Raw genomic sequence first — 56,991 nt, 5'->3', positions numbered from 1 at the left:
CGGCGAACAGGGTGGCGCCCACGAGCAGTGCCGTGGCCCGGCGCAGCCTCGAACGGGCCGGAGTGCCTCCGGGGTGCTGTGCCGCCTCGCCCACGCGCTGGCCGTCCCTCGTCGTCATCGGATGTGCGTCCTGGAATGGTAACGATGCTCGATGACCCAAAGTGCTGTGAGTGGGCCACAAGATCGATACAGTCCGGGGGCGCGGAGGCGTCGGCAAGATCGCGGATGCCGGTAAACCGGTCCGCCGCGGGGCGCATGGCCACGTACCCTTTTCTGTTGTGCCGAATGCCAACAACGCCCCCCAGACCCTGAAGACCGCGCCCGTGATCGCGCCGGTGGCCGAAGAGCTCGGCCGTCGCTTCAAGGACGCCGGATTCCGGCTTGCCCTCGTCGGCGGCTCGGTCCGCGACACCCTGCTCGGCAGGCTCGGCAACGACCTCGACTTCACGACCGACGCCCGGCCCGACCAGGTACTGAAGATCATCCGCGGGTGGGCGGAGGCCGTCTGGGAGGTGGGCATCGCCTTCGGCACGGTCGGATGCCGCAAGTACGGCTACCAGATCGAGGTGACCACCTACCGCTCCGAGGCCTACGACCGCACCTCGCGCAAGCCGGAGGTCTCCTACGGGGAGACCATCGAGGAGGACCTGGTCCGCCGGGACTTCACCGTCAACGCGATGGCGGTCTCCCTGCCGGAAGCGGAGTTCGTCGACCCGTACGGCGGGCTCGGTGACCTCGCCCAGCGCGTGCTGCGCACTCCCGGCACCCCGGAGGAGTCCTTCTCCGACGATCCGCTGCGGATGATGCGCGCCGCGCGCTTCGCCGCCCAGCTGGACTTCGAGGTGGCTCCCGAGGTCGTGACAGCCATGACGGAGATGGCCGACCGCATCGAGATCGTCTCCGCCGAGCGGATCCGGGACGAGCTCAACAAGCTGGTCGTCTCCGACCACCCCCGCAAGGGCCTGCAGTTGCTGGTGGAGACCGGCCTGGCCGCACGGGTCCTCCCGGAGCTGCCGGCGCTGCGCCTGGAGCGTGACGAGCACCACCGCCACAAGGACGTCTACGAGCACACGCTGACCGTCCTGGACCAGGCGATGGCGCTGGAGACGGAGGGGCCGGACCTCGTGCTGCGCCTCGCTGCGCTGCTGCACGACATCGGCAAGCCGCGGACCCGGCGCTTCGAGCCCGACGGGCGGGTCTCCTTCCACCACCACGAAGTGGTCGGCGCCAAGATGACCAAGGGACGGCTGACCAAGCTCAAGTACCCGAACGACACCATCAAGGACGTCGCCCGGCTGGTCGAGCTGCACCTGCGCTTCCACGGCTACGGGACCGGGGAATGGACCGACTCCGCCGTCCGGCGCTACGTCCGGGACGCCGGACCGCTGCTCGACCGGCTGCACAAGCTGACCCGCTCCGACTGCACGACCCGCAACAAGCGCAAGGCGGGGGCCCTGTCGCGCACCTACGACGGGCTCGAGGAGCGCATCGCGCAGCTGAAGGACCAGGAGGAGCTGGACGCGATCCGGCCGGACCTGGACGGCAACCGGATCATGGAGGTCCTGGGCATCCCCCCGGGCCCCCAGGTCGGCAAGGCGTACAACCACCTGCTGGAGCTGCGCCTGGAGAACGGCCCGCTGGGCGAGGAGGCCGCTGTGGCCGCACTGAAGGAGTGGTGGGCCGCGCAGGGCTGAGCGTCACCCCGTCCGGGCCTCGGACGCACCGAGGGGGTCGTGTTTCACGTGAAACACGACCCCCTCGGCCTTAACGGCCGTCCCATCACTTGCTGATGGTCTGCAGGCAGAGCACCACGTTGTTGAAGTCGGTCCCGGACTGGGTGTAGTAGACGTCCGACTCGGTGACGGACTCACACTGCTTCTGGTCGGTCGAGTCGTCGAACTTCTTGACGATCTTGAACTGCGCATCCCCGGAGGAACAGTCGACGTCCACCAGGTCCGGGCTCTTCTCGGTGCCCTTGTTGTGGAGGCAGCTGCCGACCTTCGACGTCTCGGCGTCGGTCTGGTCGAACTGGGAGAAGGCGAACCGCACGCCGATGATGACCACGATGGTGACGATCACGCCGATGATGCCCTTGCCGATGTTCTTGCCGCGCCGCGGCGGGGCGGCAGGTGCCGGGAAGGCGCCGGGCTGACCCTGCGGGGGCGGGAAGGCGCCGGGCTGACCCTGAGGCGGCGGGAAGGCGCCGGGCTGGCCTTGCGGGGCCGGAATGTTGGTGTTGTCGGACGGCGGAGTCGCCATGGTCGTTCCCCTCCCTGGGATGAACCTGTCAGTTCCTGTGAACGCGCGAACGTTACTGGAGGGGTCGGACAGCCCATCCGCCGGGGCGTGTGTTTCACGTGAAACGGGCGGACGCGGGGTGATCTTCGTGTTTCACGTGAAACGACGCGGAGTCCTGGCGGTGCCGACCGCCACCGCCGCGTAGACCACGGAGAGTCCGAGAAGGAGGCCCACGGAGCGGCCGTCCGGCGGGAGGACCAGCGCGCAGATGGCTGCGGCGCCGACGAAGGCGACGTTGAACAGCACGTCGTAGATCGAGAAGATGCGCCCCCGGTAGGCGTCGTCGATCGAGGACTGGACCACCGTGTCGGTGGCGATCTTCGCCCCCTGGGTGGCCAGCCCGAGCACGAAGGCCGCCGCCAGTACCGGCGCCGGCTCGAAGGGGAGGCCCAGTGCGGGGAGCAGGACGGCGGCCGAACCCGCGCAGACGGTGATCCATCCGAAGGTGCCGAAGCGGCCCGTGGCCCAGGGGGTGAGCACGGCCGCCGCGAAGAAGCCCGCACCCGAGACGGCGACCGCCAGCCCGAGCAGCGCCAGTCCGTCCGCCGTTCCACGGCCGGTCCCGTCGGATCCCGCCCAGGCGTAGCGGCAGAGCATCAGCACCGTCACCGTGAGCCCGCCGTAGCAGAAGCGCATCGCCGTCATCGCGGCCAGGGCGCGTGCGGCGCGTGGCCGCCGGCGCAGATGTCCCAAGCCGTGCACCAGACCGCGGAAGGTGCTGAGCAGCGCCTCGCCCACCCGCGGCTGGATACGGGACGGGTCCGGCCCCAGCAGGTCCCGCCCCAGGGTGAGTGCGGCGAGTCCGGCACAGAGGTAGAGGACAGCGCCCAGCACCACGACCAGGACGTCGGAGCGGGTGCCCTCGGCCATCACCAGGTGCACCAGGAAGGCCGCTCCCCCGCCGGCGGTGGCCGCGAGGGTGCCGGCGGTCGGGGACAGCGCGTTCGCCATGACCAGGCGCTCCCCGTCGACGACCCGGGGCAGGGCGGCCGACAGGCCCGCGAGCACGAAGCGGTTGATGCCGGTGACCGAGAGGGCGGACAGGCAGAAGAGCCAGTCCGGGACGCGCAGCAGCATCAGCACGGCGGTGCCGATGGAGAGCGCCGCCCGCAGCAGGTTGCAGTAGAGGAGGACCTGCCGGCGCCGCCAGCGGTCCAGCAGGACGCCCGTGAACGGCCCCAGGAGCGAGTACGGCAGCAGCAGGACCGCCATCGCGGAGGCGATGGCGGCCGGCGAGGTCTGCTTCTCCGGGGAGAAGACCACGTAGGCCGCCAGCGCCACCTGGAAGACCCCGTCGGAGAGCTGGGACAGCAGCCGCACCGTCAGCAGCCGGCGGAAGTCCCGGAAGCGCAGCAGCACACGGAGATCACGGACAACGGGCATGCGCACAGCCTCACATGACGCACAGGCCCCCGGGTGCCATACCCGGGGGCCTGTGCGGTCGCGTCGTACGACGAGTGGTGACGGGGGTTAAGCCGCTGTTCAGCGCTCGACCTCGCCGCGGATGAACTTCTCCACGTTCTCGCGGGCCTCGTCGTCGAAGTACTGCACCGGCGGGGACTTCATGAAGTAGGAGGACGCCGAGAGGATCGGGCCGCCGATGCCGCGGTCCTTGGCGATCTTCGCCGCGCGCAGCGCGTCGATGATGACACCCGCGGAGTTCGGGGAGTCCCAGACCTCGAGCTTGTACTCCAGGTTCAGCGGCACGTCGCCGAAGGCACGGCCCTCGAGACGGACGTACGCCCACTTGCGGTCGTCCAGCCAGGCCACGTAGTCCGAGGGGCCGATGTGGACGTTCTTCTCACCCAGGTCGCGGTCGGGGATCTGGGAGGTGACGGCCTGCGTCTTGGAGATCTTCTTGGACTCCAGGCGCTCGCGCTCGAGCATGTTCTTGAAGTCCATGTTGCCGCCGACGTTCAGCTGCATGGTGCGCTCGACGATGACACCGCGGTCCTCGAAGAGCTTGGTCAGCACGCGGTGCGTGATGGTGGCGCCGACCTGCGACTTGATGTCGTCACCGACGATCGGCACACCGGCCTCGGTGAACTTGTCCGCCCACTCCTTGGTACCGGCGATGAAGACCGGGAGGGCGTTGACGAAGGCGACCTTGGCGTCGATGGCGCACTGCGCGTAGAACTTCGCCGCGTCCTCGGAACCCACGGGCAGGTAGCAGACGAGCACGTCGACCTGGCGGTCCTTGAGGATCTGCACGACGTCCACCGGCTCCTCGGCGGACTCCTCGATGGTCTCGCGGTAGTACTTGCCGAGACCGTCCAGGGTGTGGCCGCGCTGGACGGTCAGGCCCTTCTGCGGCACGTCGCAGATCTTGATGGTGTTGTTCTCGCTGGCACCGATGGCGTCCGCGAGGTCGAGGCCGACCTTCTTCGCGTCCACGTCGAAGGCCGCCACGAACTCGACGTCACGCACGTGGTAGTCGCCGAACTGCACGTGCATGAGGCCGGGCACGCGGGTGCCCGGGTCGGCGTCCTTGTAGTACTCGACACCCTGCACCAGCGAAGCGGCGCAGTTGCCCACGCCAACGATGGCTACGCGAACCGAACCCATTCCGGTTGCTCCCTGTGTAATCGTCACGCGGGTCCCCGGCGCGTGCCGGGTCCGCCGTTTTCCTGTTGGTTGTCCTGCTCGGCATCGGCGGACGGAGCGGCCGGGGGCTGCTTGTCACGCCCCGCCCGCTCGGTCTCGATCAGCTCGTTCAGCCAGCGGACCTCTCGCTCCACCGACTCCATGCCGTGCCGCTGCAGCTCGAGCGTGTAGTCGTCGAGCCGCTCACGGGTACGCGCGAGGGACGCGCGCATCTTCTCCAGGCGCTCCTCGAGGCGGCTGCGCCGCCCCTCGAGGACACGCATCCGTACGTCCCTGGACGTCTGGCCGAAGAAGGCGAAACGAGCCGCGAAGTGCTCGTCCTCCCACGCGTCAGGCCCGGAGTGGGCGAGGAGCTCCTCGAAGTGCTCCTTGCCGGCCGCCGTCAACCGGTACACGATCTTGGCCCGTCGGCCGGCCAGCGGCGCGGCGAGCGGATCGGGGTCAGGGCCGGTCTCCTCGACCAGATAGCCCTGGGTGACCAGTGTCTTGAGGCAGGGGTAGAGGCTGCCGTAGCTGAACGCGCGGAACACACCGAGCGAGGTGTTGAGCCGCTTGCGCAGCTCGTAACCGTGCATCGGGGATTCGCGCAGCAGGCCCAGGACGGCGAACTCGAGGATGCCGGAGCGTTTGCTCATGTCCTCGTTTCCCTCCCGTCCGTGCCTTCGTCGCCTCTTATCTCGCCGTGATGTATCGACTCGATACATCGAGACGATAGAACGAGTTCTCCGGTACGGCAAGACGGCTCACGGTGACCGGCGTCACATCACGAAATCCGTCCACCGTCAACCGCCCGGAATGTGATGAACATCTGGCTAGAACCTCTTTTGACCGTGCGTACTCTGTTCGCCATGCAGAGCACCGGGAACCGTGTGACGCCAGTGAGCGTCCTTGTCCCTGGTGCAGTGCGGTCATCGCACGCCGGGGGGACCGGAAATCAACTGCCGCTTTCAGGCGATTCCGCCTGTCCTAGGAGTAGCTGTTCATGAGCGAGCACCGTCGCAAGCCGCCGCAGTCGCCCGGCGACGGCCGGGCCGCCGCCCGGCGCGGCGCGCAGCAGCCGCCCCCGCCGCCAGGCGGCCGGCGGGCCGCTGGGCCGCCCACGCCGCAGCCGTACGGCACGCACGGAACCGGTTCGGGGCAGGGCCACGGCCCGCGCCAGGGCATGGGACAACCCCCCCGTCAGGGTGCGGGTACGGGCGCGGGGGGCCGCGCGGGTGCGGGAGGCCGGTCCCGCGGGGCCGAGCCGCCGTACCAGGGGCGGGCAGCCGCGCGCCGTGCCGCCCAGGCCACGCAGAAGGGCGGCCGCCGCCGTGGCGCCACGGACGCGCAGGGCGGCCGTGGCGGGGGCCAGCCCCCGAAGAAGCGCATCATCGATTACCCCCGTTGGGGGAAGGACGGATGGCGCCGCTGGATGCCGTCCTGGAAGCTCGCCTCCGGGCTGTGCCTGTTCTTCTTCGGCAGCCTGGTCGCGGTCGCGGGCGTCGGCTACGCGATGGTGGGCATCCCCAACGAGAACGACGCCGCCAAGTCGCAGAACAACGTCTTCTACTGGGCCGACGGCAGCCGCATGGTGGCGACCGGCACGGGTGCCAACCGGCAGAACGTGACGCTCTCCGACATCCCCAAGGCCATGCAGAACGCGGTGATCTCCGCGGAGAACAAGAGCTTCTACGAAGACTCGGGCGTGGACCCCATGGGCGTCGGCCGGGCCCTGTTCAACATGGCGAAGGGCGGTGACGCGCAGGGCGGTTCGACGATCACCCAGCAGTACGTCAAGAACACCTACCTGAGCCAGGACCAGACGGTCAGCCGTAAGTTCAAGGAGCTCTTCATCTCCATAAAGGTGGGGACGAAGCTCGAGAAGCCCGACATCCTGCAGGGCTACCTGAACACCTCGTACTACGGGCGGAGCGCCTACGGCATCCAGGCGGCCGCGCAGACCTACTACGGCGTCGACGCCGACAAGCTCACCCCGAGCCAATGCGCCTTCCTCGCCGCGCTGCTCAAGGGCCCGACGTACTACGACCCGGCCGGTGCCGCGAACATCGACAGCACCGCTACGGCGAAGGCGAACCGGGCCCGCTCCGAGGACCGCTGGAAGTGGATCCTCGGCGAGATGTACAAGGACGGCAAGCTCAACAAGGACGAGTACACCGAGGCCGTCAGCAAGTACCCGATGCCGCAGGGCCTCAAGGCGACCGCCGGCATGAGCGGTCAGATCAGCTACCTGGTCGACACCGCCAAGAGCTACGTTCTGAGTCACTCGGACATCAGCCAGAGCCAGCTGGACAAGGGCGGTTACGAGATCCACACGACCTTCGAGAAGAAGAAGGTCGACTCGCTCAAGAAGGCCGTCGACGAGGTCCGCAAGAAGAACATCAACCCCAAGAAGCGCGAAGCCGACAAGTTCGTACAGTTCGGCGCGGCTTCCGTGGTGCCGGGTGACGGCAGGATCGTCGCCATCTACGGCGGCGAGGGCTACGAGCACGGCCAGTTCAACAACAACGCCAACACCACGGGTGTCCCCGTCGGCTCCACCTGGAAGCCGTTCGTCCTGGCCGCGGCGATGCAGTACGGCACCAACCAGACCGACGGCGTCGGGCTGTCGCCGCAGAGCAAGTACAACGGCAACGACCTGCTCAAGATCAAGGACCATGAAGGCAACTGGGTCCTGAAGAAGGACGGCAGCGTCTTCAAGCAGAAGAACGAGAGCGGATACCCCTGGGGTTACATCTCGCTGCGCAAGGCGATGGAGCAGTCCATCAACACCCCCTTCGTGCAGCTCGGCGAGGACGTCGGGTTGCCCAAGGTGGCCGAGATGGCGAAGAACGCGGGCGTGCTGGATTCGAGCTTCGAGTCCCTGAACGCCTCGTTTTCGATCGGTACGTCCAAGCCGTCCGCCATCCGCATGGCCGACGCCTACGCGACGTTCGCCTCGTCGGGCACGCAGGCCGAGCCCTACTCCGTCACCAAGGTGGTCGCGGACGGCAAGGACGTGCCGGGCTTCGGCAAGCCGAAGATCAAGCGGGACGCGATCGACAGCAACGTCGCCGACAACGTCACCGACGTGCTGCAGAACGTGGTCAAGAACGGCACCGGTCAGAAGGCCCTGGCGGTCGGTCGCACAGTGGCGGGCAAGACGGGTACGACGGACAGCGAGAAGGGAACCAGGTCCGCCTGGTTCGTCGGCTACACCAAGCAGCTGTCGACCTCGGTGGTCCTGTTCCGGGAGAACCCCAAGAAGCCCGGTCTGATCGGCATGGCGGGCACCGCGGGGAAGGACTCCGCGCACGGTGGTGAGATGCCGGCGGAGGTCTGGGCGAAGTACATGACCCAGGCGCTCAAGGGGAAGGACGACAACGGCTTCCCGGATCCCGGGAAGATCGGCGAGGTCAAGGACCAGGTCGGCGCCCCGTCGCCGAGCCCCTCGGTCTCGGCCAGCCCGACCGAGTCGGCGACCACGAATCCGACCCCGACCATCTCGCAGCCGCCGACCACGCCGACCCCGACCGACTCCGGGAACTGCAAGCCCTGGCAGTGGGGTTGCCAGGACGGCGGCGGTGGCAACGACGGTGGAGCCACCGACGGCGGCACGGGCGGGACACCGTCGTCGACCCCGTCGTCCAGTACCACGGGCAAGGGCAACGGAGGCAACGGCAACGGCGGACTCATCGCAGGGCCGGGCGGTTGATCGCCCCGCGTTGGGTAGAGCAGTGATCCGCGGCCGCGGAGGGCAGCACGCCCTCCGCGGCCGCGTGCGTTCCCGCCGGGTGGAGGGCCGCATGGGGATCCGACGCTCCGCACGTGGCGATGTAGGGCAGGATGTGGCCCATGACGATCGTGCGCGAAGACCCCCACCACGAGGCCTCGGAGGCCGAGGCGGTCGTGCCCCCGACCCGCGAGGACCCGGTCGCCGTGGCCGGGAGCGAGGTCATCGGCGGCCCGCTCGGCCGCTTCGCTGCCGTGGGGCGGCGGGGCTGGTGGAACCCCCTGCGCGTGGTCGTGCTGGTCGCGATCGGGATGTTCGCGCTGGGCATGGTGCAGAAGGTGCCGTGCTACGACAGCGGCTGGTTCTACGGGGCGAACGCCCAGTACAGCCACGCCTGCTACTCCGACATCCCGCACCTGTACTACGGCCGGGGCTTCGCCGACGACCTCGTCCCGTACTTCGACCGGATCCCGGACACGGTCTCCGGCGGCATGGGTTACCTGGAGTACCCGGTCCTGACGGGGCTGTTCATGGAGGTCGCCTCCTGGCTCACCCCGCACGGCGGCACGATCCAGCACCGGGAGCAGATCTACTGGCTGGTCAACGCCGGGATGCTGCTGGTCTGCACCGCCGTCATCGCGGTCTGCGTCGCCCGGACCAACCGGCGCCGCCCGTGGGACGCGCTGCTGGTCGCGCTGGCGCCCGCGTTCGCGCTGACCGCGACCATCAACTGGGACCTCTTCGCGGTCGCCCTCGCGGCGGCCGGGATGATGCTGTGGTCGCGCAACCGGCCGCTGGCCGCGGGCATCCTGATCGGGCTGGCGACGGCCGCCAAGCTCTACCCGGTGCTGCTACTGGGGCCGTTGTTCCTGCTGTGCCTGCGGGCCGGGAAGCTGAAGGCCTGGGGCGCGGCGGTGGGCGGTGCCGCGGTGGCCTGGCTCGTGGTGAACCTTCCCGTGATGCTGCTCGCCCGGGACGGCTGGGCGAAGTTCTACACCTTCAGCCAGGAGCGGGGCGTCGACTACGGCTCGGTCTGGCTGATCATCTCCCAGCAGACCGGCAAGTCCATCGACGGGGCGAACTCCTACGCCATCGCGCTCATGCTGCTGTTCTGCGCCGGCATGGCGGGGCTGACCCTCTACGCCCCGCGGCGCCCGCGCTTCGCGCAGCTGGCCTTCCTCGTCGTGGCCGCCTTCATCCTGACCAACAAGGTCTACTCGCCGCAGTACGTGCTGTGGCTGGTGCCCCTCGCGGCGCTCGCCCGGCCGCGCTGGCGGGACTTCCTGATCTGGCAGGCGGCCGAGGTCATGTACTTCCTCGGGATCTGGTCGTACCTGGCGTACACGACGGGCGGCAACAGCAAGGGCCTGCCCCAGGACGGCTACCACCTGGCCATCGCGGCGCACCTGATCGGGACGCTGTACCTGTGCGTGGTCGTCGTCCGCGACATCGTCCTCCCCGAGCGCGACGCGGTCCGCCAGGACGGCTCGGACGACCCCTCGGGGGGCGTGCTGGACGGGGCGGAGGACGCGTTCGTGCTGGGGCGGTCCTCGCACCAGCCGCGGCACGCGGCGCCGCTGCAGGGCGGGCCCGAGGACGGTCACGGCTACGGCGAGGCGCTCCCGGTGCAGTGGGGCGTGGACCCGGCGCCGCCGGCCCCGCCCCACTGAGCGGAGGGGACGCCCGGGGCGCTCAGCGGTCGACGACGCGGTCGAACGTGGTCGTCGTGTGCCGCAGGTGCGCCACCAGCTCGTCCCCGACCGCCGGGGGCGCCACGTCGCCCGGCAGGAAGAGGATCGACACCTGCATGTGCGGGGGCTCGGCGAACCAGCGCTGCTTGCCGGCCCACACGAAGGGCGACAGGTTGCGGTTGATGGTGGCCAGACCGGCCCTCGCGACGCCCTTGGCGCGCGGCATGACGCCGTGCATGGCCTTGGGGGCCTCCAGGCCCACCCCGTGCGACGTACCGCCCGCCACGACGACCAGGTGGCCGTCTTCGGAGGCCTTGTTCTGGCGGTAGCCGAAGCGCTCGCCCTTGGCGATGCGGGTGACGTCCAGGACGGCGCCCCGGTACTCGGTGGCCTCGTGGTCGCCGAGCCACAGCCGGGTGCCGATCCGGGCGCGGAAGCGGGTCTGCGGGAACTGGTTGCGCAGCTGGGTCAGCTCGCCGGCCTTCAGGTGGCTGACGAACATGGTGTGCAGCGGCAGCCGGGCCGCGCGCAGCCGCTCCATCCAGCGGAAGACCTCCTCCACCGCGTCGGAGCCGTCGGTGCGGTCCAGCGGCAGGTGGATGGCGAAGCCCTCCAGGCGGACGTCGTCTATGGCCGAGTGCAGCTTGACCAGGTCGTCCTCGCTGACGCCGTGGCGCCTCATGCTGCTCATGACCTCGATGACCACGCGGGCGCCGACCAGGCCGCGCACGCCCTCCACGGAGGACACGGAGCGGATGGCGCGGTCCGGCAGCGGCACCGGCTCCTCGCCCAGCCGGTACGGGGTCAGCACCAGCAGGTCGCCGCCGAACCAGTCCTTGATCCGGGCGGCCTCGTACGTCGTGCCCACGGCGAGGACGTCCGAGCCGAGCCGGATCGCCTCCTCGGCCAGGCGCTCGTGGCCGAAGCCGTACCCGTTGCCCTTGCAGACGGGGACCAGCCCGGGGAACTGCTCCGCCACGGACTGCTGGTGCGCACGCCAGCGCGCGGTGTCGACGTACAGGGTGAGCGCCATGGCCGGAACGAGGACCTTTCTGCGGTGTCTGCGGTCGGTCGGGCAGGTGGGTCAGCGGCGGGACATGTAGATGTCGAGCGCCTTGTGCAGCAGCTTGTTGAGCGGGAAGTCCCACTCGCCCAGGTATTCGGCAGCCTGCCCGCCGGTGCCCACCTTGAACTGGATGAGACCGAAGAGGTGGTCGCTCTCGTCGAGCGAGTCGCTGATGCCGCGCAGGTCGTACACGCTCGCGCCGAGCGCGTAGGCGTCCCGCAGCATCCGCCACTGCATGGCGTTGCTCGGCCGGACCTCGCGCTTGTGGTTGGCCGAGGCCCCGTACGAGTACCAGACGTGCCGGCCGACGACGAGCATCGTCGCGGCGGCGACCGCCTCGCCCTCGTGCTGGGCGAAGTACAGCCGCATGCGGTTGGGGTCCTCGGAGTTGAGGACCTGCCACATGCGCTGGAAGTAGGACAGGGGCCGCGGGCGGAAGTGGTCGCGCTCGGCGGTGACCTCGTACAGCTGCTGCCACACGGGGAGGTCGTCGTAGCTGCCCTGGACGACCTCGACGCCGGCCTTCTCGGCCTTCTTGATGTTGCGCCGCCACAGCTGGTTGAAGCCCTTCTGGACGTCGTCCAGGCTGCGGTTCTCCAGCGGGACCTGGAAGACGTAGCGGGGCTGCACGTCGCCGAAGCCGGCGCCGCCGTCCTCGCCCTGCTGCCAGCCCATGCGGCGCAGCCGGTCGGCCACCTCGAAGGCGCGGGGCTCGATGAAGGTGGCCTCGACGTCGCGCAGGCGCTTGACGTCCGGGTCGGCGATGCCGGACTTGATGGCGGCCGCGTCCCAGCGGCGGATGACGACCGGCGGGCCCATCTTCACGGAGAACGCGCCTTGCTGCTTCAGGTGCGCCAGCATCGGGCGCAGCCACTCCTCCAGGTTGGGCGCGTACCAGTTGATCACCGGGCCCTCGGGGAGGTAGGCGAGGTAGCGCTTCACCTTGGGCAGCTGCCGGTAGAGCACCAGGCCGGCGCCGACCAGCTCACCGGTCTTGTCGTCGAACCAGCCGAGGTTCTCCGAGCGCCACTCCGTCTTGACGTCCGCCCAGGCGGGAACCTGGCAGTGGCTTGCCGAGGGCAGGCTCTGGATGTACGCCAGGTGCTGTTCCCGACTGATGGTCCTCAGGGTCAAGCTCATGCGGGGCGCTCCCCATCGCTGCGGCTACGGCATTGCTGACTGCATTACTGCGCCGAAGCCTACTGCGAACGGCGAACGCCCCCACGAGGGCTGTGGACAACTCGGTCCGCGGCTTCGCCCGGCGGGGGCCGGGAACGGAGGGGCTAGGACACCACCCCGCCGAAGAGACCGCCGTGGGCCATGCCGATGTAGAAGCCGACCGCGGCCAGCCCCATGCCGATGATGAAGAAGAAGCGCTCGGCCGTGGTGGCGGAGCGGTACTGCCCGACGGCGCCCACGAGGATGCCGACCAGGCCGGCCCAGGAGCTGAGCAGGTGCAGCCCGCTCCAGAACGCCGCGATGGCGGAGATCAGGCCGAGCACGACGGTCGCGACGGCCAGGGTGTTCTCCACCGGGTGGGGTCGGCCGTCCGAGTTGAGGGTGCTGAGGATCCGCTGGTAGAGACGGCTGCCGGTGGTGGGTCGCACTGCCTGTGCCATGGGGCACCTCCGTGATGGAGAGGTGGCGCATCGTAGCGCCGGACACACCCGATGTGTACAGATTGCGGGCTTCCGGGGCCGGATTTCAACCGGAAGCCACGAGGCGGGTAGTGTGTACCGTCTGCACCGGTGTCTGTGCAGGTCCACACGACGGTTCCGAAAGGCCTTCGGGGAGCGATCCCCGGAACGCCGCGGGCGTTGTCGGTGGGCCGCGATACCGTTGCGACGCGATGCAAACCCTCCTGCCACGGAAACGCCGTGGCCGCTGAGTCCAAAGGAGGTGGGTTCCACATGCGTCACTACGAGGTGATGGTCATCCTCGACCCCGATCTCGAGGAGCGTGCTGTCTCCCCGCTGATCGAGAACTTCCTCGGCGTCGTCCGCAATGGCGGCGGCAAGGTCGAGAAGGTCGACACCTGGGGCCGTCGTCGTCTTTCGTACGAGATCAAGAAGAAGCCCGAGGGCATCTACTCGGTCATCGACCTCAACGCCACTCCTGAGGTCGTCAAGGAGCTCGACCGTCAGATGAACCTGAACGAGTCGGTCCTCCGGACCAAGGTCCTCCGTCCCGAGACCCACTGAGCCTGACGGCTCAGGCAGTCGGGAAACCGAGAAGCCAAGCAAAGCCGAGAGGTCACTCACCATGGCAGGCGAGACCGTCATCACGGTCGTCGGCAATCTCGTCGACGACCCCGAGCTGCGCTTCACCCCGTCCGGTGCGGCGGTCGCGAAGTTCCGTGTCGCGTCCACTCCCCGCACCTTCGACCGGCAGACCAACGAGTGGAAGGACGGCGAGAGCCTCTTCCTCACGTGCTCGGTCTGGCGGCAGGCGGCGGAGAACGTGGCCGAGTCGCTCCAGAAGGGCATGCGCGTCATCGTGCAGGGCCGTCTGAAGCAGCGCTCGTACGACGACCGCGAGGGCGTCAAGCGGACGGTCTACGAGCTGGACGTCGACGAGGTCGGCGCCAGCCTGCGCAGCGCGACCGCCAAGATCACCCGGGCCAGCGGCGGCGGCGGTGCCTCGCGCGGCGGCCAGGGCGGTTACGGCGGCGGTGGCGGCCAGGGCGGCGGTGGCGGCGGCTGGGGCGGTGGCCCCGGTGGCGGCCAGGGCGGTGCGCCCGACGCCGACCCGTGGGCGACCGGCGCTCCGGCCGGTGGCGGCCAGGGCGGCGGTGGCGGCGGCTGGGGCGGTGGCTCCGGCAGCGGCGGCGGTTTCTCGGACGAGCCGCCCTTCTAAGGGCGGCGGCGTACCAAACTTCTTGATCACACTGGAGAGAGACAATGGCGAAGCCGCCTGCTCGCAAGCCTAAGAAGAAGGTTTGCGTGTTCTGCAAGGACAAGATCACCTACGTCGACTACAAGGACACGAACCTGCTGCGGAAGTTCATCTCCGACCGCGGCAAGATCCGTGCCCGCCGGGTCACCGGCAACTGCACCCAGCACCAGCGCGACGTCGCCACGGCCGTGAAGAACAGCCGTGAGATGGCGCTGCTGCCCTACACCTCGACCGCTCGCTAAGGAAGGGTGACCGAGCAATGGCGAAGATCATCCTCACCAACGAGGTCAGCGGCCTCGGTGCCGCCGGCGATGTCGTCGAGGTCAAGAGCGGCTACGCCCGCAACTACCTGATCCCGCGCGGCTTCGCGATCGCGTGGACCAAGGGTGGCGAGAAGGACGTCGAGCAGATCCGCCGCGCGCGCCGGATCCGTGAGATCGCGACCGTCGAGCAGGCCAACTCCTTCAAGGCGCAGCTCGAGGGCGTCAAGGTCAAGCTGTCGACCCGCGCGGGCGACGCCGGCCGGCTGTTCGGTTCGGTGACCCCGGCCGACATCGCCGCCGCCGTCAAGGCCGCGGGCGGTCCGGACGTGGACAAGCGCCGGATCGAGATCGGTTCCCCGATCAAGACGCTGGGCTCGCACAAGGTGTCGGTGCGTCTGCACCCCGAGGTCGAGGCCGCTCTCGACGTCGAGGTCGTCGCTTCCTGACACTCGCGCACCGCGTGAACGCCGGGCCCGGAACCGCGAGTTCCGGGCCCGGCGTCGTTCCACGTGCGGGAGGTGTGCGGGAGGCGTACGGGAGGGCCCGCGGGTCAGGCGCGTACGGCGCCGGTGACGGCCCACTTCCCCGAGCGGGCGCGCCAGTGCAGGCCGGCCAGCCGGGTGAGCATCATCAGCCCCATCGCCCACCACAAGGCGGTGAGTCCCCCGCCCAGGGCGGGTACGGCCAGCGCCACGGGGGCGAAGACGGCGAGGGTGACGACCGTCGACCAGGCCAGGTAGGTGCCGTCGCCGGCGCCGATGAGGACCCCGTCCAGCACGAAGACCACGCCGCAGACCGGCTGGGAGAGCGCCGCCACCAGCAGGACGGTCGTCAACTGGGAGCGCACGGCCGGGTCCGGGGTGAACAGCGGGGCGATCAGCGGCCTGGAGACGGCCAGGAGCAGGCCGATCACCACGCCGGAGGCGATGCCCCACTGCACCATGCGGCGGCACGCGGCCCGGGCCCCGGCCACGTCGTCGGAGCCGAGGTAGCGGCCGATGATGGCCTGACCCGCGATGGCGATGGAGTCCAGGGCGAAGGCCGCCAGCGACCAGAGGGCGATGGTGATCTGGTGGGCGGCGACGGAGGCGTCCCCGAGCCGGGCCGCGACCACGGTGGCGAGCAGCAGGACGGCCCGCAGGCTCAGCGTGCGGATCAGCAGGGGCGTCCCGGCCTGGGCGCAGGCGCGGATGCCGGCGGGGTCGGGCCGGAGCGAGGCGCCGTGCCGGCGGGCGCCGCGGACCACGACGACGAGGTAGACGGCCGCCATCGCGTTCTGGGCGATGACGGTGCCCCAGGCGGAGCCGGCGATGCCGAGGCCGGCGCCGTACACCAGCACCACGTTGAGCACGGCGTTCACGGCGAAGCCGCCGACGGCGACGTAGAGCGGGGTACGGGTGTCCTGCAGTCCGCGCAGCACACCGGTGGCCGCGAGGACGACGAGCATCGCGGGGATGCCGAGGGCGCTGATCCGCAGGTAGGTGACGGCGTACGGCGCCGCGGTGCCCGAGGCGCCGAACAGGTCGGCGAGGGCGGGTGCCGCGGGGACGGCGACGGCGACCGCGGCGGCGCTGATGAGGAGGGCGAGCCAGATGCCGTCCATGCCCTGGCGGATCGCCGCGGGCAGGTCGCCCGCGCCGACCCGGCGGGCGACGGCGGCGGTGGTGGCGTAGGCGAGGAAGACGAAGACGCCGACGAGGGTGGTCAGCAGGGCGCCCGCGACACCGAGCCCGGCGAGCTGCGAGGTGCCGAGGTGGCCCACGATCGCGCTGTCGGCCATGAGGAAGAGTGGTTCGGCGACCAGCGCGCCGAAGGCGGGCAGCGCGAGGCCCATGATCTCGCGGTCGTGGCGGCGTACGGCCTGCTGGGGGGAGTGTTCGGCGACCTGGGGCACCCGGCCAGGGTAATCATCCACATGTAAGGGATGCAAGGCAATTCTGCCTCTTACTTCCGGCTGCGCAGGGTGATCTCCTCCGTGCCGTTTGTCGTGATCTTGAGCCGAGCGGGCAAGTTTTTCTTGTCCACAGCGGGTGGATGAAGAAAGCGCAGGTCAACCGCGTGATCATTGGGTGATTGTGTGCTTGTCCACCGCGCTGTCCCCCGCCCTGTACACAGCTGGAGCGGGCTTCTCCACAGGTAGGGGCGGTTCTTCAACAGGTCATCCCCAGCCCCTGTGGATAACCGTCTTGGCTGTGGGCCCCGCGGACCCCTACCGTGGGGCGTCGCCCGACGTGCCACAGGTGTGTCCGGGCGGCTGATTGTCAGAGCCGTGGCGTAGGAAATGGAACACGACGCAGCGGTCCGCGCCGGACGGGAGGAGGTGGCAGGGGGGTGAGCCAGCCCGAACCCGCGGACGACCACTGGGGGAGCGAGCCGCCGTTCCCGCCGGACGGTCCCGGCGACCGCCTGCCCGTCTCCCGCTTCCGCCGGAGGGACGAGCGGGACCGCGACCGCGACCGTGACGACGACCGCGGAGGGGCCGGCTTCGAACGCGTACCCCCGCAGGACCTGGACGCCGAGATGTCGGTGCTCGGCGGCATGCTGCTGTCCAAGGACGCCATCGCCGACGTCGTCGAGGTGCTCAAGGGCGCCGACTTCTACCGGCCCGCCCACGAGACCATCTACGCCGCGATCCTCGACCTCTACGCCCGCGGTGAGCCCGCCGACCCCATCACCGTCGCCGCCGAGCTGACCAAGCGCGGTGAGCTCGTGCGCGTGGGCGGGGCCCCCTACCTGCACAGTCTCGTCAACGCGGTGCCCACCGCCGCCAACGCCGAGTACTACGCGGAGATCGTGCACGAGCGCGCGGTCCTGCGCCGGCTCGTCGAGGCGGGCACGCGCATCACGCAGATGGGGTACGCCGCCGACGGCGACGTCGACGAGATCGTCAACTCCGCGCAGGCCGAGATCTACGCCGTCACCGAGCAGCGCACCAGCGAGGACTACCTCCCGCTCTCCGAGATCATGGAGGGCGCCCTCGACGAGATCGAGGCCATCGGCTCGCGCAGCGGCCAGATGTCCGGGGTGCCCACCGGCTTCGCCGACCTGGACTCCCTCACCAACGGTCTGCACCCGGGCCAGATGATCGTCATCGCCGCCCGTCCCGCGATGGGCAAGTCCACGCTCGCGCTGGACTTCGCCCGTGCCTGCTCGGTCACCAACGGCATGCCCAGCGTCTTCTTCTCCCTCGAAATGGGCCGCAACGAGATCGCGATGCGCCTGCTGTCCGCCGAGGCCCGGGTCGCCCTGCACCACATGCGCTCCGGCAACATGACCGACGACGACTGGACGCGACTGGCCCGCCGCATGCCCGACGTCTCCGCGGCGCCCCTCTACATCGACGACTCGCCGAACCTGTCGATGATGGAGATCCGGGCCAAGTGCCGCCGGCTCAAGCAGCGCAACGACCTCCGCCTGGTCGTCATCGACTACCTCCAGCTGATGCAGGCGGGCGGTTCGCGCCGGCCCGAGAGCCGTCAGCAGGAGGTCTCCGACATGTCCCGTAACCTCAAGCTCCTGGCGAAGGAGCTCGAGGTGCCGGTCATCGCGCTCTCCCAGCTGAACCGTGGCCCCGAACAGCGCACGGACAAGAAGCCCATGGTCAGCGACCTGCGCGAATCGGGCTCCATCGAGCAGGACGCGGACATGGTGATCCTGCTGCACCGCGAGGACGCCTACGAGAAGGAGTCCCCGCGTGCCGGCGAGGCCGACCTGATCGTCGCCAAGCACCGCAACGGCCCCACGGCCACCATCACCGTGGCCTTCCAGGGCCACTACTCGCGCTTCGTGGACATGGCCCAGACCTGAGCCGCCCGGGGCGGGGATCCGCCGTGCGACCTTCGCGCGGCCGGACGGCGGCTCAGCCCAGGGCCACCATCAGCGGTGCGTGGCGGCGGTGTTCGTCGCCGGGCAGGTCACGGTCACCGAGCACCATGAGGGTGTTGGGGAAGACGGGGGCCACGCCGTGCTCCGCGGCCCAGCCGTCGAGACCGCCGGGGGTGCCGGTGCGCAGGTCGAGGCGGACGGGTGTGCCCGCGTCACGGGTGACCGCGGTGATCAGTCGCTTCGCCGCGGCCGTGCTCCCGGCGACGACGGGGCCCACGACCAGGGTGTCCGCGTTGAGCCAGGCCGAGGCGTAACCGGTCAGGACACCGTCCTCCCCGGCGACCAGGAGGCGTTCGGCGAACCGCGGCAGGTCGCGCAGGAGGGGGGAGCGGTCCGCGCCGAACACCTCGGCGTCGAGGGCGAGCAGGGCGGGCAGATCGGCTTCGGTGAAGGGCCGCGGTTGGGCGGCGCCGGGACGGTCGGGGGCGGGCACCAGCGGGGCGAAGCGTCCGCGGTGGGTGACGACGGTGCCGACCGCCCGGAAGCCGAGCTTCTCGTAGAGGGGGCGGCCGCGGTCGGTGGCGTGCAGGGTGACGGTGTCGTCGCCCGCCTCGGCCAGGACGTGGGTCATGATGCGCCGGCCGAGGCCCTGCCCCTCGTACCGGGCCGCGACCAGGACCATGCTGACCGCCGCCAGGCCGCCCGCGTAGCGCGTCAGGACGGTGGTGGCGGCCAGGCCGTCGCCGTCGGGGGCGTCGATGCCGTAACCGGCGCCGTGGGTGAGCAGGAAGCGCCACTTGTGCTCCTCGGCGCCCCAGTCGCGGCTGACGGCCAGCGCGCTGCAGGCGGGGAGGTCGGCGGGGGTGAGGCGGCGCACGGGGGCCGTGGGGGATGTCATGCGGGCAGCGTGCCGTGGCGGCGGCGGGCGACACCCATAGTTTTCCCCTATGGCCATCGGCCGGGGCCTGGCTATCCTCCGGGAGTGACGCTGACCTTGCCCGGCCTGCGGGCGTTCGTGGCGGTGGCGCGTACGGGCTCGTTCTCGGCGGCCGCTCGGCAACTCGACGTACGGCAGCCCACGGTGAGCGAGTCGGTGCGCCGACTGGAGGCCGCCGCGGGGCGGCCGTTGCTGGTGCGGAACCGCGAACGGGCCGAACTGACCGACCTGGGGCGGCGGATCCTGGCCCACGCGGTGGCGGCGGTCGACGCCGCGGACGAACTCGAGGGGCTGCTGGACGGGGCGTCCCGGCCGTTCACCGTGGGCTTCCTGGGGGAGGCGGCGGCCGGCCGCACCCGGGAGCTGCTGGACCTGGTCCAGGCCCGCGCCCCGGGCGACGTGCGGCTGCGGCGCTACGACTTCGACGACCCCTCCTGCGGGCTGCTCGACGGGCATTCCGACCTGGCCATCGTGTGGCCCCCGTTGGACGCCCCGGGACTGGGGATGGTGACCGTCTCCAGCGACCGGCGCTGCGTGGCGCTGCCCGCGACGGACCCGCTGGCCCGCAGGACCGAGGTCGCGCCCGATGAACTGGGCGGCAGGACCTGGGTGGTGCCGCGGACCGGGGACGCGGCCTACGCCGGCTTCCGCCATCCGTCGGCCGTGGGCGTCGCCCACGTGGCCGGGACGGTGCCGTCGGGATCGCTGGAGGAGACGCTCGAACTCGTGGCGGCGGGGCGGGGTTGCGCACTGGCGAGCACGGCGACCGACGAGCACTACGCGCGGTCGAACGTGGTGATCGTGCCGCTGGCCGGGGACGTGCGCTGCACGGTCGCGCTGGCCTGGCGGGCGGCGGACCGCAGGCCCGCGGTCCGCGGGGCGGCGGAGGACGCCGCCCGGCTGTTCGGAGGGACGCCGCCGGGGACCGGCCGGGCGGCGGGTGACGAGGGAGGGACCGCGTGGGACGGCTGCACATCTTCGACATGGACGGGACGCTGATGCACGGCTCCTCGGCGAGCATGGAACTCGCCCGGGAGCTGGGGCTGGTGGCGGAGTTCCGCGAGCTGGAGCACGCGCTCGGGCGGGGTCTGCTGGATTCGCCGGGCTACGCGGAGCGGGCGTACGAGCTGTGGCGGGCGCTCACCCCGGCGCAGGTGGCGACGGCGTTCGAGGGCGCCCCGTGGCTGGCCGGGATACGGGAGGTGTGGGCGGACATCGCCGCCCGCGGGGAGCACTGCGCGGTGGTGTCGCTCTCCCCGGACTTCTTCGTGCGCCGGCTGCTGGAGTGGGGGGCGCACGAGGTGCGGGCGTCGGTCTTCCCGGAGTTCCCGTTCGGCCCGGCGGCGGGACTGGACGTGGCGGGCATCCTGCTGCCGGAGACGAAGGTGACGGCGGCGGACGAGCTGTGCGCCCGCTACGGGGTCAGCCGCGCGGAGTGCGTGGCGTACGGGGACTCGCTGTCGGACACGGCGCTCTTCGCGGCGGTGCCGGTGTCGGTCGCGGTCAACGGGGACCACCACGTGAGCGGGCTGGCCAGCCATGCGTACACGGGGCGCGATTTGCGTGAAGCGTATGCGCTGGTCGTGGGCTGAATACGTGACGATGGAACTGTGGTGATCGTCACGGGAATTGAGTGGCGGTTGTGAAAGCAGTGACTCGGGGTAGGGTCGTCAGGGTTCCGCGGCAGCGGGGCTTCACATTCGGCTGAGCTTAACCGGATCCGTATCGGCGTTTCCCGTACTTCCGGCTATTTGTCCGGGCGGCGTGAAGTCCTGGCAGGCTTTCCGCGCAGGATGTGTGGCCGATGTACGGACACCGACCGGGAGAAGCTCGAGGCGAAGCTGACCATGGACGCTCTGACCACGAACGCGGCCGAACCGGGAAAGGGAGCCGGGGCTGGGTCCTCCGGATGGTTCACGCCGCACACACCCCCTGACGGGCCGAGACCCCACCACGAGGGCGGGGGCGGCGGCGAGCCGAGCCGCCCGGTACGGCCCATAAGGCCGGTGGGCACGGGAGCCGGGCGGAACGCCGACCCCGGCCCGGCGCTGCCGCGGCCCGGCCCCCCGCAGGACGCGCCGGGGCCGCGGCACCACCCGGAGCCGCCGGACCGGCAGCCCCCGCCCCGGGCGGAGGCCCGGCCGCGGTCGCGGCAGCCGAGCGCGGACGCACTGCTCATCCGGCGGACGATGGAGGAGGTCGCGCCCGTAGCCGACAAGACGACGTCGTATTTCTATGCACTTTTGTTCATACGGCATCCGGAGTTGCGCGAACTCTTTCCGGCCGCGATGGACGCGCAGCGCGACCGATTGTTGAAAGCGCTCCTCACCGCCGCGGAGCACATAGACGACGCCGAGATACTCACCGAATACCTGTCCCACCTGGGCCGCGGCCACCGGAAATACGGCACCCGGCCCGAGCACTATCCGGCCGTGGGGGAATGCCTGATCGGGGCGCTGACCCGGTACGCCTCGGCGGTCTGGAACGACGAGGTCGAGGCGGCCTGGGTGCGCGCCTACACGGCGATCTCGCAGATCATGATCGACGCGGCGGCGGCCGACGAGAAGCACGCGCCGCCCTGGTGGCAGGCGGAGATCGTCAGCCACGAACCGCGCACCTCCGACATCGCGGTGCTCAGCGTCCGCCCCGACCAGCCCTACCCCTTCCTCGCGGGCCAGTACACGACGCTGGAGACGCCCTGGTGGCCGCGGGTCTGGCGGCACTACTCCTTCGCCAGCGCCCCCCGCCCGGACGGCCTGCTGGTCTTCCACGTGAAGGCCGTGCCGGCCGGCTGGGTCAGCGGGGCGCTGGTGCACCGCGCGCGGCCCGGCGACGTGCTGCGGCTCGGTCCTCCGGGCGGCTCCATGGTCGTGGACCACAGCACCGACAACGGACTGCTCTGCCTGGGCGGCGGCACCGGCATCGCCCCCATCAAGGCCCTGGTCGAGGACGTCGCCGAGCACGGCCGCCGCCGTGCCATGGACGTCTTCTACGGCGCCCGCAGCGACCACGACCTGTACGACCTGGACACCTTGGTGGGGCTCGCCCGGCGCCACCCCTGGCTCTCGGTGCGCCCCGTGGTCTCCCACGGCCGCGGCGAAGTGGGGCTGCACGGCCCGCTCCCCGAGATCGTGCGGCAGTACGGCCCCTGGCCCGAGTACGACGCGTACCTCAGCGGGCCGCCCGGCATGATCCGCAGCGGCGTCGACACCCTCGTGCGCAGCGGCATGCCCTCCCAGCGCATCCGGCACGACCTGATCGAGGAACTGGTCGCGGCCGGCGACTGAATCCGCTCCGCCCACGCCCCCCCCGGGCCCCCACCACCCCCCACAAGGAGAAACGTTGCCGCAGGAACGTCCCGGAAGCGCGGGAGAGCACCGTGTCCAGGAGGAGATGGGCACGGCCGACCGCGCGGACCGCTTCTACACCGAACAGGTGCTGGACCACCTCAACCCGCTGATGCGGGAGTTCACCGAGCGGCAGGAGATGTTCTTCCTGTCCACGGCGGACGCCCGGGGGGAGTGCGACAGCACCTTCAGGGCCGGCCCGCCCGGCTTCCTGACCGTCCTGGACGAGCGGACCCTGGTCTACCCCGAGTACCGGGGGAACGGCGTGATGGCCTCGCTGGGCAACATGCGCGAGAACCCGCACGTGGGCATCCTGATGCTCGACTTCACCCGGGACCGGATCGGACTGCACGTCAACGGCCGCGCGCGGGCGGTCCCGGACGGCGCGATGCGTGCCCTGCACCCCTCGCTCCCGGTGGACGCGGTGCCCGGCCGCAGGCCTCAGCTGTGGGTACGGGTGAGCGTCGTGGAGGCGTACGTCCACTGCTCGAAGCACATCCCGCGGATGGCGAAGGTGCCCCTGCAGGGCGGCCGGGCCTGGGGCACCGACGACGTGCGGCGCAAGGGCGGCGACCACTTCCGGGCGGCCGCCGACGCCGCGCACTCCCGCACCGCGCGGCCCGGCGGCGCGGGCCCGGGCTGGTTCGGCGTCTGAGGCCGCCCCGGGGCCGGCCGGGTCGCCCCGGGGTCAGCCGAGGTCGGCCGAGAGCAGTCCCAGCACCCCTTCGATGTTGCCGTCCAGGTAGTGCCGCAGGGTCAGCGGAACGATCTCCACGGAGGCGAGCCCGACCCGGCTGAAGGGCACGCGGACCACGTCGTACGTCCCCGAGGGCTCCTCCACCTCGGGGCCGTGCCGCCGCGAGGGGTCCATGGAGGCCAGCCGGCACACGAAGAAGTGCTGCACCTTCACGCCGTGCGAGCCGTCCTCGCCGATGTGCTCGACGGTGTCGACGAAGGCCGGGACGACATCGGTGACCTTGGCGCCGAGCTCCTCGTCCAGCTCTCTGTGGAGCGCCTCGACGATGGTGGCGTCCTCGACCTCGACCCCGCCGCCGGGGGTGATCCAGTACGGGTGGAGCCCGGGCTTGGTGCGCTTGATGAGCACGAGGGAGTCGCCGTCGAGCAGGATGGCACGGGCGGTGCGCTTGACCACCGGCCGGGTGGCCGGGGCGGTCGGTGCACCGGGTGTGGCAGGTGCTTCGATGTCCGGGGGCATGCCTGAGATCTGCCGCGGCGCGGGAGGCGGCAAACGCCTCCGGGACGGCGAATCGGAACGCCGCGTTCTCGCGGAGGTCACCCGCCGTACGCCGGGCGCGCGGTCACCAGGCCGCGGAGGAGCGCATCAGCTGCTCGTGCACCCGCGCGATGTGCGGCAGCGCGAGCGTTCCGGCGCGCACCGAGACGAAGTACGTGCGCAGGGGTGGCACCGGCGGCTCCAGGAGCGCCTTGGCGGCGCCCGCCGTGATGGCCTCGCAGCACAGGTAGCGCGGCAGGACGGCCATGCCGACCCCGGCGACCACGCACTCCAGGACCGCCCTCAGGTCGGGCACGACCACGGCCGGGACGATGGCGGGGGTGGTGTCGAAGACCGCGGACCAGTAGTGGTCGATCAACGGCATGCCCTCGTCGTAGGAGATCACGGGGATGTCGTCGAGGACCTGTGCCCCGTGGGTGCGCACCGCGAGCGGGCCGCCGATCCGCTCCTGCCAGACGGGGGCGGCCACGAGTATCTGCTCCTCGTCCCACAGGGCGCTGGCGGTCAGCAGCCGGTCGCGCGGCCGGAGGGTGCCGATGGACAGGTCGTGGTGGCCCGCGGCGAGGCCGGCCAGGGCCTCGTCCTCGCCGGCCAGCGCGATCCGCAGCTGCAGGCCCTCGGCGACCAGCGGGGCGAGGGCGGGAAGGGCGCGCAGGGAGGTGAAGGTGGGCGGCCCGGCGAGGTGCAGGGTGCGGTTGCCGGACTCCTCGTCGAGGTCCGCCTCGGTTATCTCCAGGAGGGCGTCGAGGTGCGGGGCCACCCGGTGGGCCAGGTCGTCCCCTACGGGGGTCGGGGCGACGCCGCGCGGCAGGCGCAGGAACAGGGGGCGGCCCACCTGCCGCTCCAGGCTGCGGATCTGGCTGGTGACGGCGGGCTGCGACAGTCCCAGCAACTGGGCGGCCCTGGTGAAGGAGCCGGCCCGGTGCACGGTGACGAACGTGCGCAGCAGAGCCAGATCCATGGAACCGCTCCCTCCCAGCCACCGGTACGACCCCAACATATAAATATATCGATAGGTCTGTATCGCAACTGTGATTGGACACTGACGCAGAGTCAACTAGCCTTGTTCGAGCGGATCTCCGCGCGTAAAGCCAGGGTGGTCCGAGCCACGAGGGGGGAGGCTCGGGCCACCCATTCTGCGTAGGGCCCACTACGTAGATATATCTGTCCGAGATGAACGGACGGGGTCAGCGCGCGGCGGCGTCCAGGGCCTGCGTCACGTCCCGCAGGATGTCGGCCGCGTCCTCCACCCCGACCGAGAAGCGGACGAAGCCCTCGGGGACCGCGTCGCCGCCCCAGCGTGCCCTGCGTTCCGCGGTGCTGGTCACGCTTCCGAAGCTGGTGGCCTCGGTCGTCAGCAGCAGTTCGGACAGGAAGCGCTCGGCGTGCTCCTTGTCGGGCAGCGTGAAGGACACGACGCTGCCGAACCGGGTCATCTGCGCGGTCGCGACGGCGTGCGCCGGGTCGTCCACCAGACCCGGGTGCCGCACGTCGGTCACCTCGGGGCGCCGGCGCAGCGCGGCGGCGAGCTCCAGGGCGTTGGCGGCCTGCTTGTCCACCCGCAGCGCGAGCGTGGACAGCGAACGGTGGGCCAGCCAGGCCTCCATGGGACCGGGGATCGCGCCGACGGTCTTGCGCCACATCCGCACGCCGGCGGCGAGCTCGGGCCGACGGGTGGTCACGTAGCCCAGCAGCAGGTCGCCGTGGCCGGACAGCGCCTTGGTGCCGCTCGCCACCGAGAAGTCCGCGCCCAGGTCCAGCGGACGCTGGCCGAGCGGGGTGGCGAGGGTGTTGTCGACCGCCACGAGCGCGCCCGCGGCGTGCGCGGCGTCGGCCAGCCGGCGGATGTCGCACACGTCGAGGCCCGGGTTGGACGGCGTCTCGATCCACAGCAGCCGGGCGCCCTCCAGCACCTTCAGCTGGGCGTCGCCCGCGGTGGGCGCCAGGCGCACCGAGACCCCGTAGTCCTCCAGGCGGCCCTGGAGGGTGCGGGTCGCCTGGTAGCAGTCGGAGGGCAGCACCACGGTGTCGCCGGAACGCACCTGCGAGAACAGCACGGAGGAGATGGCGCCCATGCCCGAGGAGAAGGCCAGCGTCTGCGCGGGGACGTCCGGGGACTCCAGGGCGGAGATCGCCTCCTCCAGCCGGGTCCAGGTGGGGTTCTCGTCACGGCCGTAGGTGTACGGGCCGGTGACGTCGCCCGGCAGGTGGAAGTGCGCGGCGAACACCGGGCCGGGCAGCGCCGGCTCGTGCGGCCGGGCCGGCGGGCGGCCCGCGTGCACACTGCGGGTGCTGTCCCCGGGTCTGCTCTCGTACTCCGTCATCGCCCTCTCCTCGCTCTCCCCGTCTTCGCGAACGTACAGGCGGAAGATACCGGTGTACGGGCCAACGAACACGGCCGTCCGCTAGGCGGACGCGAGGGCCTCACGGGCGGCCCGGCCCGCGGCGGCCCCGTAGCCCGCCCCGAACAGGACGGCGTGCACCAGCAGGGGGTGCAATTGGTGCAGCGGCACCCGTTCCCGGCGGCCGGGCAGCGGCCGGACCTCCTCGTACGCGGCGAGCACCCGCTCCAGGTGCGGGCAGCCGAACAGCTCCAGCATCGCCAGGTCGGCCTCGGGATGCCCGCCCTGCGCCGCCGGGTCGACGACGCGGGCGCGGCCGTCGGCGGCGTACAGGACGTTGCCGGACCACAGGTCGCCGTGGATCACCGCGGGCGGCTGCGGGGGGCCGCCGATCAGCGGCAGCGCCTCGCAGACCCGCTCGACCGCGCGGACGTCGGCCGGGGCCACGGCCCCGTCGTCGGCGGCCTGCCGCAGGAAGGGCAGCAGCCGCCGGCCGGCGTGGAAGGAGGGCCAGTCCCCGCAGGAGCCGGACGCCTGCCCGGAGCCGGGTGACGGCAGGGGGAGCGAACCGATGTAGGCGGGGTGCGCCGTCCCGTACCCCGGGGCGGGGAACCGGTGGAGGGCGGCGAGTTCACGGCCCAGGCGCTCGGCGGCGGCCGGGGTGGCCGGGCCGGGCTCGACCCACTCCAGGACGAGCGTGCGGTCGTCGGCGGCGAGCACCTCCGGTACGGCGACCGTGCCGGTCCCGCCCAGCAGCCGCAGGCCCGCGGCCTCGGCGGCGAAGAAGCCCGGCGGCGCGTCCGCGAGGGTCTTGGCGAAGACCGTGCCGCCCGAGCGGCGCCGCAGCCGTACCGCCCGGCAGATGGAGCCGCCGCCCACCGGGCCGAGCTCGGTCACCGGCTCGCCCAGCAGGGCGGCGACCCGGTCCGCGAGTCCGGCCGGACGGGTCACGGCGTGGGCGCGGGCTCGCCGAGGGCGTCGCGTACGGCCTCCAGCAGGCCGTCGGCGGCGGCCTCGCACATCCCCAGGCACTCCTCGAAGCCGCCGATGTCCCCGTAGTAGGGGTCGGGCACGTCCAGGCCACGGCCGTCCGCGCCGGCGTCCGCACCGGGGTCGTAGGAGCGCAGCAGCCGTACCTTGGCGGCGTCCTCCGCGGTCGGCGCCAGCCGGCGCAGGTCCCGCAGGTGGCCGGAGTCGAGGGCGATCACCAGGTCGAGCCCGGCGAACCACTCGGGCTGGAACTGGCGCGCGATGTGCTCGTGCCCGTACCCGGCCGCGCGGAGCACGGCCACGGTGCGGTGGTCGGCGCCGTCGCCCTCGTGCCAGGAGCCGGTCCCCGCGCTGTCCGCGACGACCAGGGCGCCGAGTCCGGCCTCCTCGACACGGGCGCGGAAGACGGACTCGGCCATCGGCGAACGGCAGATGTTGCCGGTGCACACGAAGCACACCCGCAGCGGGGTGCGGGAGGACGGAGCGCTCATGGGCTCCATGATGCAGCCCCGGGGTCAGTCCTCGTCCGGCAGGACCATGTTCAGGGCCCAGGAGACGATGCTGATGATCAGGCCGCCGAGGAACGCCGCCCAGAAGCCCTCGACGTGGAAGTCCAGGTCGAGCTTGCCGGAGATCCAGGAGGTGAGCAGCAGCATCAGGGCGTTGACGATCAGCGTGAACAACCCGAGGGTGAGCACGAGCAGGGGCAGCGAGAGCAGTTTCACCAGCGGCTTCACCAGCCAGTTGACCACGCCGAAGACCAGGGCGACGAGGATGAGGGTGAGGGCCTTGTGCGCGGTGTCGTCACCGGTGAGCGTGATGTTGCCCACGAGCCAGATGGCCACCAGCAGGGCCCCGGCGTTCGCGAGCGTCTTGACGACGAAGTTCATCATGGCTGAGATCGTCGCAGAAGTGATCCCACAGGCACAGGGGCGAGAGGGAGCGGGTAAGTGAAGGTGTTCCGGCTGGACGACCTGGAGGCCGAGCGGGCCGCCAACGAGGGCGCGTACCTCGGCTTCCTGCGCGAGCGGAACATGTCCGCCGGGCTCTACGCCCTGCGGGCCGGGGAGCTCGACCCGCAGAAACCGCACGCGCAGGACGAGATCTACCTGGTCGTGAGCGGCCGGGCGCTGATCACCGTGGGGGAGGAGACGACGCACGTCGCGCGCGGCAGCGTGGTCTATGTCCCGGCCGGGACGCCGCACCGCTTCCACCACGTCACCGAGGACCTGAACGTCATGGTGGTCTTCTCGCCCCCCGAGGCGTGAGGGCCTTTGCCCCCGGGTTCCCGTAGGGGGAGGGTCAGGGACGGATGGGGACCGCGAGGCCTCCGCAGGGGGCCGTCGCGGCCCTAGCCTGGGAGCGGAAGGACGACAAGGAGGAGGAAACGGTGAAGCTCTTCGAGGGCCTGCCCTGGTGGGTCAAGTGGGTCGCGGTGCCCGTGATCGCGATCGTGGTCTTCGGCGGCATGATCGCCAGCGCGATCGGGTTCCTGTTCTGGCTGCTGTTCAAGGTGCTGGTCTTCGTGGCACTGGTCGGCGGTCTGGTGTACGTGGTCAAGAAGTTCACCTCGTCCTCGTCCGACTCCCGCGACAAGTGGTGACCCCGTGGGGCCCGGTCACCGGGCCCCACGGGAGGTGCGCCGCTCAGTCCTGGAGCCGCACGCGCTCCGGGCTCCGCGGCGCCGCACCGTTCGGTGAGGCGTCGCCGCCGGCGCCGGTCGCGCCGTTCATCTGGGCGAGCAGCTGACGGGCCAGGCCCAGGCCCGTACCACCCATGGTCAGCGCCTTGGCGAACATCTCCGACATCCCGTCGGCGCCGTTCAGCAGCACCATGTGGTCCACGTTGCCGAAGGCCTCGGCGCCCGCCCGGACGATCTCCGGCCAGTTCTCGGCCAGCTGCTGGGCGACGACCGCCTCCTGGTTCTCCGCCAGGGCCGCGGCCCGCGCCTTGATCGACTCGGCCTCGGCCAGGCCCTTGGCCTTCGCGGCCTCGGCCTCCGCCAGACCCCGCGCCTGCGTCGCGGCGGCCTCGGCCTCACCTGTGGCCCGGGTGGCCGCGGCGGCCGCCTCACCGCCGATCCTGGTCTGCTCCGCCTGCGCCGCCGCGGCCGTCTTGACGCGGTTGGCCTCGGCGATGGCGGCCAGTTCCGTCTCGCGGGCCTTCGCCTCGGCCGCCGAGATGCGCGCGTCGCGCTCGGCCTCCGCCAGCGTCCGCTTCTCGTACGCGGAGGCGTCCGCCGGCTTGCGGACGTCCGCCTGCAACTGCTGCTCGCGCCGCTGCGCCTCCAGTTCGGCGACCCGGGTCTCCTGGACGACGACCTCCTGCCGGGCCGCCGCCTCCGCGAGCGGGCCCGCCTGCCGGGAGGACGCGGTGGCCTTGTCCCGCTCGGCCATGTAACCGGCCTGCAGGATCTGGCTGTCCCGGGTCGCCTCCGCCATGCGGGCCGCGGCCTGCTGCTCGGCCTCGGTGGCCAGCCGGTCCGCCTCCGCCTGCGCGATGCGCGCGTCACGCTGGACGGCCGCGGCGTGCGGAGCGGCCAGGTTGTTGATGTAACCGGTCGGGTCGACGATCTCGTGGATCTGCAGCGAGTCGATGATCAGACCGAGCTTCTCCATCTCCGAGCCCGAGGCGGCCCGGGTCTCGGCGGTGAGCCGCTCCCGGTCCCGGATCATCTGCTCCACCGTCAGCCCGCCCACGATGGAGCGCAGATGACCGGCGAAGACGTTGTGCACCCGCTCGGGCATGAACTTCTGCTGGTCCAGGAACCGTCGTGCGGCGTTGGCGATGGAGACCATGTCGTCGCCGACCTTGAAGATGACCACGCCGTGCACCTTCAGCGGGATGCCCTGCTGGGTGACGCAGTCCACGTTCAGCTCGGCCTCGTTGAGGTCGAGCGAGAGCCTGCGCACCGCCTGCACGCCGGGCAGGACCAGGGTCCCCCGCCCCGTGACGATGCGGAACCCCATGCCCTCCCCCACACCGTCCGTACGGTGCTTGGAACCTGAGATGACCAGTGCCTCGTTGGGCTCGGCGACCCGCCACATGAGCCGGAACAGGCCGATCAGGATGATGACCGCGACGAGCGCCCCGCCCGCCGCAACGCCGATGAGCATCGGCATACGCCCCCTTACGAATGGCCCCGATCGGGGCCGCGTACGGGAGTGTGCGCCTGTGGGTGACGGTCCGGTAGGTCCTGGCGGATCCTTGTCGCTTTCTTGACGTGGAGCGGAGCGATCCGCTCAGCCGTACGCGGGCGCCACGTACACGGTGCGCGGCGGCAGGTGCTCCACCACCACCACGACCGTGCCCTTCTCGATGCGCTCCCCGGCGGTCGCCGGGTACGCCAGGAACGCCTCCGCACCGCCCCGCACGTGCACGATCACCTCGCCGACCAGCCCCGGCCCGACCGTCCCGGTCACCCGGCCTTGCAGTCCGACCACGTCCCCCGCCCCTCCCGGCTCACTTGGCGCGGCGCCGGTGCCCGCGACCGGTGCCCGTGGGAACAGTGTCGCCGCTGCCGCGGTCCGCCGACACCACCAGCGCGGCCAGTGCCGTCGTCAACGGCACCGCCACCACCAGGCCGATGCTGCCCACCAGGGTGCGTACGATCTCCTCGGCGACCAGTTCGCTGCCCGCCACCGCCAGCACCCCGCGCTCCGCGATGGAGAAGAGCAGCAGCAGCGGCAGCGCCGCACCTGCGTACGCCAGCACCAGGGTGTTGACGACCGAGGCGATGTGGTCGCGGCCGATGCGCATCGCCGCCGAGTACAACTGCCGCGGGCCGGCCGACGGGTTCGCCTCCCGCAGCTCCCACACGGCCGAGGTCTGGGTGACCGTCACGTCGTCCAGGACGCCCAGCGAACCGATGATGATGCCGGCCAGCAGCAGACCGCGGATCTCGATGTCCGGGTAGAGGGAGTGGATCAGCCCGGTCTCGTCCGAGGTGTTGCCGCTGAGCAGCGCCCAGTCGATGAAGACCGAGCCCAGGACACCGATCAGCAGCAGCGAGCACAAGGTGCCCAGGACCGCCACCGAGGTGCGGGCGCTCAGGCCGTGGCACATGTAGAGCGCGATCAGCATGATGGCGCTGCCGCCGACCACCGCCACCAGGAGCGGATTGCTGCCGTGCAGGATCGCCGGGAGGATGAACAGCGTCAGCACGGCGAAGCTGATGACCAGTGCGGCCAGCGCCAGGATCCCGCGCAGCCGCCCGACCACGACCACCACCGCGGCGAAGATCCCGGCCAGCAGCCACAGGGGGAACGCCCGGTCGAGGTCGGTCACCGAGTACTGCAGTTCGCGCGGCGCCTGGGGCGCGTACGCCAGCAGCACCTTCTGGTCCTTCGTGTAGTGCCGGGTCTGGGTCGGCTGCACGATCTCGGTGAAGGTGCGGCCCGCGTCCTTGCCCGAGGTGACCTCGATGGTCGCGCGCTGGCAGACCGCAGGACCGGACGGCGCCGCCGACGGCCCGGGGGAGGGAGCGGCGCCGGCGCCCGGTTCGGCGTTGACCTCCGAGCACTTGACGTCCTCGACCTTCACCACCCGCCCGGACTGCGTCTGCTGGTCGAAGCCGACGCCGGTGCGGTCGTGCTCCGGCACACCGCCCGGCCACAGCACCACCAGGCCGGCCACGACGGCCGCGACGAAGGGGACGAGGACGGCGGCGATGACCTTGCGCAGGTGCCGGGAGACCGGCGGCACCGGGCCGTGACCGTGTCCGTGACCATGGCCGTGCGCGTGCGGGTGAGTGGAGTCCACCACCCGATCATCGCAACACCCCCTGGTGTGCGTCAGCGAGGACCCGCTAGCGTTGAGGCACCTTTGCAAACGCGGGAGCTCGGAGCACCGGGCTGAGAGGGCGCTGACCGGCCGAGGGGCCACCAGCTGCGCCGACCGCTGAACCTGTTACCGGGTAATGCCGGCGTAGGGAGTGGGTCTCATGACCATGCAGGATGCACACGCGCGCGAAATCGGCTGGCACAAGGGGTACGTGACCGGGTCCCGCCCGGACATCCAGGTCCCCGTCCGCCGGGTGCACCTGACCAACGGCCGGGACGTGACGCTGTACGACACCTCCGGCCCGTACACCGACCCGAACGTCACCACCGACGTCCGCCGCGGCCTCCCGCCGCTGCGGGAGAACTGGATCGTCGCCCGCGGCGACACCGAGGAGTACCCCGGCCGCCCCGTCCGCCCCGAGGACGACGGCGTCAAGCACACCTCACCGCGCGGCGGACTGCGCAACCTGGACGCCGTCTTCCCCGGCCGCCCCCGCCTCCCCCGGCGCGGCCGGCCGGGACAGCCCGTGACCCAGCTGGCGTACGCGCGCCGGGGCGAGGTCACCCCGGAGATGGAGTACGTCGCGCTCCGCGAGAACGTCTCCCCCGAGGTCGTCCGCGAGGAGATCGCGGCGGGACGCGCCGTCCTGCCGGCGAACGTCAACCACCCGGAGATCGAGCCGATGGTCATCGGCAAGCGGTTCCTGGTGAAGGTCAACGCCAACATCGGCAACTCGGCCGTCACCTCCTCCATCGAGGAGGAGGTGGACAAGATGACCTGGGCCACCCGCTGGGGCGCCGACACGGTCATGGACCTCTCCACCGGCCGCAACATCCACACCACACGCGAGTGGGTGCTGCGCAACTCCCCCGTCCCCATCGGCACCGTCCCCCTCTACCAGGCCCTGGAGAAGGTCGACGGCAAGGCCGAGGAACTGACCTGGGAGATCTACAAGGACACCGTCATCGAGCAGGCCGAGCAGGGCGTCGACTACATGACCGTCCACGCCGGCGTGCTGCTGCGGTACGTCCCGCTGACCGCGCGCCGCAAGACGGGCATCGTCTCCCGCGGCGGGTCGATCATGGCGGCCTGGTGCCTGGCGCACCACCAGGAGAGCTTCCTCTACGAGAACTTCGAGGAGCTCTGCGAGATCCTCGCCGCCTACGACGTCACCTACTCCCTGGGCGACGGCCTGCGTCCCGGCTCCATCGCGGACGCCAACGACGAGGCCCAGTTCGCGGAGCTGCGCACGCTCGGCGAACTCAACACCGTCGCCAAGCGGCACGGCGTGCAGACGATGATCGAGGGGCCGGGGCACGTCCCCATGCACAAGATCAAGGAGAACATCGACCTCCAGCAGGAGATCTGCGAGGAGGCGCCGTTCTACACCCTCGGCCCGCTCACCACCGACATCGCGCCCGCCTACGACCACATCACCTCGGGCATCGGCGCCGCGATGATCGCCTGGTGGGGCACGGCCATGCTCTGCTACGTCACCCCCAAGGAGCACCTGGGCCTGCCCGACCGCGACGACGTCAAGACCGGCGTCATCACCTACAAGATCGCCGCCCACGCCGCCGACCTCGCCAAGGGCCACTCCGGCACCCAGGAGTGGGACGACGCCCTGTCCGACGCCCGTTTCGAGTTCCGCTGGGAGGACCAGTTCAACCTGGCCCTCGACCCGGACACGGCGCGGGCCTTCCACGACGAGACGCTGCCGGCGGAGCCGGCCAAGACCGCGCACTTCTGCTCCATGTGCGGGCCGAAGTTCTGCTCCATGCGGATCTCCCAGGACATCCGCCGCCAACACGGCGGCACGCCCGAGGAGATCGAGGTCGGCATGGCGGAGAAGTCCCGCGAGTTCGCCGCCTCGGGCAACCGCGTCTACCTCCCGATCGCCGACTGACCCGGCTGATCCGGCCCCTGCCGGGGCGGCCCGTGACGCCCCGTGGCGCGCGGGCCCGCCCCGCCCCGGCGTTGGCCGGGTCCGTCCCGTCAGTCCGGGGTGTGGTCCGGGCCGCCGAAGTCGGGGCTGGAGAAGTCCGGGCTGGTGAAGTCCGGGCTGGTGAAGCGGTCCCCGGGTTCGGGGGACGACTCGGGGCCGGGGCTGGAGAAGTCGGGGCGGGAGTAGCCGAGGCGCGGCATCCGGGAGGTGCCGCCGCCGGGGCTCGCGGTGGGGGCGGTCGGGGCGGCCCCGGCGGCCTTGGTGAGGGCCTCGTCGAGGAAGGGCTGCAGCCCCCGTTCCACCAGGGCCCGGCGCCACAGCTCGCGGGCGAGCGCGACGTCCCGTGACGCGTCGTCGGGAGGGTCGTGGAGGGCGGTCGAGCCGTTGCGCAGCGCGGTGAGCAGCAGTCCGACCATGCCGATGACGATGCCGCAGGCGGCGACGGCCGCGAAGAGCCAGCCGGCCTGCCGCAGTGGCTGGGCGATCGCCGGTTCGGGGTGCCCGAAGCGCAGGGCGTACCCGAGCACGAGGAAGATGACGGCGGCCGTGCCCGCCAGGATCGGCGTGAGCACGGCGACGACGGCGAACAGCCCGGCCCCCGAGCCGTCGGCGGCGACCGGGGCCGCCGCGGCCGCGTAGCCGAGGCCCGGCACGGCCGCGGTGCGTGCCTCGCGGCGTTGCTCCGCGAAGGCCTCGCGGACCTTGACGAACTGCTCGTACTCGGGTGCGGCGCAGGCGGAGATGGGCTCGGCCGCGTTGAGCGCCATGGTGCGCAACTGCTCGGCGTTGAGGCGGTTCCGCGTGTCGGCGAGGGCGGCCCGCGTGCCCTCCGAGTGCAGAGCCGTGTCGAGGGCGCGCTCGAACTCCGGGCGGTCCTCGGTCAGCAGGTGTGGAGCGCTGTTCATGTGCATCCCCCGATGCTCCGTCTCCGGTGCCGCCCGGAGTTCACGAAGGACTGAGGTCCGGTCCGGCTGGGCGGAAGCGGAGGAGAAGCTGCCTACGGATATCCCGATGGTAGAGCGCGGAGGTGACGCGGTGACAGAGTGTTTCCGGAAAATGGGGGTTTCGGGGACTACAACGGCAGCTGTGCGACCAGGAGTTTGCCGTCCATGGTCACTCCGCCGTCCATGGCCACCGCCAGGTCGTCCGCGTACACGTGCGGTCCCTCGATGACGGCGGACCGGTCCGGCTGTTCGGCGCCGAGCTCCCCGCCGGGCTCGCCGAGCAGGTACGGGATGGGGCTGTGGCCGTGCACGACGCGGTGGCCGCCGTAGGTGTCGAGCAGTTCGCGGGCGGCCTCCGGTCCCGACTCGCCGCGGAAGGCGAAGCGCCGGGTGAACTTGCGGAACAGCTCCCAGCACTCGTCGGCGTCGCCGCGCTGCAGGATGCCGGTGACGGCGTCGTTCATCGCGTCGATGGTGCCGCCGTACTCCAGGTACGCGGTGGTGTCGGAGTGCAGCAGCAGGTGGCCGTCGGTGAGGGCGGCCGCGTCGAGCCGGGACATCCAGGCGACGTGGTGGTCCTGCAGCCGCTCCATGTCGGTGGTCTGGCCGCCGTTGAGGCGCCAGGCGGCGAGGAAGGAGGCGGTGCCGGCGGCGGAGTTCACCGGGGTGTCGCCGAAGCGGTGGGCGCCGAGCAGCAGCAGTTCGTGGTTGCCCATGAGGGCCCTGGTGTAGCCGCCGGCCGCGGCGGCCTCCGCGGACAGCTGCATGACGAGCTCGATCACGCCGATGCCGTCGGGGCCGCGGTCGGTGAAGTCACCGAGGAACCACAGGCGGGCGTTGCCGGCCGCCCAGTGGCCCTCGGAGTCGATCAGCCCGGTCGCGTACAGGGCCTCGTGCAGCCGGTCCAGGTAGCCGTGGACGTCGCCGACGACGTAGAGCGGGCCCAGCGCCTGGGGGTCGGTCGCGGTGACCACCGGGAGGTCGTGCTGCGTGGGTGTGTACTCCGGCGGCATCATCCGCTCGTCGATCATGGTCGGTTCGTGTCCGGCCGGGTGGCCGGGTGGGGCCCCGACGGCATCGGCGGGGTGCGCCGACGGCGTCATGGGCGCACCGTGCGCCACCGCCTCCGCGGGGTCCTGAGACCAGCCGTACGAGGTACCGGGCATGGGTCCCTGACCTGCCCCCTGAGTCATCGACCCCTCCACCGTCGCGCCACCATCCGCCCATCATAGGAATGACGATGTCGTGGCGTGACACACCTGCTGATAGCGATTTCATCCGGTGCGGACAAATCCGCACGGGGCGGACCGTTCTCGCCCCGGAGGCACCGGTTCCTATTCCCCCGCGGGCCCGCGGGGCGGGCTGACGGTGGTGCGCGGCGAGCGCCGCTGGGAGGAGGTGCGGACGATCAGGTCGGTCGGCATGACCTGCTGCACCGGGCGGCCCGCGTCCACCCCTTCGATGGCGTCGATGAGCAACTGGACGACCGCGGTGCCGATCCGGCCCGGTTTGAGGGAGAGCGTGGTGATCGGCGGCTCGGTCGTCGCGTAGACCATGCTCTCGCTGCAGCAGACCAGCAGGAGGTCGTCGGGCACGCGCAGCCCGTAGCGACGGGCGGCGGCGAGCAGGTCGGTGCCGTTGGGGTCGAAGAGGCCGTAGACCGCGTCGGGGCGATCGGGCCGGGCGAGCAGGCGGTCGGCGGCGACGGCGCCGGCGCACGGGTCGTGGGCGGGGTAGGCCTCGACGACGGGTTCCTGGCCGATCCGCTCGCACCAGTTGAGGTAGGCGGTGGTGGACAGGCGGGTGTAGGTGTCGGTGCTGGTGCCGGTGAGCAGGCCGATCCTGCGGGCCCCGGCCTCGGCGAGGTGCTCCAGGATGCCGAGCACGGCGGCCTCGTGGTCGTTGTCGACCCAGGCCTGTACGGGCAGGCTGCCGGCCGGGCGGCCGTCGCTGACCACGGGGATGCCCTGCCGCACCAGCTCGGTGACCATCGGGTCGTGGTCGGAGGGGTCGATCACCACCGTGCCGTCCAGCGCGACGTTGCTCCACACGTCGTGCCGCGAGGAGGCGGGCAGGATGACCAGGGCGTAGCCGCGGGCGAGCGCGGCGGAGGTGGCGGCCCGGGCCATCTCGGCGAAGTAGGCGAACTCCGTGAAGGTGAAGGGTTCTTCGCCGTACGTCGTCACGGTCAGGCCGATCAGCCCCGACCTCCCGGTGCGCAGCGTGCGGGCGGCGGCGGAGGGGCGGTACCCCAGCCGGTCGGCGACCTCACGGACGTGACGGCGGGTGGCGTCGGGCAGTCGGCCCTTGCCGTTGAGCGCGTCGGAGACAGTGGTGATCGAGACGCCGGCCGCGGCGGCCACGTCCCTGATGCCGGCCCGCTCCAGCCGGCGTCCGACGGGCCGGCTCGCCTGGTGGTTCCCTGCTGCTGTCATGGCGTGGTGATAGTAGGGGTCGGGTGGTCCGTTCGCGGGGTGCCGGAGAAGGCGTTGACAGATACGTTTCCCCGCACACGCTGCCGGGCGTGGCCGGGAAAGCGCAGGTGACGGCGGGTGGCTACCACGGGTTACGGGTCCGTCACGGGGCCCTGCCCACCCCGTCCCCCGCGGTGTGCACGTCCATCAACTCACCCCTTCGAGGGATGCGCGCCACCGCGCGCGCCACCGGCGCGCAGTGCGTCGCACCGCCTGCTGCGTCCGTCGCGAGCCCCTGCCGCGCGCCCGTGGGCCGCAGGGCCTCCCCCGGCCGGGCGGCCGCTCGTATGGTGTGGGGCATGAGCCCCAAACTGCGCCGCGAACTGGACGGCATCCCCACGTACAAGCCGGGCAGACCCCCGGCCGTGGAAGAGGGAGTGACCGCTTACAAGCTGTCCTCCAACGAGAACCCCTACGCGCCGCTGCCCGGTGTCCTGGAGGCGGCCACCGCCGCCGCGGAGAACTTCAACCGCTACCCGGACATGGCGTGCACGGTCCTCCACGGCGAGCTGGCGCACCGCTTCGGCGTGCCGGTGGAGCACATCGCCACCGGCACCGGCTCGGTCGGGGTCGCGCAGCAGCTGCTGCAGTCGACCGCCGGACCGGGTGACGAGGTCATCTACGCCTGGCGGTCCTTCGAGGCCTATCCGATTATCACGCAGATCAGCGGAGCGGCCTCGGTGCCGGTGCCGCTGGACGCGGACGAGACCCACGACCTGGACGCGATGGCCGGGGCGATCACCGACCGGACGCGGCTGGTCTTCGTCTGCAACCCCAACAACCCCACCGGCACGGTGGTCCGCCGGGCCGCGCTGGAGCGCTTCCTGGACCGCGTCCCCTCGGACGTGCTGGTCGTGCTGGACGAGGCGTACAAGGAGTTCATCCGCGACCCCGAGGTCCCGGACGGCGTCGAGGTCTACCGCGACCGTCCCAACGTGGCGGTGCTGCGCACCTTCTCCAAGGCGTACGGGCTCGCCGGGCTGCGCGTGGGGTTCGCGATCGCGCACGAGCCGGTCGCGGCGGCGCTGCGCAAGACGGCCGTCCCCTTCGGGGTGAGCCAGCTCGCCCAGGACGCGGCGGTGGCCTCGCTGCGCGCGGAGACGGCGCTGCTGGAGCGGGTCGACGCGCTGGTGACCGAGCGGGCCCGGGTGTTCGACGGGCTGACGGCGCAGGGCTGGACGGTGCCGGAGACCCACGCCAACTTCGTGTGGCTGCGGCTGGGGGAGCGCACGGGCGACTTCGCCGCGGCCTGTGAGCGGGCCGGCGTCACCGTCCGTCCGTTCGCGGGGGAGGGCGTGCGGATCACGGTCGGCGAGGACGCCGCCAACGACGTCCTCCTCCGTACGGCCGAGGCCTTCCGCAAGGAGCTGTAGCCGCCCCCGCGCAACGTCCCGGGTTCCGCGGGGCGTCGTGGCACGCCCCTTTTCGCCCCCTCCCACCCCCCGGTGTGAGGGGGCGAAAACGTGTGCGGCATACTGAGCTTGTGAATGCGTTCACTTTCACAAGCTCGGCAAGATAGGAGGCGTGGCGTGGACCTGGCACTGGACTCCGTGGCCGTCGCGCGATGGCAATTCGGCATCACGACCGTCTACCACTACCTCTTCGTCCCCCTCACGATCTCCCTCGCCGCGCTGACCGCGGGCCTCCAGACGGCCTGGGTGCGCACGGGCAAGGAGAAGTACCTCCGGGCGACCAAGTTCTGGGGCAAGCTCTTCCTGATCAACATCGCCATGGGCGTGGCCACCGGCCTGGTCCAGGAGTTCCAGTTCGGCATGAACTGGTCGGACTACTCGCGCTTCGTCGGCGACGTGTTCGGCGCCCCGCTCGCCTTCGAGTCGCTCATCGCCTTCTTCTTCGAGTCCACCTTCATCGGCCTGTGGATCTTCGGCTGGGACAAGCTCCCGCAGAAGATCCACCTGGCCTGCATCTGGCTGGTCTCGCTGGGCACGATCGCGTCCGCGTACTTCATCCTCGCCGCCAACTCCTGGATGCAGCACCCGGTCGGCTACCGCTACAACAAGGTCACCGGCCGCGCCGAGCTGACGGACTTCTGGGCCGTGCTCACCCAGAACACCACCCTCGTCGTGGTCTTCCACACCCTGACCGCGGCCTTCCTGACCGGCGCCGCCTTCATGATCGGCATCTCGGCCTACCACCTGGCCCGCCGCAGGCACGTCGCGGTCATGAGGACCTCGCTGCGCCTCGCCCTGGTCACCGCCGTCGTCGCCGGCCTGCTCACCGCGATCAGCGGCGACCGGCTGGGCAAGGTCATGTACGAGCAGCAGCCGATGAAGATGGCCGCCGCCGAGGCCCTGTGGGACGGCGAGTCCCCGGCCCCGTTCTCGATCTTCGCGTACGGCGACGTCGAGAAGGGCCACAACACCGTGGCCGTCGAGGTCCCCGGCCTGCTGTCCTTCCTCGCCCACGACGACTTCAGCTCGTACGTCCCCGGCATCAACGACGTCAACAAGGCCGAGCAGGAGAAGTACGGCCCCGGCGACTACCGGCCCAACGTCCCGGTCGCCTACTGGGGCTTCCGCTGGATGATCGGCTTCGGCATGACCTCCTTCGCGGTCGGCCTGGCGGGACTCTGGCTTACCCGCCGCAGGTTCTGGCTCGCCGAGGACCGGCGCACCGCCGACGACGAGCCACCGCACCTGATGCTCACCAGGAACACCGCCCTGTCCCCGTCCCTGTCCCGCTGGTACTGGCGGATCGGGCTGCTCACCATGGGCTTCCCGCTGATCGCCAACTCCTGGGGCTGGATCTTCACCGAGAACGGCCGCCAGCCGTGGGTCGTGTACGGGCTGCTGCGCACCGAGGACGCGGTCTCCCCCGGCGTCTCCACCGCCGAGATGCTGACCTCGCTGATCGTCCTCACCGCGCTCTACGCCGTCCTCGCCGTCGTCGAGGTCAAGCTCCTGGTCAAGTACGCCAAGGCCGGGCCGCCCGAGCTCACCGAGGCCGACCTCAATCCCCCCACGAAGATCGGCGGCGACGCCGACCGCCCGATGGCCTTCTCGTACTAGGGAGAGACGGCATGCACCTCCACGACGTCTGGTTCGTCATCATCGCGGTCCTGTGGACCGGCTACTTCTTCCTCGAGGGCTTCGACTTCGGCATCGGCGTCCTCACCCGGCTGCTCGCCCGCGACCGCCCCGAACGGCGGGTGCTGATCAACACCATCGGCCCGGTCTGGGACGGCAACGAGGTCTGGCTGATCACCGCCGGCGGCGCCACCTTCGCCGCCTTCCCCGAGTGGTACGCCACCCTCTTCTCGGGCTTCTACCTGCCGCTGCTGGTGATCCTGCTCTGCCTGATCGTCCGGGTCGTGGCCTTCGAGTACCGCGCCAAGCGCAGCACCGAGCGCTGGCAGACCGGCTGGGAACAGGCCATCTTCTGGACCTCCCTGCTCCCCGCCTTCCTGTGGGGCGTGGCGTTCGCCAACATCGTGCACGGGGTGGACATCGACGCCTCCGGCGAGTACACCGGCGGGGTCCTGGACCTGCTCGGCCCCCACGCCCTGCTCGGCGGACTCGTCACGCTCAGCCTCTTCACCTTCCACGGCGCGGTCTTCGCGGCGCTGAAGACCCTCGGCGCCATCCGCGACCGCGCCCGCCGCTTCGCCACAAGGGCCGGAGCGGTCACCGCCGTGTTCGCGGTCGCCTTCCTGGCCTGGACGCAGGGCAGCGGCGGGAACGCGGCGAGCCTGGCGGCCGCGGCCGTCGCCGTGCTCGCGCTGCTCGCCGCGCTGGGCGCCAACCTGAGGGGCCGCGAGGGCTGGGCGTTCGCCTTCTCCGGGGTCACCGTCACCGCCGTGGTGGCGATGTTCTTCCTGGTGCTCTTCCCGGACGTCATGCCCTCCACGCTGGACCCGGCGTGGAGCCTGACGGTGGAGAACGCCTCCTCGACCCCCTACACGCTGAAGATCATGACCTGGTGCGCCGCGATCGCGGCCCCGCTGGTCGTGCTCTACCAGGCCTGGACGTACTGGGTGTTCCGCAGGCGGATCGGCACCCAGCACATCGCCGAAGCGCACTGAGGAGCTGTTTCACGTGAAACCCGTCGACCCCCGGCTCCTGAGGTACGCCCGCGCGACCCGTGTGTTCCTCGCCGTCTCCGTCCTGCTCGGTCTCGCCGGTGCGGGCCTGGTCATCGCGCAGGCGATGCTCCTCGCGGAGATCGTCGTCGGGGGTTTCCAGGACGGTCTCGACGCCGGAGCGCTGCGCACCCCCCTGCTGCTGCTCGCCGGCGTCGCGGCCGGCCGGGCGGCCGTCTCCTGGCTCACCGAGCTGTGCGCCCACCGCGCCTCGGCCGCCGTCAAGTCCCGGCTGCGCACACGGCTGCTGGAGCACGTCACCGCACTGGGCCCGGCGGGGCTCACCGAGCGCCGGACCGGTGAGCTCACCACGCTCGCCACCCGGGGCATCGACGCCCTCGACGGCTACTTCGCCCGCTACCTGCCCCAACTGGGCCTGGCGGTCGTGGTGCCCGCCGCCGTCCTCGCCCGCATCGTCACCGAGGACTGGATCTCGGCGCTCACCATCGCCCTGACCCTCCCCCTCATCCCGGTCTTCATGGTCCTCATCGGCTGGGCCACCCAGGCCCGCATGGACCGTCAGTGGCAGCTGCTCGCCCGGTTGTCCGGCCACTTCCTCGACGTCGTCGCGGGCCTGCCCACCCTCAAGGTCTTCGGCCGGGCCAAGGCCCAGGCCGAGTCCATCCGCGCCATCACCGCCGACCACCGGCGCGCCACGATGCGGACGCTGCGCATCACCTTCCTCTCCTCCTTCGCCCTGGAGCTGCTCTCCACCATCTCCGTCGCCCTGGTCGCCGTCGGTGTCGGCATGCGGCTGGTCCACGGTGAACTCGACCTCTACACCGGGCTGGTCATCCTCGTCCTGGCGCCGGAGGCGTACCTGCCGCTGCGCCAGGTGGGAGCCCACTACCACGCGGCCGCCGAGGGGCTCTCCGCCGCCGACGAGGTCTTCGCCGTGCTGGAGACCGCGCCGCCCCGGCGCGGCACGGCCCCGGCCCCCGACCTGCGGACCGCGGTCGTCGAACTGGACGGGGTCGCCGTGCGGGGCCGCCTCGGCGCCGTCTCCCTGCGGGTCTCCCCCGGCGAGACGATCGCCCTCACCGGCCCCAGCGGGATCGGCAAGAGCACCCTGCTCTCCGTGCTGCTCGGCTTCACCGAGCCGACCTCGGGACGGGTCCTGGCCGGCGGCACCGACCTCGCCGCCCACGACCCGGCCGGCTGGCACCGGCAGATCGCCTGGGTCCCCCAGCGGCCGTACCTCTTCGCCGGGACCGTCGCCGACAACGTACGGCTGGCCCGGCCGGACGCGAGCCCGGCCGGGGTCCGCGCCGCGCTCCGGGACGCGGGCGCCGCGGACCTCGACCCCGCGACGGCCGTCGGGGAGGGCGGCGCCGGGCTCTCCGCCGGACAGCGGCAACGCGTCGCCCTGGCCCGGGCGTTCCTCGCCGACCGACCGCTGCTGCTGCTCGACGAACCCACGGCGGCGCTGGACGGGGAGACCGAGGCGGCCGTGGTCGACGCCGTACGGCGGCTCGCGGCCGGCCGCACGGTGCTGCTCGTGGTGCACCGCCCGGCGCTGCTGGCCGTGGCGGACCGCATCGTGCGGCTCGACGGGCGCCCGGAGCGTGCCGTGCCGTCCACGGCGGCGCACCCCGCCAGGGCCGAACGGCAGGCCGCGGCCACGGCGAACACCCCCGAACCCCTCGGCGCGGCCCTCGCCGTCGCCCCGCCCGCGGCCTCCAGGACCTCCGCGCCGCTGACCCGGGTACGCCGGGTCACGTCGCCGCTGCGGCCGCGGTTCGCCCTCGCTTTGCTCCTCGGCGCCCTCGCGCTGCTGAGCGCCGTCGGCCTGATGGCGACCTCGGCCTGGCTGATATCCCGGGCCTCGCAGCAGCCGCCGGTCCTCTACCTGATGGTCGCGGTCACCGCGACCCGCGCCTTCGGCATCGGCCGGGCGGTGTTCCGCTACGCCGAGCGCCTGGTCTCGCACGACGCCGTCTTCCGCGCCCTGGCCGACCTCAGGGTCACCGTGTACCGCCGGCTGGAGCGGCTCGCGCCCGCCGCGCTGCGCGACACCCGGCGGGGCGACCTGCTCTCCCGCCTCGTCGCCGACGTGGACGGCCTGCAGGACTACTTCCTGCGCTGGCTGCTCCCCGCGGGCGCCGCCGTGCTCACCGGCACCGCGGCGGCCGCGTTCACCGCGTGGCTGCTGCCCGGTGCCGGAGCGGCCCTGGCGGTGGGACTGCTCACCGCCGGCGTGGCCGTGCCGGCCCTCTCCGCGGCGCTGGCCCGGCGCGCCGAACGCGCCCTCGCCCCCGCCCGCGGCGAACTCGCGGCCCAGATCGTCGAGGTGCTCACCGGCACCGCCGAACTGACCGTCGCCGGGGCACTGCCCGGGCGCCGCGCCAAGGCGGCCGGGACGGACCGCGTGCTCACCCGGATCGCGGCGCGTTCCGCGGCCGGTGCGGCACTCGGGGCCGGGCTCGGCGCCCTGGTCAGCGGACTCACCGTCACGCTCTGCGCCTGGGCGGGCGTGCGGGCGGTGGCCGCCGGCGGACTGTCCGGGGTCGCGCTGGCGGTCGTCGTGCTCACCCCGCTCGCGGCCTTCGAGGCGGTGGCGGCCATGCCGCTCGCGGCGCAGTACCGGCAGCGCAGCCGGCAGGCGGCGCAGCGCGTGTACGACGTGCTCGACACCCCCGAGCCCGTACGGGAGCCGGAACGCCCCGCCCCCGTGCCCGCCGGGCCGCACCCCCTGGTGCTGCGCGGTCTCAACGCCCGCCACCCGGGGCAGCCCCGGCCCGCGCTGGACGGCGTCGGCCTCGAACTGACGCCCGGTCGCCGGATCGCGGTCGTCGGCCCCTCCGGCTCGGGCAAGACGACCCTCGCCCACGTGCTGCTGCGCTTCCTGGACGTCGAGGCGGGCACCTACACCCTCGCGGGCACCGACGCCACGGCCCTCGACGGCGACGCCGTGCGCCGCATGGTCGGCCTGTGCGCCCAGGACGCGCACGCCTTCGACAGCACGGTCCGGGAGAACCTGCGCCTGGCCCGCCCCGGCGCGGACGACGCGGAGCTGCGCAGCGCGCTTGCCGCGGCCCGGCTCGACCTGGACCTCGACCTCCCGGTCGGCGAGCACGGCACCCGCCTGTCCGGCGGCCAGCGCCAGCGGCTGGCGCTGGCCCGGGCGCTGCTCGCCGACTTCCCCGTCCTGGTGCTCGACGAGCCCGCCGAACACCTCGACCTGGCCACCGCCGACGCCCTGACCGCCGATCTGCTGGCCGCGACCACGGGCCGCACGACCGTGCTGATCACCCACCGCCTCACCGGTCTGGAGGAGGTCGACGAGATCCTCGTCCTCGACCGCGGCCGGGTCGTGCAGCGCGGTACGCACCAGGAGCTGGCCGCCGCCGACGGCCCGTTCCGCCGGGGCCTGGACCGCGAGCGTGCGGCCGACGCACTGGGCGCGCCCGAGCCGGAGTCGATCACGGCGTAGGACGCGGCACCGGCCTAGGCTCGCCGTATGGCAGAACCACTGGCCAAGCTGCTGGACGCCGTCGGCTCGGTCACGACCGCGCTGCTGGCGGACGAACAACCGGGCGAGAACGCGCTCGACGTCGTCGCCGAGCAGGCCCGCGCACTCGTGGCGGCCGACGCGGGCCTGGTTCTGCTGCCGACGGTCGAGGGCGGTCTGGAGGTGGTCGCGGTCTCGGCCCAGCAGCCCGCGGGCCTGGTCGGCACGGTGCTCGAGGCGGACAGCCCGCCCGTGGCGCCGCTGATGGCGGGCGAGCCGGTGTTCGTGGAGGACGCCTCGACCGACGACCGGATGACCATGGCGATCGCCCCGCGCTTCGGGGCCTGCATGATCCTGCCGCTGCAGAGCAGCGGCCATGTGATGGGCGCGCTCGCGCTGCCGAGGGCCCACGGCGTGCCGGGCTTCACCGAGGACGAGCGCTTCGTCGCCGTCCAGTTCGCGGCGCAGGCGGCGCTGGCCCTGCTGCTCGCCGACGCCCAGCGCGACCGCAACCGGCTGGCCGTCTACGAGGAGCGCGACCGGATCGCCCGCGACCTGCACGACCTGGTCATCCAGCGGCTCTTCGCGACGGGCCTGATGCTCCAGGGGGCCCGGCGCAAGGCGCTGCCGCCCGACGCGGAGGCGGGCATCGCGCACGCGGTCGAGGAACTGGACGCCACCATCCAGGAGGTGCGGACGGCGATTTTCGCGCTGCAGCAGGAGCCGGGCGACGACGCACCGGCGGGACTGCGCGCCCAGGTGCTGCGGGAGACCGGCTCCGCCGCGCGGGGCCTGGGCTTCCCGCCCTCCGTCCGCTTCGTCGGGCCCGTCGACCACCGGGTCGGCGCGCTCAGCGCCCGCAACCTCGTGGCGGCGCTGCGCGAGGCGCTGTCCAACGTCCAGCGGCACGCGGGCGCCACCTGGGTCGAGGTGGTGCTCGACGCCACCGCCGTCCTCGCCGACGGCCGCGAGGGGGTGCGGCTCATCGTCTCCGACGACGGCGTCGGCATCCCGGAGACCGGGCGGCGCAGCGGGCTGCGCAACCTCGCCCGCCGCGCGGAGTCGCTGGGCGGCGAGTCGATCTTCGGGCCGGGGCCGGACGGCAAGGGCACCACGCTCGCCTGGGAGGCGCCCCTGTGAGGCCGGGCGGGGTCAGCGGTCGGCGAGGATCCGCTCGATCACCATAGCGACGCCGTCCTCCTCGTTTGCCACGGTGCGGTGCGTCGTGGCGGCCAGCACCTCGGGGTGGGCGTTGGCGACGGCGTACGAGGTGCCCGCCCACGACAGCATGGCGAGGTCGTTGGGCATGTCCCCGAAGGCCACGACCTCCTCGGCCAAGATGCCGAGGTCCGCGCAGCAGCGTGCGAGCGTCGTCGCCTTGCTGACCCCCGCACCGCTGATCTCCAGCAGCGCCGACGCGCTGGACCGGGTGATCTCGGCGTGCTCCCCGGCCACCGCGCGGGCGGTGCGCAGGAAGACGTCCGGGTCGATGGACGGGTGCTTGGCCAGCAGCTTCAGCACGGGCTGGCCCTGCCGCCCGCCGTCGAGCAGCTCCTCCACCGGGGCGACGACCGCGTCGGGCGCGGGGGCGTACGGCGGGTACTCCGGCTCGTACGCGAAGCCGCCGGTCAGCTCGACGGCGAAGGTCGTGCCGGGGACGGCGGTGCGCAGGGACGCGATGACCGCGAGCGCGTCCCGCGGGTCGAGGGGGTAGGCCGCCAGCAGCCGCTTGTCGCGGTGCAGGTCGTAGACGGCGGCGCCGTTGGCGCAGATCGCCATGCCGTGGCCGGCGGTGTGCGCGGCGACGACGTCCATCCACCGCGCGGGCCGGCCGGTGACGAAGAAGACCTCGATGCCCGCGGCCTCCGCGTCCGCCAGGGCGGCGATCGTCCGGGCCGAAACGGTCTTGTCGTCGCGCAGGAGCGTGCCGTCCAGGTCGGTGGCGATCAGCCGCGGCGCGGGGGCCGCGAGGGTGGCGTCCGGGGTCCTGGGATGCTGGGTGGCTGAGGTCACCGACCCATGGTCCCCCATGAGGTTGCATATGACAGCAGGCGGGCGCTGAGTGCGATCACCGCCACACTCTCCGTCGCCGTTGTCAGTGCCGGGTGCCACCATCTCGCCATGGCCCTTGTGCGTTGTGAAGAGCAGCCCGACCGGGAACCGGTGCTCCTGGCCGACGCTTTGCCGACCGTCGTGGACGGCATCCGCCTGGCCGCGCGCACCGCGATACCCGTCGCCGATCCGGCGGCCGGCACCGCCACGACCTGCGGCCGGTGCGCCTGCGCCGCCTACCGCCACCGCACCGCCGGCGGTCGCTGGATCCTGGTCGAGCCCGGCGAGTGGCCGCCGGCCACCGTCCCGGCCGGTCGCCGCTGGCGCGTCGCGGGCGACGGCACGGCGGTCAACCTGCGTGCCGCCGACCCCTCCGACACCTGCCGGATCAGTCATTTCGACGTCTGTCCCGCGGGTCCGCCGCCCACGGCGTCACCCGTGCTGCTCGGCCAGTGGCGGCGCAACGCCCGCCGCCGGCTCAACTGAGCTGGGCCGGCGCCTCGGTCGCGATGCGCTCGAAGACCTTCTCGTCCGCCGCGTAGACGGAGTCCGGCACCGGCCAGTGGAGCACGATCTCGGTGATGCCGACCTCCGCGTAGCGGCCGGCGAAGTCGACGAAGGCGTCGAGCGACTCCAGCGGGCGCTCGGCCGTCGACCCGGTCAGCAGGATGCGGTCGAGCTCGCCCGGATCCCGCTCGATCTCGGCGCAGGCGATCTCCAGCTGGTCGTACTGGTGCGAGACGACCTCGGGGCACCTGTCCACCGGTACCTCCGCCGGGCCCTTCGGGTCGCCGTAGGTCACCCAGGCCTGGCCGTAGCGCGCCGCCAGCCGCAGCCCGCGCGGGCCCGTCGCGGCCACCGCGAAGGGCACCCGCGGCCGCTGCACGCAGCCGGGGATGTTCCGCACCTCGTCCGCCGAGTAGAACTCGCCCTCGTGACTCACCACCGGCTCCGTCAGCAGCCGGTCCAGTACGGTGACGAACTCGCCGAAGCGGTCGGCCCGTTCCCGCGGCGTCCACGCCACCTGCCCCAGCGCGGTCGCGTCGTAGCCCACCCCGCCGGCGCCGATGCCGAGCGTCAGCCGCCCGTCGCTCACGTCGTCGAGGGAGATCAACTCCTTGGCGAGCGTCACCGGGTGTCGGAAGTTCGGCGAGGTCACGAGCGTGCCCAGCCGGATCCGCTCCGTCGCCGCGGCCGCCGCCGTCAGCGTCGGCACCGCCCCGAACCACGGGCCGTCCCGGAAGCTCCGCCACGACAGGTGGTCGTAGGTGTAGGCGGCGTGGAAGCCGAGTTCCTCGGCCCGACGCCAGACCTTCCGGCCCTCGTTCCAGCGGTGGATCGGCAGGATCACAGTGCTCAGGCGCATGTCCTCCACCCTACGGGCCCTGGCGCCGCCCGGCCCGGAGTGGTCGGACGATCGGGGCTCCGGCCGCCGTCCGGTGGAAACCGCCGGCGAACCGGGCCCCGTGCGGCTCCCGGGTACGCACCCTGTGGACGGGGCGACGCACGCCACGGGCAACAGGACGCCGCCCTACCCCCGGACGCCAGGACCCGCAACTCGGGGTGCACCGCGCCGGAAGGTCCTCGCCGGAGCGGCCGGCCGGGGCACGGCTGGGCCACCCGGGTGGTGTTGATCGGAATATCGGCACCCTCGGGGTGCGGCACCGAGGATTTCGTGCTCACTTCCGCATCATCGGATTAGTCGCTCCCGACTCACCGAAGGAAGTGAGAGGTCATGGCTGCCAACACCCATGTCAGGACGTTCTGGGACGTCTTCGTGACGCTCCTGCTCAAGATGGTCGCGTACTTCGGGTTCGCCGTCCCGGCGTCGCGTAGCACGGCTCCTGCCGCGCCGCGACCCGAGACCGTCCCCGGGACCCGGTTCCTGCCGACCGCCGAGGCGGTCCGCCACTGGGCACCGGCGCCGCGTACGGAGCCGGCACCACAACCGGTGGCGGTGGGCGCCGCCGCGTCCGGTCCGGGACCGCGCGTCGAACCGGGCGGACGCACACCGGACGTCCCGTCGTGCCGCACGTCGTACCGCAGCGAACCCGTCGTGCCCGAGCCGTCCGTCCCCTTCGTGCCGGCGCCCTGCCTCACCGCCGCGGCCGACGCACACTCCTTGCCGCCGACGATGAAGCAGCGCATCCGGGCCGAGGCCCACGGCGCCTCGCCCGTGGCCCGCGTGCGCACCCGCCCGATCGGCGACGCCGGCCTCGACCCCGCACTGACCGACGCGACCGCGGCCCCGGCCCGTACCCCCCGCCGCCGCGAGTGGGCGCTCTGCGCATGACCGCCGCGGACGCGCGTGACCAGCCGGTACGACGTGCCGCACGGCTCCCGTTGACGTCACGTCAGGCCGTCCCGACCTTGGAGGACCGCGTCGAGCGGACCGCCCGAGGGCAAGCGCACCAGCACCACCACGGCGCCGGACGCGGCGCCCGCTCCAGCGGAACCGTCCGGACCCCCCGGACGACGGGCGCACACACCGGCCCGCGCCGGAGCACGGCAGTGAGCACCACGCCGAGCACCACGAGCACCGCCCCCAGCACCACCCCGAGCAGGACCACGAGCAGGACCACGAGCACGATGACGAGGACGACGATGCCGGAGACGACCCGCACCCCCGGGGCTGTGACGGTCACCGCCGGCTCGACCCGGCCCCACACGCGGCGGGACACCCCGGTCCGCGACGGAGCCAGGGAACGTCCGGTCGCCGACTCGCCCGCGCACGACGGCGGCCCGTACCGCCGCATCCGCGCGTACGGCGGGGCAGGCGCATACCGCCCACGCACGCACCGCCCACGCACGCACCGTCCACGCACGCTCCGCACCCCCGTGCCCCGCACACCGACGCACCCCTCACGCGAGCGCGACCCGCGCACTCCCACGCGCCCGCACCCCACGACCCGACGCAGCGCCACGCGGCACCACCGCGGGGGCCGGCCCGTCGGGGGCGACCGGTGGAGCCGACCGTGCTCCCGGACGACGCCCCGCCACGGCTGAACCGCGCGACCCGCAGGAGGAACCCCGGCAAGACGGACGCACCGCACCGCCTCCCCTACGGGGGAGTCAACCCCAAGGACTACGCACAACCGCCCCCCAGAGTGACGACGGGGTGTGGCCCGCGCCACTAGGTTCGTGGCGTGACTGTGATCGCTACCGAAAGCCTGACGAAGCGGTACCCGAGGGTGACCGCTCTGGACCGGCTCACCGTCGACATCGCACCCGGCGTGACCGGGTTGGTCGGTGCCAACGGAGCCGGCAAGTCGACCCTGATCAAGATTCTCCTGGGGTTGGCGCCGGCCACGGAAGGCCGGGCCGCCGTCCTGGGCATGGATGTGGCGACAGAGGGCGCGGCGATCCGCGCCCATGTGGGCTACATGCCGGAGCACGACTGCCTGCCCCCGGACGTGTCGGCGACGGAGTTCGTCGTCCACATGGCCCGTATCTCGGGGCTGCCGCCGGCCGCCGCGCGTGAGCGCACCGCGGACACGCTCCGCCACGTCGGCCTGTACGAGGAGCGGTACCGCCCCATGGGCGGGTACTCCACGGGCATGAAGCAGCGGGTGAAGCTGGCCCAGGCGCTGGTCCACGACCCCCGGCTGGTGCTGCTCGACGAGCCGACGAACGGGCTGGACCCCGTCGGCCGCGACGACATGCTCGAACTGATCCGGCGCGTCCACACCGAGTTCGGCATCTCCGTGCTGGTCACCTCCCACCTGCTCGGTGAACTGGAGCGCACCAGCGACCACATCGTCGTCATCGACGGCGGCTCCCTGCTGCGCTCCTCCTCGACCAGCGACTTCACCCAGGCGACCGCCTCGCTCACCGTCGAGGTCACCGAGCACGAGGACGAACTGGTGGCGAAGCTGACCGCCGCCGGGCTCAACGCGCACGCGGACGGCCGGCTGGTCATGGTCGACATCGACGGGGACGAGACGTACGACGCGGTCCGCGACGCGGTCGCTGAGCTCGGCACGGGCCTGGTGCGCATGGAGCAGCACCGGCACCGCATCGCCGAGATCTTCCGGGGAGGGGACGAGCATGACGCAGCTTGAGGGCAGGACGCCCGCCGCCGACGTCATCCACGACATCGGCTACCGGCACTACGACGGCCCGCGCCTGGGCCGCGGTTACGCGCGCACGTCGCTGTACGTCCAGAGCCTGCGCAGCGCGTACGGGCTCGGCCGCTCGGCGAAGTCCAAGGTGCTGCCGATGATCCTGCTGGCCGTGATGTGCGTTCCGGCCGGGATCATGGTCGCGGTGGCGATCGGCACGAAGGCGACCAAACTGCCGATCGAGTACACCCAGTACGCGATCATCATGCAGGCGGTCATCGGCCTCTACCTGGCGGCGCAGGCTCCGCAGGCCGTCTCGCTGGACCTGCGGTTCAAGACGACCCCGCTGTACTTCTCGCGTCCGATCGAGGCGGTCGACTACGTCGCGTCGAAGTTCGCCGCGCTGACCACGGCGCTGTTCATCCTCACCGCGACGCCGCTGCTGATCATGTACATCGGGGCGCTGCTGGCCAAGTTCGACGTGAGCGACCAGAGCGCGGGCTTCGCCAAGGCGATGCTCGCCGCCTTGCTGCTGTCGCTGCTGTTCGCGGGCATCGGCCTGGTCATCGCGGCGCTGACGCCGCGCCGGGGCTTCGGCGTCGCCGCGGTCATCGCGGTGTTCACGCTCTCGTACGGCGCGGTGACCAGCGTCCAGGGCGTCGCCTCGATCAACGGCAACGCCGACGTGATCGGCTGGCTCGGCCTGTTCTCGCCGATCACGCTGATCGACGGCGCGCAGACCTGGTGGCTGGGGGCGACCTCCAGCTTCCCCGAGGGCGCGGGCCCGAAGGACGCGGTCGTCGGCACGGTCTACCTCCTCGTCCTCCTCGCCGTGATCGCCGGCTCCTTCGGCCTGCTGATGCGCCGCTACCGAAAGGCCGTACTGTCGTGACCACCCTGTCCATCGACCACGTGTCCCGCTGGTTCGGCAACGTCGTCGCCGTCAACGACGTGACGATGACGATCGGCCCCGGCGTCACCGGGCTCCTCGGCCCCAACGGCGCGGGCAAGTCCACCCTGATCAACATGATGGGCGGTTTCCTGGCCCCCTCGGCCGGCACCGTCACCCTCGACGGCGCCACGGTCTGGCGCAACGAGCAGGTGTACCGGCACATCGGCATCGTCCCCGAACGGGAGGCGATGTACGACTTCCTGACGGCCCGGGAGTTCGTGGTCGCCAACGCCGAACTGCACGGGCTGGCGGACCCGGGGGCGGCGGCGCAGCGCGCCCTGGCCACGGTCGAGATGGAGTTCGCCCAGGACCGGCCGGTCTCCACGTACAGCAAGGGCATGCGGCAGCGCGCCAAGATGGCCTCCGCGCTCGTGCACGACCCGTCGGTGCTGCTGCTGGACGAGCCCTTCAACGGCATGGACCCCCGGCAGCGGCTGCACCTGATGGACCTGCTGCGGCGGATGGGCGCCGAGGGCCGCACGGTGCTGTTCTCCTCGCACATCCTGGAGGAGGTCGAGCAGCTGGCGAGCCACATCGAGGTGGTCGTCGCCGGCCGGCACGCCGCCTCGGGCGACTTCCGCAAGATCCGCCGGCTCATGACGGACCGGCCGCACCGCTACCTGGTGCGCTCCAGCGACGACCGGGCGCTCGCCGCCGCGCTGATCGCGGACGGGTCCACGGCCGCCATCGAGCTGGACTGGAAGGAGCGGGCGCTGCGCATCCAGGCGATCGACTTCGCCGGCTTCACCGAGCTGCTGCCGCGCGTCGCGCGGGAGCGGGGCATCCGGCTCTACACGGTCTCGCCGTCCGACGAGTCCCTGGAGAGCGTCTTCTCCTACCTGGTCACGGCGTAGGCACACGGCTGTAAGGAGCTCCGATGTTCAATCCCACCGTGGCCAGGCTGACCTACCGGGGGCTGCTGGGCCGCCGCCGGGCCCTGGTCCTGTTCGCCTTGCCCGCGCTGCTGATCCTGATCTCCGTGGCGGTGCGGGCGCTGGTCGGCGCCGACGACTCCATCGCGAGTTCGGTGCTGGGCGGTTTCGCGCTGGCGACGATGGTGCCGCTGGTCGGCGTGATCGCCGGCACCGGCGCCATCGGGCCGGAGATCGACGACGGCTCGATCATCTACCTGCTGGCCAAGCCGGTACGGCGGCCGACGATCATCGTCACCAAGCTGCTGGTCGCCATCGCGGTGTCGGTGGTCTTCTCGGCGGTGCCGACGCTGATCGCCGGGTTCATCCTCAACGGCAACAGCCAGGGCATCGCGGTCGCGTTCACCGCCGCGGCGGCGGTCGCCTCCGTCACCTACGCGGCGATCTTCCTGCTGCTGGGCGTGGTGACCCGGCAGGCGGTGGTCTTCGGCCTGGTCTACGCGCTGATCTGGGAGTCGCTGATCGGCAGCCTGGTGCCGGGGGCGCGCACGCTGAGCGTGCAGCAGTGGGCCCTGGCGCTGGCCCAGAAGATCGCCGGCGAGGGCACGGTGACCTCCGACGTGGGGCTGCCGCTCGCGGTGGTGCTGCTGGTCGGCGTCACCCTCGCCGCGACGGCCTTCGCGGGGCAGCGGATGCGGTCGCTGACGCTGGCCGGCGAGGAGTGATCGTTCCGGCCTAGGGCCCGTCCTACCGTAAGCCGCCCGGGTGGTCTTCTTCCGCCCGGGCGGCCCTGCTCCCCCGACGTCCGCACATCGGATTGTCAGATGTGCGGCGTGACGTCCGAGACTCCGCTGCTCTTCGCCGTGGGTGTGTTCCTGGCCGCCCTCGGCCTGCTCATCGCGCTGTTCAGCCCGGAGCTGGCCCGCCACGTCGACGCGCTCGCCGCGCGTGCCGCCGCCGGGCTCCGCCGCCGGTGGTCCCGTGCCCGGGACCGCCGGCGCTTCGTCCTCGTCCCCCGGAAGTGGGCTGGATCACAGGACTCCTTGAGAATTCAAGGGAATGCCGCTACCGTGAAGGAGGTTGAATCGTAAACCAACGCGTCCCCAAGGAGTTAGTCATGGGCCTGTTCAATCGCAAGAGCGATGCCACCGAGACCGCTGCCGTCACCACCGCGCCGTCCGCCGACCTGGCGCACCTGACCGGCGAGTACACGATCGACCCGACCCACAGCGAGGTCGGCTTCGCCGTGCGCCACGCGATGGTCACCACCGTGCGCGGCCAGTTCGCGGAGTACGAGGGCAAGCTGCAGCTGGACGGCGGCAAGCCGGCCAACTCCTCCGCCGAGGTCACCATCAAGGTCGTCAGCATCGACACCAACCAGGCCCAGCGCGACGAGCACCTGCGCACCGGCGACTTCTTCGACGCCGCCACCTACCCGGAGATCAGCTTCCGCAGCAGCTCCGCCGAGCAGGTCGACGACGAGACCTACCGCATGCACGGTGACCTCACGATCAAGGACACCACCAAGCCGGTCTCCATCGACTTCACCTACAACGGCTCCGCCACCGACCCCTACGGCAACCTCCGTGTCGGTTTCGAGGGCTCGACGACCGTCAACCGCGGCGACTGGGGCCTCACCTACAACGCGGCCCTCGAGGGCGGCGGCGTCCTGATCAGCGACAAGGTCAAGCTGACCTTCGACATCTCCGCGATCAAGGCGGCCTGAACCCGCTGAAGCAGCCGTCCCCCTGCCGCACGATGGAGGGGATGGCAACGGACGAGGCGGCCGGCACCGCCGGCACCGGGCGCCGCCGCACCGCACTGAGCGGCGCGGCGGCCCGGGTCGTCGTCCCCGAGGTGCGGGCCTGGGTGCGCTCCGCCCCCGGCACGCACATCTGGCTGCTGGCCCTCGCCGTGACCAGCGGCATCATGGCGGCCGCCCCGCCGGACCTGAGGTCCTTCCTGCTACACCACAACAGCACCAACCTGGCGGAGCTCGGCTCCCAGCCGGTGCGGGCGCTGGTCGGCAGCGCGCTGTGGACCGAGTCCCCGGCGGCCTTCGGGCTGTACGCGCTCTGCTTCGAGGCCGTCCACGCCCCCGCCGAGCGCTGGCTGGGCACCCGGCGCTGGCTCGGCGTCGTGGCCCTGGCCCACGTCGGGGCCAGCGTCCTCAGCCAGCAGGCCGTGCTGCTCGGCATCCACGCGGACCGGCTGCCGGCCTCGCTCGCCCACACCGTCGACATCGGCGTCAGCTACGGGCTGGCCGGGGCCATCGGCGTGCTCACCCACCGCGTACGACCGCCCTGGCGGCTGCCCTACCTGCTCGCGGCCGCGGGCTTCTTCGCGTACCCCCTGGTCGCACCGGGGCGCACCTACACCGACCTCGGGCACGTCATCGCCCTGCTGATCGGCCTCGCGTGCCGCGGGCTCACGCCCCGGGGAAGAGCCGCTCCAGGACCAGGGCGATCCCGTCCTCGCCGTTGGAGGCCGTGACCTCGTCGGCGGCCGCCTTCAGCAGCGGGTGGGCGTTGCCCATCGCGACGCCGTGGGCCGCCCACTCGAACATCGGCAGGTCGTTGGGCATGTCGCCGAAGGCGATGGTCTCGGCGGCCGTCACGCCCAGCCGGCGGGCGGCCAGCGACAGCCCCCGGGCCTTGGACAGCCCCAGCGGCAGCAGCTCCACGATGCCCGTACCGGACATCACGGCGCTGACCAGGCCCCCGGCGGCCGTGGTCGCCGCGTGCGCGAGCTCGTCGTCGCCCAGTCGCGGATGCTGGACGTAGAGCTTGCTGACGGGCGACGCCCACAGCCCCTCCACGTCGTCCACCTCGCCGCCCACCGGCAGCTCCGAGTCGAACAGCCGGTAGCCGGGGCCGAGCACGATGTCGCCGTCGATGCCGTCGAGCGCCGCCGCCACGGCCAGCGGGCCGGTCTCCGCCTCGATCTTGGCCAGCGCCGTCCGGGCGGTCTGCCGGTCCAGCGTGACCGAGGTCAGCAGCCGCCGCTCGCCCGCGTGGTAGACCTGCGCGCCCTGCATGCAGACGGCCAGGCCCTCGTAGCCCAGGTCCTCCAGGACGTGCACCGTACGGGCCACCGGGCGGCCGGTGACGACGATGTGATCGGCACCCGCCGCGGTGGCCGCAGCGAGCGCCTTGCGCGAACGTCCGGAGACGGTGTGGTCGGGGCCGAGCAGCGTGCCGTCGAGATCCGTCGCGACCAGACGGTAGGGGAGCGGGGCGGTCACTTGGCTACCGGCTCCAGCACCTCACGGCCGCCCAGGTACGGGCGCAGCACCTCGGGGACGCGGACCGAGCCGTCGGCCTGCTGGTGGTTCTCCAGGATGGCGACGATGGTGCGCGGGATGGCGCACAGGGTGCCGTTGAGTGTGGCCAGCGGGCGGGTGCCGTTCTCGTCCCGCAGCCGCACGGAGAGCCGGCGGGCCTGGAACTCGGTGGTGTTCGAGGTCGAGGTCAGCTCGCGGTACTTGCCCTGGGTGGGGATCCACGCCTCGCAGTCGAACTTGCGCGCCGCCGAGGAGCCCAGGTCACCCGAGGCCAGCTCGATCACCCGGAAGGGCAGCTCGAGCGAGGTCAGCCACTGCTTCTCCCACTCCAGCAGCCGGGCGTGCTCGGCCTCGGCGTCCTCGGGGCGGGTGAAGACGAACATCTCCACCTTGTCGAACTGGTGGACGCGGATGATGCCGCGGGTGTCCTTGCCGTACGAGCCCGCCTCGCGCCGGTAGCAGGGCGAGAAGCCCGCGTAGCGCAGCGGCAGCTTCGACGCCTCGATGATCTCGTCCATGTGGTACGCGGCGAGCGGGACCTCGGAGGTGCCGACCAGGTACAGGCCGTCCTTCTCCAGGTAGTACACGTCGTCCTCGACCTGGCCGAGGTAGCCGGTGCCGGCCATGGCCTCCGGCTTGACCAGCGTCGGGGTCAGCACCGGGACGAAGCCGGCCGCGGTGGCCTGCGCGATGGCCGCGTTGACCAGGGCCAGCTCCAGCAGGGCGCCGGGGCCGGTCAGGTAGTAGAAGCGCGAGCCGGAGACCTTGGCGCCGCGGTCGACGTCGATGGCGCCGAGCAGCTCGCCGAGGTCGATGTGGTCCCTGGGCTCGAAGCCCTCGGCCGCGAAGTCGCG

At 71.9% G+C, this 56,991-nt stretch carries 55 protein-coding genes, 1 pseudogene and 1 riboswitch (2 of these 57 cut by a window edge); of the genes and pseudogenes, 29 read left to right on the top strand and 27 right to left on the bottom strand.

The features are described from left to right. Window positions 1-118, bottom strand: partial view of a DUF6049 family protein gene (locus OG937_22630; GenBank protein ID WUD74290.1) — the start only. Its footprint begins 2,285 nt before the window's first position; 118 of the gene's 2,403 nt are visible here — the first part of the coding sequence; the start codon lies at window positions 116-118; its stop codon lies beyond the left edge, outside the window. 160 nt (window positions 119-278) lie between these two features. Here OG937_22630 and OG937_22625 point away from each other — a divergent pair, with 160 nt between their 5' ends. Then, on the top strand, window positions 279-1,694 hold the full coding sequence (locus OG937_22625; GenBank protein ID WUD74289.1) for a CCA tRNA nucleotidyltransferase: 1,416 nt from the start codon (window positions 279-281) through the stop codon (window positions 1,692-1,694). Window positions 1,695-1,779: 85 nt separating this feature from the next. Here OG937_22625 and OG937_22620 read toward each other — a convergent pair whose 3' ends face one another. The 4 genes from OG937_22620 to OG937_22605 form a co-directional block, all read right to left on the bottom strand. Beyond that, window positions 1,780-2,259 (bottom strand): hypothetical protein, encoded by a 480-nt coding sequence (locus OG937_22620; protein ID WUD74288.1) that lies wholly within the window; start codon window positions 2,257-2,259, stop codon window positions 1,780-1,782. Between the two features lie 132 nt (window positions 2,260-2,391). Continuing rightward, window positions 2,392-3,681 (bottom strand): MFS transporter, encoded by a 1,290-nt coding sequence (locus OG937_22615; GenBank protein ID WUD74287.1) that lies wholly within the window; start codon window positions 3,679-3,681, stop codon window positions 2,392-2,394. Window positions 3,682-3,780: 99 nt separating this feature from the next. Further along, window positions 3,781-4,863, bottom strand: a complete 1,083-nt coding sequence (locus OG937_22610) for an inositol-3-phosphate synthase (GenBank protein ID WUD74286.1) — start codon at window positions 4,861-4,863, stop codon at window positions 3,781-3,783. A gap of 23 nt (window positions 4,864-4,886) precedes the next feature. Continuing rightward, on the bottom strand, window positions 4,887-5,537 hold the full coding sequence (locus OG937_22605; GenBank protein WUD74285.1) for a PadR family transcriptional regulator: 651 nt from the start codon (window positions 5,535-5,537) through the stop codon (window positions 4,887-4,889). A gap of 347 nt (window positions 5,538-5,884) precedes the next feature. Here OG937_22605 and OG937_22600 point away from each other — a divergent pair, with 347 nt between their 5' ends. Then, window positions 5,885-8,593 carry a transglycosylase domain-containing protein gene (locus OG937_22600; protein WUD74284.1) on the top strand — a complete coding sequence of 903 codons (2,709 nt, stop codon included), beginning with the start codon at window positions 5,885-5,887 and terminating at the stop codon, window positions 8,591-8,593. 140 nt (window positions 8,594-8,733) lie between these two features. Further along, window positions 8,734-10,281, top strand: coding sequence for a glycosyltransferase 87 family protein (locus tag OG937_22595; GenBank protein WUD74283.1), 1,548 nt, complete (start codon window positions 8,734-8,736; stop codon window positions 10,279-10,281). Window positions 10,282-10,303: 22 nt separating this feature from the next. Here the strand turns inward: OG937_22595 and OG937_22590 are convergent, their stop codons facing one another. From OG937_22590 to OG937_22580, 3 genes are all read right to left on the bottom strand, one after another. Next, window positions 10,304-11,335, bottom strand: coding sequence for an alanine racemase (locus tag OG937_22590; GenBank protein ID WUD74282.1), 1,032 nt, complete (start codon window positions 11,333-11,335; stop codon window positions 10,304-10,306). A 51-nt stretch (window positions 11,336-11,386) separates the two neighbouring features. Next, the gene (locus tag OG937_22585; protein ID WUD74281.1) at window positions 11,387-12,508 is read right to left on the bottom strand and encodes a peptidoglycan bridge formation glycyltransferase FemA/FemB family protein; all 1,122 of its coding nucleotides are present in this window, start codon (window positions 12,506-12,508) and stop codon (window positions 11,387-11,389) included. Window positions 12,509-12,651: 143 nt separating this feature from the next. After that, window positions 12,652-12,987, bottom strand: a complete 336-nt coding sequence (locus tag OG937_22580) for a hypothetical protein (GenBank protein ID WUD74280.1) — start codon at window positions 12,985-12,987, stop codon at window positions 12,652-12,654. A gap of 291 nt (window positions 12,988-13,278) precedes the next feature. Between OG937_22580 and rpsF the strand changes: the two genes are divergently transcribed. From rpsF to rplI, 4 genes are all read left to right on the top strand, one after another. Further along, window positions 13,279-13,569 carry a 30S ribosomal protein S6 gene (gene rpsF / locus OG937_22575; GenBank protein WUD74279.1) on the top strand — a complete coding sequence of 97 codons (291 nt, stop codon included), beginning with the start codon at window positions 13,279-13,281 and terminating at the stop codon, window positions 13,567-13,569. Between the two features lie 61 nt (window positions 13,570-13,630). Beyond that, window positions 13,631-14,224 carry a single-stranded DNA-binding protein gene (locus OG937_22570; protein WUD74278.1) on the top strand — a complete coding sequence of 198 codons (594 nt, stop codon included), beginning with the start codon at window positions 13,631-13,633 and terminating at the stop codon, window positions 14,222-14,224. 44 nt (window positions 14,225-14,268) lie between these two features. Further along, window positions 14,269-14,505: a 30S ribosomal protein S18 gene (gene rpsR, locus OG937_22565; GenBank protein ID WUD74277.1), complete on the top strand. Its 237-nt coding sequence runs from the start codon at window positions 14,269-14,271 to the stop codon at window positions 14,503-14,505. Window positions 14,506-14,522: 17 nt separating this feature from the next. Next, window positions 14,523-14,972, top strand: a complete 450-nt coding sequence (gene rplI, locus OG937_22560; protein WUD74276.1) for a 50S ribosomal protein L9 — start codon at window positions 14,523-14,525, stop codon at window positions 14,970-14,972. Between the two features lie 104 nt (window positions 14,973-15,076). On the opposite strand, the gene OG937_22555 is transcribed toward rplI, so the two are convergent. Further along, window positions 15,077-16,360: an MATE family efflux transporter gene (locus OG937_22555; GenBank protein WUD78843.1), complete on the bottom strand. Its 1,284-nt coding sequence runs from the start codon at window positions 16,358-16,360 to the stop codon at window positions 15,077-15,079. Between the two features lie 497 nt (window positions 16,361-16,857). On the opposite strand from OG937_22555, the gene dnaB reads away from it, so the two are divergent. Further along, complete coding sequence (dnaB, locus tag OG937_22550; protein ID WUD74275.1) at window positions 16,858-18,333, top strand: replicative DNA helicase; 1,476 nt, start codon at window positions 16,858-16,860, stop codon at window positions 18,331-18,333. Window positions 18,334-18,385: 52 nt separating this feature from the next. Here the strand turns inward: dnaB and OG937_22545 are convergent, their stop codons facing one another. Then, complete coding sequence (locus OG937_22545) at window positions 18,386-19,249, bottom strand: GNAT family N-acetyltransferase (protein WUD74274.1); 864 nt, start codon at window positions 19,247-19,249, stop codon at window positions 18,386-18,388. A gap of 84 nt (window positions 19,250-19,333) precedes the next feature. On the opposite strand from OG937_22545, the gene OG937_22540 reads away from it, so the two are divergent. From OG937_22540 to OG937_22525, 4 genes are all read left to right on the top strand, one after another. After that, window positions 19,334-20,287, top strand: a complete 954-nt coding sequence (locus OG937_22540; GenBank protein ID WUD74273.1) for a LysR family transcriptional regulator — start codon at window positions 19,334-19,336, stop codon at window positions 20,285-20,287. After that, window positions 20,248-20,880 carry an HAD family phosphatase gene (locus OG937_22535; GenBank protein ID WUD74272.1) on the top strand — a complete coding sequence of 211 codons (633 nt, stop codon included), beginning with the start codon at window positions 20,248-20,250 and terminating at the stop codon, window positions 20,878-20,880. The genes OG937_22540 and OG937_22535 overlap by 40 nt, the downstream gene beginning before the upstream one ends. Window positions 20,881-21,135: 255 nt before the next feature. Then, a complete protein-coding gene (locus OG937_22530) occupies window positions 21,136-22,575 on the top strand; it encodes a globin domain-containing protein (protein WUD74271.1) in 1,440 nt (479 codons plus the stop codon). A 55-nt stretch (window positions 22,576-22,630) separates the two neighbouring features. Beyond that, the gene (locus OG937_22525) at window positions 22,631-23,290 is read left to right on the top strand and encodes a pyridoxamine 5'-phosphate oxidase family protein (protein WUD74270.1); all 660 of its coding nucleotides are present in this window, start codon (window positions 22,631-22,633) and stop codon (window positions 23,288-23,290) included. 33 nt (window positions 23,291-23,323) lie between these two features. Here the strand turns inward: OG937_22525 and OG937_22520 are convergent, their stop codons facing one another. The 6 genes from OG937_22520 to OG937_22495 all read right to left on the bottom strand — a co-directional run bounded on the left by OG937_22520 (window position 23,324) and on the right by OG937_22495 (window position 28,115). Then, window positions 23,324-23,851, bottom strand: a complete 528-nt coding sequence (locus OG937_22520; protein WUD74269.1) for an NUDIX hydrolase — start codon at window positions 23,849-23,851, stop codon at window positions 23,324-23,326. A 103-nt stretch (window positions 23,852-23,954) separates the two neighbouring features. Further along, complete coding sequence (locus tag OG937_22515) at window positions 23,955-24,851, bottom strand: LysR family transcriptional regulator (GenBank protein ID WUD74268.1); 897 nt, start codon at window positions 24,849-24,851, stop codon at window positions 23,955-23,957. 226 nt (window positions 24,852-25,077) lie between these two features. Next, on the bottom strand, window positions 25,078-26,214 hold the full coding sequence (locus tag OG937_22510) for a cystathionine gamma-lyase (protein WUD74267.1): 1,137 nt from the start codon (window positions 26,212-26,214) through the stop codon (window positions 25,078-25,080). A gap of 81 nt (window positions 26,215-26,295) precedes the next feature. Continuing rightward, window positions 26,296-27,183 carry a fructosamine kinase family protein gene (locus tag OG937_22505; protein WUD74266.1) on the bottom strand — a complete coding sequence of 296 codons (888 nt, stop codon included), beginning with the start codon at window positions 27,181-27,183 and terminating at the stop codon, window positions 26,296-26,298. Beyond that, window positions 27,180-27,713, bottom strand: a complete 534-nt coding sequence (locus tag OG937_22500; GenBank protein WUD74265.1) for a low molecular weight phosphotyrosine protein phosphatase — start codon at window positions 27,711-27,713, stop codon at window positions 27,180-27,182. Before OG937_22500 ends, OG937_22505 begins: the two co-directional genes overlap by 4 nt. 24 nt (window positions 27,714-27,737) lie before the next feature. After that, window positions 27,738-28,115, bottom strand: coding sequence for a phage holin family protein (locus tag OG937_22495; GenBank protein ID WUD74264.1), 378 nt, complete (start codon window positions 28,113-28,115; stop codon window positions 27,738-27,740). A gap of 57 nt (window positions 28,116-28,172) precedes the next feature. On the opposite strand from OG937_22495, the gene OG937_22490 reads away from it, so the two are divergent. Continuing rightward, window positions 28,173-28,490 (top strand): cupin domain-containing protein, encoded by a 318-nt coding sequence (locus OG937_22490; protein WUD74263.1) that lies wholly within the window; start codon window positions 28,173-28,175, stop codon window positions 28,488-28,490. A 122-nt stretch (window positions 28,491-28,612) separates the two neighbouring features. Next, window positions 28,613-28,825, top strand: coding sequence for a DUF5326 family protein (locus tag OG937_22485; protein ID WUD78842.1), 213 nt, complete (start codon window positions 28,613-28,615; stop codon window positions 28,823-28,825). A 43-nt stretch (window positions 28,826-28,868) separates the two neighbouring features. On the opposite strand, the gene OG937_22480 is transcribed toward OG937_22485, so the two are convergent. From OG937_22480 to OG937_22470, 3 genes are all read right to left on the bottom strand, one after another. After that, entirely contained in the window at window positions 28,869-30,344 is a 1,476-nt protein-coding gene (locus OG937_22480) for an SPFH domain-containing protein (GenBank protein WUD74262.1), read from the bottom strand. Between the two features lie 120 nt (window positions 30,345-30,464). Further along, a complete protein-coding gene (locus OG937_22475) occupies window positions 30,465-30,665 on the bottom strand; it encodes a hypothetical protein (protein ID WUD74261.1) in 201 nt (66 codons plus the stop codon). Window positions 30,666-30,684: 19 nt separating this feature from the next. Continuing rightward, window positions 30,685-31,983: a YibE/F family protein gene (locus OG937_22470; protein WUD74260.1), complete on the bottom strand. Its 1,299-nt coding sequence runs from the start codon at window positions 31,981-31,983 to the stop codon at window positions 30,685-30,687. A 61-nt stretch (window positions 31,984-32,044) separates the two neighbouring features. Beyond that, window positions 32,045-32,172, top strand: a riboswitch (TPP riboswitch). Between OG937_22470 and thiC the strand changes: the two genes are divergently transcribed. Then, window positions 32,165-33,910, top strand: a complete 1,746-nt coding sequence (thiC, locus tag OG937_22465; protein ID WUD74259.1) for a phosphomethylpyrimidine synthase ThiC — start codon at window positions 32,165-32,167, stop codon at window positions 33,908-33,910. It overlaps the preceding riboswitch by 8 nt. 89 nt (window positions 33,911-33,999) lie before the next feature. Here the strand turns inward: thiC and OG937_22460 are convergent, their stop codons facing one another. The 3 genes from OG937_22460 to OG937_22450 form a co-directional block, all read right to left on the bottom strand. Beyond that, window positions 34,000-34,860, bottom strand: a complete 861-nt coding sequence (locus OG937_22460) for a hypothetical protein (GenBank protein WUD74258.1) — start codon at window positions 34,858-34,860, stop codon at window positions 34,000-34,002. Between the two features lie 161 nt (window positions 34,861-35,021). Further along, window positions 35,022-36,059, bottom strand: coding sequence for a metallophosphoesterase (locus tag OG937_22455; GenBank protein ID WUD74257.1), 1,038 nt, complete (start codon window positions 36,057-36,059; stop codon window positions 35,022-35,024). Between the two features lie 168 nt (window positions 36,060-36,227). After that, window positions 36,228-37,328: a LacI family transcriptional regulator gene (locus OG937_22450; GenBank protein ID WUD74256.1), complete on the bottom strand. Its 1,101-nt coding sequence runs from the start codon at window positions 37,326-37,328 to the stop codon at window positions 36,228-36,230. 338 nt (window positions 37,329-37,666) lie between these two features. On the opposite strand from OG937_22450, the gene hisC reads away from it, so the two are divergent. From hisC to OG937_22425, 5 genes and pseudogenes are all read left to right on the top strand, one after another. Continuing rightward, window positions 37,667-38,740 carry a histidinol-phosphate transaminase gene (hisC, locus tag OG937_22445; protein ID WUD74255.1) on the top strand — a complete coding sequence of 358 codons (1,074 nt, stop codon included), beginning with the start codon at window positions 37,667-37,669 and terminating at the stop codon, window positions 38,738-38,740. A 156-nt stretch (window positions 38,741-38,896) separates the two neighbouring features. Further along, window positions 38,897-40,396, top strand: coding sequence for a cytochrome ubiquinol oxidase subunit I (locus OG937_22440; protein ID WUD74254.1), 1,500 nt, complete (start codon window positions 38,897-38,899; stop codon window positions 40,394-40,396). An 11-nt stretch (window positions 40,397-40,407) separates the two neighbouring features. Further along, window positions 40,408-41,409 (top strand): cytochrome d ubiquinol oxidase subunit II, encoded by a 1,002-nt coding sequence (cydB, locus tag OG937_22435; GenBank protein ID WUD74253.1) that lies wholly within the window; start codon window positions 40,408-40,410, stop codon window positions 41,407-41,409. Window positions 41,410-41,422: 13 nt separating this feature from the next. Next, complete coding sequence (gene cydD, locus OG937_22430) at window positions 41,423-44,899, top strand: thiol reductant ABC exporter subunit CydD (GenBank protein WUD74252.1); 3,477 nt, start codon at window positions 41,423-41,425, stop codon at window positions 44,897-44,899. A gap of 66 nt (window positions 44,900-44,965) precedes the next feature. Next, window positions 44,966-46,057: pseudogene (locus OG937_22425) on the top strand (histidine kinase). A gap of 12 nt (window positions 46,058-46,069) precedes the next feature. Here the strand turns inward: OG937_22425 and OG937_22420 are convergent. After that, window positions 46,070-46,930 (bottom strand): HAD family hydrolase, encoded by an 861-nt coding sequence (locus tag OG937_22420; GenBank protein WUD74251.1) that lies wholly within the window; start codon window positions 46,928-46,930, stop codon window positions 46,070-46,072. Window positions 46,931-47,038: 108 nt separating this feature from the next. On the opposite strand from OG937_22420, the gene OG937_22415 reads away from it, so the two are divergent. Next, the gene (locus OG937_22415) at window positions 47,039-47,455 is read left to right on the top strand and encodes a DUF6083 domain-containing protein (protein ID WUD74250.1); all 417 of its coding nucleotides are present in this window, start codon (window positions 47,039-47,041) and stop codon (window positions 47,453-47,455) included. Here the strand turns inward: OG937_22415 and OG937_22410 are convergent. Next, on the bottom strand, window positions 47,448-48,335 hold the full coding sequence (locus OG937_22410; protein WUD74249.1) for an LLM class flavin-dependent oxidoreductase: 888 nt from the start codon (window positions 48,333-48,335) through the stop codon (window positions 47,448-47,450). The genes OG937_22415 and OG937_22410 overlap by 8 nt on opposite strands. Before the next feature lie 369 nt (window positions 48,336-48,704). Here OG937_22410 and OG937_22405 point away from each other — a divergent pair, with 369 nt between their 5' ends. Beyond that, entirely contained in the window at window positions 48,705-49,262 is a 558-nt protein-coding gene (locus tag OG937_22405) for a DUF6344 domain-containing protein (GenBank protein ID WUD74248.1), read from the top strand. Window positions 49,263-49,323: 61 nt separating this feature from the next. Here the strand turns inward: OG937_22405 and OG937_22400 are convergent, their stop codons facing one another. After that, a complete protein-coding gene (locus OG937_22400) occupies window positions 49,324-49,614 on the bottom strand; it encodes a hypothetical protein (GenBank protein ID WUD74247.1) in 291 nt (96 codons plus the stop codon). A 501-nt stretch (window positions 49,615-50,115) separates the two neighbouring features. On the opposite strand from OG937_22400, the gene OG937_22395 reads away from it, so the two are divergent. The 7 genes from OG937_22395 (at window position 50,116) to OG937_22365 (ending at window position 55,347) form a co-directional block, all read left to right on the top strand. Further along, window positions 50,116-51,030, top strand: a complete 915-nt coding sequence (locus OG937_22395; protein WUD74246.1) for an ABC transporter ATP-binding protein — start codon at window positions 50,116-50,118, stop codon at window positions 51,028-51,030. Further along, window positions 51,017-51,922: an ABC transporter permease gene (locus tag OG937_22390; GenBank protein WUD74245.1), complete on the top strand. Its 906-nt coding sequence runs from the start codon at window positions 51,017-51,019 to the stop codon at window positions 51,920-51,922. The genes OG937_22395 and OG937_22390 overlap by 14 nt, the downstream gene beginning before the upstream one ends. After that, a complete protein-coding gene (locus OG937_22385) occupies window positions 51,919-52,836 on the top strand; it encodes an ABC transporter ATP-binding protein (protein WUD74244.1) in 918 nt (305 codons plus the stop codon). Before OG937_22390 ends, OG937_22385 begins: the two co-directional genes overlap by 4 nt. 23 nt (window positions 52,837-52,859) lie before the next feature. Next, complete coding sequence (locus tag OG937_22380) at window positions 52,860-53,579, top strand: ABC transporter permease subunit (protein ID WUD74243.1); 720 nt, start codon at window positions 52,860-52,862, stop codon at window positions 53,577-53,579. Window positions 53,580-53,687: 108 nt separating this feature from the next. After that, complete coding sequence (locus OG937_22375; GenBank protein WUD74242.1) at window positions 53,688-53,945, top strand: hypothetical protein; 258 nt, start codon at window positions 53,688-53,690, stop codon at window positions 53,943-53,945. Between the two features lie 26 nt (window positions 53,946-53,971). Continuing rightward, window positions 53,972-54,580, top strand: a complete 609-nt coding sequence (locus OG937_22370) for a YceI family protein (GenBank protein ID WUD74241.1) — start codon at window positions 53,972-53,974, stop codon at window positions 54,578-54,580. Between the two features lie 41 nt (window positions 54,581-54,621). Further along, complete coding sequence (locus OG937_22365; protein WUD74240.1) at window positions 54,622-55,347, top strand: hypothetical protein; 726 nt, start codon at window positions 54,622-54,624, stop codon at window positions 55,345-55,347. On the opposite strand, the gene OG937_22360 is transcribed toward OG937_22365, so the two are convergent. Next, window positions 55,283-56,098, bottom strand: coding sequence for a Cof-type HAD-IIB family hydrolase (locus OG937_22360; GenBank protein WUD74239.1), 816 nt, complete (start codon window positions 56,096-56,098; stop codon window positions 55,283-55,285). The two genes, OG937_22365 and OG937_22360, sit on opposite strands and share 65 nt — an antisense overlap. Further along, window positions 56,095-56,991: the 3' portion of a serine--tRNA ligase gene (gene serS / locus OG937_22355; GenBank protein WUD74238.1), read on the bottom strand. 381 nt of this gene lie beyond the right edge of the window; 897 of the gene's 1,278 nt are visible here — the last part of the coding sequence; the start codon falls outside the window, past its right edge; its stop codon occupies window positions 56,095-56,097. Before serS ends, OG937_22360 begins: the two co-directional genes overlap by 4 nt.

Origin of the sequence: Streptomyces sp. NBC_00510 (assembly GCA_036013505.1) — a bacterium.
Classification (GTDB): Bacteria; Actinomycetota; Actinomycetes; order Streptomycetales; family Streptomycetaceae; genus Actinacidiphila.
This window is presented reverse-complemented; position numbering and strand designations above follow the sequence as displayed.

Coding starts and splice junctions, on each gene's coding strand:
- OG937_22620 (WUD74288.1), bottom strand. CDS start 2,259: ATGGCGACTCCGCCGTCCGACAACACCAACATTCCGGCCCCGCAAGGC.
- OG937_22615 (WUD74287.1), bottom strand. CDS start 3,681: ATGCCCGTTGTCCGTGATCTCCGTGTGCTGCTGCGCTTCCGGGACTTC.
- OG937_22610 (WUD74286.1), bottom strand. CDS start 4,863: ATGGGTTCGGTTCGCGTAGCCATCGTTGGCGTGGGCAACTGCGCCGCT.
- OG937_22605 (WUD74285.1), bottom strand. CDS start 5,537: ATGAGCAAACGCTCCGGCATCCTCGAGTTCGCCGTCCTGGGCCTGCTG.
- OG937_22600 (WUD74284.1), top strand. CDS start 5,885: ATGAGCGAGCACCGTCGCAAGCCGCCGCAGTCGCCCGGCGACGGCCGG.
- OG937_22595 (WUD74283.1), top strand. CDS start 8,734: ATGACGATCGTGCGCGAAGACCCCCACCACGAGGCCTCGGAGGCCGAG.
- OG937_22590 (WUD74282.1), bottom strand. CDS start 11,335: ATGGCGCTCACCCTGTACGTCGACACCGCGCGCTGGCGTGCGCACCAG.
- OG937_22585 (WUD74281.1), bottom strand. CDS start 12,508: ATGAGCTTGACCCTGAGGACCATCAGTCGGGAACAGCACCTGGCGTAC.
- OG937_22580 (WUD74280.1), bottom strand. CDS start 12,987: ATGGCACAGGCAGTGCGACCCACCACCGGCAGCCGTCTCTACCAGCGG.
- rpsF (WUD74279.1), top strand. CDS start 13,279: ATGCGTCACTACGAGGTGATGGTCATCCTCGACCCCGATCTCGAGGAG.
- OG937_22570 (WUD74278.1), top strand. CDS start 13,631: ATGGCAGGCGAGACCGTCATCACGGTCGTCGGCAATCTCGTCGACGAC.
- rpsR (WUD74277.1), top strand. CDS start 14,269: ATGGCGAAGCCGCCTGCTCGCAAGCCTAAGAAGAAGGTTTGCGTGTTC.
- rplI (WUD74276.1), top strand. CDS start 14,523: ATGGCGAAGATCATCCTCACCAACGAGGTCAGCGGCCTCGGTGCCGCC.
- OG937_22555 (WUD78843.1), bottom strand. CDS start 16,360: ATGGGCCTCGCGCTGCCCGCCTTCGGCGCGCTGGTCGCCGAACCACTC.
- OG937_22545 (WUD74274.1), bottom strand. CDS start 19,249: ATGACATCCCCCACGGCCCCCGTGCGCCGCCTCACCCCCGCCGACCTC.
- OG937_22530 (WUD74271.1), top strand. CDS start 21,136: ATGGACGCTCTGACCACGAACGCGGCCGAACCGGGAAAGGGAGCCGGG.
- OG937_22520 (WUD74269.1), bottom strand. CDS start 23,851: ATGCCCCCGGACATCGAAGCACCTGCCACACCCGGTGCACCGACCGCC.
- OG937_22515 (WUD74268.1), bottom strand. CDS start 24,851: ATGGATCTGGCTCTGCTGCGCACGTTCGTCACCGTGCACCGGGCCGGC.
- OG937_22510 (WUD74267.1), bottom strand. CDS start 26,214: ATGACGGAGTACGAGAGCAGACCCGGGGACAGCACCCGCAGTGTGCAC.
- OG937_22500 (WUD74265.1), bottom strand. CDS start 27,713: ATGAGCGCTCCGTCCTCCCGCACCCCGCTGCGGGTGTGCTTCGTGTGC.
- OG937_22495 (WUD74264.1), bottom strand. CDS start 28,115: ATGATGAACTTCGTCGTCAAGACGCTCGCGAACGCCGGGGCCCTGCTG.
- OG937_22480 (WUD74262.1), bottom strand. CDS start 30,344: ATGCCGATGCTCATCGGCGTTGCGGCGGGCGGGGCGCTCGTCGCGGTC.
- thiC (WUD74259.1), top strand. CDS start 32,165: ATGACCATGCAGGATGCACACGCGCGCGAAATCGGCTGGCACAAGGGG.
- OG937_22460 (WUD74258.1), bottom strand. CDS start 34,860: ATGCACATGAACAGCGCTCCACACCTGCTGACCGAGGACCGCCCGGAG.
- OG937_22455 (WUD74257.1), bottom strand. CDS start 36,059: ATGCCCGGTACCTCGTACGGCTGGTCTCAGGACCCCGCGGAGGCGGTG.
- OG937_22450 (WUD74256.1), bottom strand. CDS start 37,328: ATGACAGCAGCAGGGAACCACCAGGCGAGCCGGCCCGTCGGACGCCGG.
- hisC (WUD74255.1), top strand. CDS start 37,667: ATGAGCCCCAAACTGCGCCGCGAACTGGACGGCATCCCCACGTACAAG.
- cydB (WUD74253.1), top strand. CDS start 40,408: ATGCACCTCCACGACGTCTGGTTCGTCATCATCGCGGTCCTGTGGACC.
- OG937_22415 (WUD74250.1), top strand. CDS start 47,039: ATGGCCCTTGTGCGTTGTGAAGAGCAGCCCGACCGGGAACCGGTGCTC.
- OG937_22410 (WUD74249.1), bottom strand. CDS start 48,335: ATGCGCCTGAGCACTGTGATCCTGCCGATCCACCGCTGGAACGAGGGC.
- OG937_22405 (WUD74248.1), top strand. CDS start 48,705: ATGGCTGCCAACACCCATGTCAGGACGTTCTGGGACGTCTTCGTGACG.
- OG937_22390 (WUD74245.1), top strand. CDS start 51,017: ATGACGCAGCTTGAGGGCAGGACGCCCGCCGCCGACGTCATCCACGAC.
- OG937_22380 (WUD74243.1), top strand. CDS start 52,860: ATGTTCAATCCCACCGTGGCCAGGCTGACCTACCGGGGGCTGCTGGGC.
- OG937_22370 (WUD74241.1), top strand. CDS start 53,972: ATGGGCCTGTTCAATCGCAAGAGCGATGCCACCGAGACCGCTGCCGTC.
- OG937_22365 (WUD74240.1), top strand. CDS start 54,622: ATGGCAACGGACGAGGCGGCCGGCACCGCCGGCACCGGGCGCCGCCGC.